Origin of the sequence: Ureibacillus terrenus, from assembly GCF_006569205.1 — a bacterium.
In the GTDB taxonomy this organism is placed as follows: Bacteria; Bacillota; Bacilli; order Bacillales_A; family Planococcaceae; genus Ureibacillus; species Ureibacillus terrenus.
On the sequence record NZ_VIGD01000017.1, the window covers coordinates 1 to 53,372 of the forward strand.

Sequence of the window (53,372 nt, forward strand, 5' to 3'; positions counted from 1 at the left end):
AGAGAACGGGTCATCCGCATCTTTCCGAACCGGGAATCGGTGTATCGCCTCGTTGGTGCCGTGTTGATCGAAATCGATGAAAAATGGATGTCAGGGCGCAAATACTTGGATATGGCTGAATATTGGCGGTGGCGGAAAACGAAAGAGCAAGGAGTCCGATCGGTGAATCAGGAGGCTCCGGCGATCAAGAGAATGGGATAACCTCTACGCCGTGTCAAGGAGAACGTGGAATACCTCGGAAGCGAGGAGTTGCCGCGAAAGCTCCTTGACACGCCTGTTCCTTGACAACATGATCATTTGTCCGGGAAGGCGACCGGCAGGGAGACTTTCCGGTCTTACCTACCATACGTCAAGTCATCAGGTCCATGTTGTCTATCAAAGGGGAATTTACACAATAATTTGGACTTGACCCAAATTAGCCTTCAAGAATCCGGTCCTTTTGCACATTTAATAAATAAAATAACAGAATGAAACTGTCGAAACCAATCTTATTTTAAATTAAAGGTTTTATTTCTTTAAATGTTTTTCAGGATTCAAATCTTCTAAATACCATGTAAGAGGAACTGCGAAATTGTCTTTCTCTAATTCTGTTACATTATTGTCTCCACTGGCATCAACTAAGAAAATTTTTTCCTCTGATTCTAAACCAAAAATATTTTCTGATGAAACATATCCCTGTAAACTAGTATATCCTATGAAATTACTTCCATCTTGAGATAATGACTTGTTCAATCCTTTAATAGCATGAGTGATTCTGTCGCCATTACTGTCTATTGATCTTGCTTCCAATTCTTCAATATTAACATTGTATTTTTCAGTAATTGTTTTAACTTCATCAAAACTTAATGGTTCAGCAAAAGTAACTGTGACTGCAATGTCATTAATTTTTTTATTAGATTTTAATTTCTTAGTTATCTCTTTTTGTTTTGATTTATATTTTGTAATCCCATCTTCTGTTGGTTCAATAGCTTTATATTCAGTAATGACTTGAGAGTCAGATTGAGAATTTGTAGTACTTGTTGTATTAGATACCGGCACAGTTGTACTAGCTACTGCTTTTAGACTTTTTGTTATTTGAGGTTGAATAGAAGCAACTTTACCTTGGTTATCACCATAAGTGAATGTGTGCTGTACTGTTGAAGATTGAGTGCAGTTGTTATAGTCCAAAATACCTTTTTTGCTCATGGCAAATTGAGCTTGAATTCTGCCGCTATCTGTTGATTTACCTCCACGATTATCAAGCCATTTAGTTGTCATATAATAAGCTTTATCAGCAACGACAGTCCCTAGTGCAACCACTTCTGATTCATCATCAGCTCCCCAGAGATTATTATCTTCAATGTCCACTTTGGGATTTGGCAGATTAGTAAGCACCTCCCATGCGGAAATTTTTAAGGATGAACCATCAGGAATAGCAGTTTGATCCAAAGTCACATATGCATTATATCCTGGACAGCTTCCGCCAGTGCCATTGCCTTTGTTGTAACTGATTATGGAGCTGACATTATAACTATCAAACTTGAAATCAATTCTCGTTTGTAAGAAATTTCTTGAGTCGTAATACGTAGTTGCTGTACCAGTTCCCGACTTTGGAACATAAGATCCGTAATTATAATTACTGTAACTCCATGCAAAAGCATGATTTGTAGCTAAACTGAATAACATGATGACAGTCACTGCTACAGTAAAAAATGTTTTTTTCTTCACCAAAATACCCCCTATTCCTTTGAAACAATTCCATAATATATCGATATATACCAATGATTAGGTTATATGTAAAGAATAATATCCAAAAATTCTTAATTTTGTAAAAAAACATTTAAATTGTTTGAAAAAATCTAATTTTATTTTTTAAAAATTATTTTTTTTGTTAAAATTGAAACTACTATATTGGGAGAGGGGAAAAAAGGATGAAAAAGAAAAATTTGATTATACTGGCAGTTATAAATTTTATTATAGTCTTTGCATTATTGATTGATAATTCAGGGTATGTTGAATTTAATGAAATCATAATGCTGGCTATTTCCTTTGTATTTTTTGTTATTTTGATAGAATCAATAAATTCAAAAAGAAGATTCAAATTCGTTATCAATACACTCATCTACATTGCATATTTGATTATAATCATGCTCGCTGATTTGACTGTTGATCATTTCATATTTTCTTTTAAAGATATTGTATACGATGGTAGACCTTTAACTCTATTAGAAGAAATTGCTGAATATAAAGATGATATGTTGGTAATTACTTTGTACATTATTGTTCCATACATTATTTTGTATTTCATAGTTTACACAATTAAATTTTTCAACAAAAAAAAACTAGCTTCAAGATAGGAAAAAGGAGAATTTGAGCCAACTCAAATTCTCCTTTTTCCATTTCTCTCCATTATTTTTGGTCAGTTGATCTTTGTTGGCCGTGTATTTCCGTAAATTCACGGCCATTAAGGCAATCCCCATTTCATTTTCCACCTTCGATTTGCCTCGGACGGAAAATCGAGTGAAACGCAAATTAGCCTTCAAGAATCCAAAAACTGGTTCTACGTCCATTTTAGGTTGACGGAAAATAGAACCTGCTTTTTCTTCTGAAAGCTTCGCTCTTACATATTCTTTTTGTCGTTCCCATTTTTCATTCACCATGACTTTTCGGTGGTTGCCTTCCTTTGCTTTTGTACATGAAGAACGGAATGGACATCCCGAACAGTTTTCACATTCATAGATTTTCAATTCTCGTTTGAAACCGGTCTTATCGGTACGTACAGAACGATATCGGAAGGTTACCCGCTGCTGATTCGGACACGTGTAGGTATCACTTTCTTCGTCGTACATCCAATTGTCTGGATGAAATGGGTTTTGTTTATATTTCTTCTTTTGTTCTTTCTCATACATGGTATATGGAATAAGTGCCTCACATTTTCGATTCGAAAGGATGTCCTCATAGTTCTGTTCACTACCATAACCAGCATCTGCGACAATATTTTTGGCAATGGAAAATAATGCTTCTCAATCTCATTCAAGAACGGAATCAATGTACGTGTATCGGTAGGATTTGGAAAAATGCCATAAGCCAGTGCGTATTGACCTTCTGTTGCGATTTATACGTTGTATCCAGCCTTCAATTGACCGTTTTTCATATAGTCGTCTTTCATTCGCATGAACGTCGCATCTAAGTCTGTTTTGGAATAACTATTCCGTTCACCCAAGATTTCGAAGTCTTTTTGATACTTTTGTTTACGTAAAATCAAGTCAATCAACTGTTTGTACACTCGCTTCGGATATTTCCGTTCGCTTCTTAATGCTTTTCGTTCTGTGGCATCGGGCGATGCTTCTATCTTTTGGTCATATTCCGTAATCACTTCATCGACTTGTTGCACCATTTGAGCGAGTTCTTCAACGGACAGTTCTCCCTCATTTTCCCGCTCCATTTCAGGGATGATTTCCTTCTCTAACAGTTCGTTGTAGAGCTGATTGGATTTTTCAATTAAGCTTTTGTTGTATTTTTCAATGGATTTTTTCCACACAAAAGTAAATCGGTTGGCATTCGCTTCAATCTTTGTACCGTCAATGAAAATTGCTTCTTGATCAATTAATTTTTCTTCCACCAGTTGGCAACGGAATTGGACAAAACATTGACGAATTAATTCTTTTACTTCCGGATGTACACGAAAACGATTGATTGTCCGATAACTTGGTTCATAGCCTTGTGCCAACCACATCATCCGAATACTGTCCTTTAAAAGGGCTTCAATTTTCCGACCTGAAAAGACTGATTGGGAATAAGCACACAAAATAATTTTTAGCATCATGCGTGGATGATAAGCAGGACAACCTGTATTTCGAAGAAACGGCTGAAAGGCTTCATCGGGGATACTTTCAACTAAATGGTGAATGTGGAAGGCAATATCATTTTCTTGTAATTTTATTTCTAAATCTAGAGGCAAAACTAATTGATTCATGTTATAATATTTGAACATAAGGACCCTTCTTTCTGTTAGGTTTGGTGTGGTAACTTAATTTTAACAGAAGAGGTCCTTATTTTTATTGAAAAAATGAAGAACAGCCCATGAAATTTCATTCCAAAATTTCATGGGCTGTTTCCATTTTAGAGGGGGTTTTGTCCCAGCCTCTTTTTGTTTTCTTTGAAATTATTGTCGTACAATTATTTTCCTTTGATTGACAATCCCATCCGGATGAAATCGTTTGTGGAATTATAATCGCTTTGGTCATAAATCGTCAGCCGCACGAGAAGATTGTTTTTCTCATAAACAATTCCAATTACTTGTTCATTATCAAGTTTCGAAATATATGCCGCGGAATTTGAGATTTCCGGATGAGCTTTTAATGCATCGCTGAGATCGTAAGGCTTGTATTGGCCGATTGCCGCCATAGTCTCCTCTGTATTTTTTACGAGATCATCAAAAGCGGCATCGTTTTTTGAAACAGCCTCGATTCGCATAAAAACGGCATCGTTTTCTTTAAGGAAAAGCACTTCTTTGCCCGGTTCTTCTTTAGTCAGTTCATAGCCATCCAACACTTGAATTGTATATTGTTCTTCCTCCACTACGTTGGCATTTTCTAAAGGATCGCCGTTTTCTGATTGAGCAGGATTTTTTTGTTCAACTGACTGGTCGTTTTCATCAGCTTGCTTCTCTTTCTCTGCCGTTCCTTCATCTTTTGCATTTGTTTCTTCTTCTGGCTCTTTTGCTGAATCGGAATCGCCGTTTTGTTCTCCCGCCGTACCGCAGCCGGCAAGAGCCAATATCAACAATAGGGATGTCAATAAAAACGATAATTTCTTCATCATCTTTCCTCCTTTTCAATAAGACGTTTTTGCGGCCCGCAAAGTTTCCTTTAATCAATAGCGAATAAACGGCAAAATTAAAAACAGCAGCAATACGAAAACTTCGTGTGCGACAATCACCAGAGGCATGCTTTGTTTCCATTCATATAACAGACCGAAAATAACGGAGATGAGAAATGCGCAAATGACGACGGGAATGGACCCGCCTAAGGCAATCGCGACAGCAAACAAAATGCTTGCAATAAGGCAGGACAGAATCGGGGAGAAATACTGTTTCAGAGCGTTCTGTACATACCCGCGCCAAAACAGTTCTTCACCGATGACAATAATGAAAACGAGCAATAGGTAATGCCAAATATTATTCGGTCCGTAAGTTGCCAAAAATTTTTTAATCGCTTTCACAGAGCCGGAATCGACGAATTTGAGCAGTATATAACCGAGTCTGATGACACCATAAGTAATGGTGCCGAAACCAATTCCGAATAAAATATATTTCCAAGTTGGAAGTTCGTCTTTAAATTTACCGAACAGGATGGCAATCGCAATGCCGACAAGGAGAGTAAACGTATATAAGTGCCAGAAGATTTTCTTTTCTTCAAAAGAAAAAAACGTGCTGACAAAGATGAAAGCAAGAGAGAGAAGGAGAACAATCAACTTATTTGAAACTTTCATTTCACTTGCCTCCTTTGTTATCATATTAACAAAAAAAACTCCCCCTATGAAAGGGGAAGAAATCTTTACTCTGAATCCTTTGCAGATTTTACAATTTTGTACCGTTTATGGTTAACAACCGTTTTTTCTTCCAAATCAAGGTCCCGATAGTTCGACATGATGGTTAAATCGACAATTACTGAATTATCATTAACTTTTTCAACCAGTCCCCGCAGTCCGTCTTTGAATTCGATAATATCTCCAACTTCAGCGATTTTCATAGGGATGTTCCTCCTTTTTTAGCTGCTATGACGATAGTTTGCATGATAATAGAACAAAAGTAAAGGGATTTTTGAACATTTTCTAACATTGTAATATCTTTGAATCATTTTTAACATTTTCGAATAGAGGAGGCGAAGAATCGTGGATAAATATAAAATAATGATTGAAAAGTTAAAAAACGGGGAAATAGATAGTATAGAAATTACGAAGGATGAATTTATGGAATTTCGTGAAGTGCTCGTCAACGATGAAAAATTTAAACATTTTCGCGGTGAAGCAAAGCAGGGAGGCAGGGTCGTTTACCGGTATATGGATGAACCGCGTGCATAAGCCTTCCTGCCGCGCAGCTGAATGAAAGAGGGGATTAGCGTATGGAAAAACTATTGACACAATTGGAGCACGTTCGTGAAAAAATGATAAGTTCAGGATTGGAGAATGGCTTACAATCCCCAAAGACCCTTCGTTTGAGCAGAGAGCTGGATCAAATTATCAATCAATATGTTCAAAAGTCCCGGTTGTTTATTGCGAAAAAATAAAAATTTTTCAATTTTCTGTTATAAATTTTGCGTTAATTGGAAACAGTATTTTATGAACACAGCAACATTCTCATTTTCCCCCTTTTCAAGCAGCAATTTTGCTGCTCTTTTTTTTGCCTTCAAAAGAAGCATTTTCCTATCAACAATTTCCTGAATCTATGGTACATTACAAGAAAGTGTAAAATATACATATATTTCATATGAATGAAGGGGTGTTGGAAAGTTGAGAAAAGAAAAGATTGCCTTTATCGGTACAGGTGTGATGGGATCGGGCATTGTCAAACATTTATTAAACGCAGGGTTTGAAGTGACGGTCTATAACCGCACGAAAGCAAAAGCGAATCCATTGTTGGAACTTGGAGCCGAATGGGCGGATACTCCGGCTCTGGCTGCGGAGAATCAAGACATCATTTTTACAATGGTAGGGTTTCCGAAAGATGTCGAAGAAGTGTATTTTGGGGATAAAGGGATATTCAAGACGGCAAAAGAAAATTCCGTCGTCATCGACATGACAACGTCGAAGCCAAGCCTCGCAAAGAAAATCTACGAAACCGCAAAAGAAAAGGGGATCAAAAGTCTTGATGCACCGGTGTCAGGCGGAGATATCGGGGCAAGAAACGGTACGTTGTCCATCATGGTTGGCGGAGATGAACAAGTGTTTCATGAAATGCTTCCAATTTTTGAACTTTTTGGATCCAATATTGTTTATCATGGGGAAGCCGGAGCGGGCCAGCATGCCAAAATGTGCAATCAATTGCTGGTGACAACGAACATGATCGGGGTTTGCGAGTGCATTGCCTATGGAATCAAGGCAGGATTGGATTTGGAAAAAGTATTGCGGTCTGTTTCAACGGGGGCTGCCGGTTCATGGTCATTGACGAATCTGGGGCCGCGTATACTGAAAGGAGATCTTGATCCCGGTTTTTATATTAAACATTTCATTAAAGACATGAAAATTGCTTTGGAAGAAGCGGAAAGAATGGGATTGGACCTGCCGGGCCTGAAACTGGCGAAAGAAATGTATGAAACATTGCAGGAACGTGGTTACGGGGATTACGGAACTCAGGCACTGATCAAATATTATCCTGTTTGAGCCTGAAATTATCGACTGATAGGGGCTGTTATTATTGAAGAAAAGCAGAGGCGTTGCCGCGAGGAATCAATTGGCGTTGTATTTTTCCCTTCCTATACTTTCATGGGCGTTGTACGATTTCGCGAATACGATTTTTTCATCCAACATTAATACGGTGTTTTTTCCATTTTATATGGATGAAGTCCTCGGAAAGGACCGGGTGATGGAGCAGGTGGCAAGCACTTTCATTTCTTACGCGAACGCCTGCGCAAGTTTCTTTTTGGTGCTGTTTTCTCCGCTTTACGGTGTTTGGATTGACCAAACGGGGTATAAAAAACGGTTTATTGTCTGGTTTGCGTCCATATCCATCTTTTTTACTTTCATGATGGGGGTTTTTGCTTCCTTCAATGCTTCCTTGTCCATTTCAGGGATGCCCCTCAGTCTGAGCCTTGTAGTCATCAGTTTTGTCATTGCAAAATTTTGCTTTAATTCGAGTTTGGTATTTTATGATACGATGTTGGGCGATCTCGGTACAAAGAAAGAAATCCCGTTAATTTCGGGATTCGGGGTAGCCGTCGGATATTTGGGGACGATTGTCGGATTGTTGGTTTATTTCTTCGTTGATGATGGCGGCTTTCATCGCGCCTTTATTCCAACGGCCATCCTCTATCTCATCTTTTCCTTGCCGCTGTTTTACTTTATCAAAGACCGGCCATTGCCGAAAGAACAAAGAAAAAGGGCCAGCTTTATTAAAGGTTACAAAGAAATTGTCGATACATTTAAGGACATGAAAAAATATAAAGCCATTTTCACATTCATGATTGCATATTTCTTTTTAAACGATGCCATTCAGACGACCATCGCCATGATGGCAATCTATGCGACGGTCATCATCGGCTTCAGTTCGGGACAATTTATCGTCTTATATTTGGTCAGCACCATTTCCACCGTAATCGGCTCCTTCATTTTCGGCAACATTACGAAAGCGATTGGTGCAAAAAAAGCTGTGGCTATTGTCAGCCTCATCATGATCATCGCGCTATTCATTGCCGTATTTGCGACGCAAGAATGGATGTTTTGGCTGGCGGGCAGCTTGTTTGGCGTATCCCTCGGTTCCATGTGGGTGACATCAAGGACCCTCATAATTGAGCTTTCCCCTGAAGAAAAGCGCGGGCAATTTTTCGGCCTCTTCGCTTTTTCCGGGAAAGTATCGTCCATTGTCGGCCCGGCATTATATGGAACCATCACCTTTTTGCTGAAAGATCATGGTCCTCTGGCATCACGGGTTGCCCTCGGTTCGTTGATGGTATTGACGGTCGTCGGATTAATCGTTCATCTGCAAGTAAAACAGGAAGAGCGGTTATCCCATTAGAAATTTCTGCAACGTTTTCTGCAATATACCGGTATAGGAAGGGATGATGTGGATGGAACAAAAAGGGATTTTGTTGGAATCTGGCACGAACGAGATTGAAATCGTTGAATTTGAAGTAGGAAATAACAAATTTGGAATCAATGTCATCAAAGTAAAGGAAATTATACAGCCGCTACCCGTCACCTTTATTCCCCATGCCCACCCGCATATTGAAGGAATCATCCAGCTGCGGGGAGAAGTGCTGCCTGTCGTGGATATGCTGAAAGTGCTGGGCATGCAAAATGCCTCTTTCGGCAATCAACAGAAATATATCGTGGCGGAATTTAACAAACAAAAAGTCGTATTCCATGTGGATAATGTGACGCAAATTCACAGGGTTTCCTGGAGCCAGATCGAGAAACCTTCAGACATGTATAAAGGGAACGCGAACCAGGTAATCGGCGTCGTCAAAATCGGCGAATCAATGATTTTATTGCTTGATTTCGAGAAGATTTTGCTTGATATCAATCCGGATACGGGAATCCGGATGGAATCGGTCAAAAAGCTTGGCAAGCGGGAACGTTCCGAGAAGAAAATTGTCGTGGCCGAAGATTCACCCCTTCTGCGACGACTGTTGAATGAGACGTTGACCGAGGCGGGATACGTAAATTTGGAATTTTTCGAGAACGGAAAAGAAGCTTATGAATATCTCGAATCTTTATTGGAAAGAAACGAAGATATTGCCCAACGCGTCCATCTGATCGTGACGGATATTGAAATGCCTCAGATGGATGGCCATCATTTGACAAAGAAAATTAAAACCCATCCTGATTTGCAAAAGATTCCGGTGGTTATTTTTTCAAGTTTGATTACGGATGATCTCCGCCACAAAGGGGAAGAAGTCGGTGCGGATGATCAAGTTTCCAAACCGGAAATAGAAGAGTTGATTTTAAAAATCGACGAATTAATTTTATGAATGGGGAATCCTTTTGTGAATGCCGGTGCCTGCAAGGCTTCCGGCATTTTTTATTCTTTGAACGGGCACCGACTCTGTGAGAAAATAAGGTTAACGCTCAGGAATCCTGGAAAGGGAGGAGGGATTTGCTTCAGTGAAGGGAATCCATTCAGCCATCATCGATATCGGTTCCAATACCATCCGTTTGGTCATCTATCGCTATAGCAAAGGGGAAGGATTGCAGGAAATCAACAACATCAAGACGGTTGCCAGACTAAGAACATATCTGCAGCCGGATGGAAACTTGTCCGAAGAAGGAATCAACGTATTGAAAAATGCTTTGATCACTTATAAAAAGATAATGGAAGATTTCAATGTGGAGAAGGTAAAAGCCGTCGCGACCGCTGCGATTCGCCAGGCAAGAAATAAAGAAGACATCCTTTTGCAGATGGAAGAGCAGACAGGCATCAAAGTCGAAGTGTTGTCCGAATATGAAGAAGCTTATTTCGGTTATCTGGCAGTCGTCCATACCATGGATCTTCCGGCCGCCATCACCATCGATATCGGGGGCGGGTCAACGGAGATTACGCTGTTTGTAAATAAAAAATTGCATCATACCGTCAGCTTTCCGTTCGGCACTGTCTCATTGAAACAAAGTTTTGTCTCAGGAGAGAAAATCAATAGGAAAGAAAAAAACCGCTTATCTGAATCATTAAAAAATCATTTTGAAAAGTACAGCTGGATGAAAGATGTGAGATTGCCGATTGTCGGCATTGGAGGAAGCGCGAGAAATCTTGCCCATATCCATCAGCATTTGACAGGGTATCCGATTTCCGGAATCCATCAATATGAAATGGATCGGGAAGCGTTCAACCGATTAAATTGTTTTTTGGGAAAACAAACATTGGATGAACTGAAACAAGTGGACGGCTTGTCTTCGGATCGGGCGGACATCATTGAAATTGCGCTGGTCGTATTTCAAAGCCTGATGGATATCGTCAATACGGATGCCTTTTTTGTCAGCAAAAGCGGTTTAAGGGAAGGATTGATCATCCACAGCGTGATGCAGGCCAATCCGGAAGCTTTCCGCATTGATCAAATATTTGAAGAATACGCAAACCATTTTGCCCATAAATGCGGACGGACCGCACAGGAAGTCGACGCGATGGTGAGGTTGACGGAAAATTTCTATTTGGAAAGCTGCCAATGGGATTTGCTGCAACACCGCGAAAGTCATCTTCAATTATTGAAAAAAGCCGCAAGATTATTTTCGATCGGGGATTATTTTGAAACGGATTCAAGCAACCAGCATACTTTTTATTTAATTGCCAATCAATCCGTTCCCGGCCTGCTTCATAAAGACCGCATAAAAGTTGCCCTGCTGGCCTCTTATAAAAACAAGGATTATTTCAGACGCCTGAGTAAGCCGTTCCGTTCCTGGTTTACCCGTGACGAGCTAAAAACGCTGCAAAAGTTTGGTGCTTTATTAAAGTTTGTATATTCGTTAAATGTTTCCAAAAAAGATGTTGTAAAAAGCATTAAAATGGAATTGGAAGAGGACATGCTCATTCTTTATATCTTCCTGAAAAATCGGACGGCAGCAGAAATCTACCGGGCGGAAAATCAAAAGAAACATATTGAAAAACTGTTTAGAAAGAAAGTTAAGCTTGAATTTATCAACGAAGGGTGATGAATGATGGCAACGGATACAGAGCGGAATTTTCCTGAAAAAGGGCATGCGGGCCAACAGAATGAATGGAAAGGGATTAGCCGGCGACAATTGTTGAAGGAACTTTCAAAACCCATCTATTATTACAATCGGGAACTCAGTTGGCTGGCTTTCAACGAACGGGTGCTGGAGGAAGCGGAGGATGAATCCAATCCGCTCCTTGAACGGCTAAAGTTTCTTGCCATATTCAGTTCCAATTTGGACGAATTTTTTATGGTAAGGGTTGCCGGACTTCAAGACCAGGTCCGGGCAGGACTCCATAAACCGGATAATAAATCGGGATTGACCCCAAAGGAACAATTGGAGAAAATCCGTGAAAGGACCCTTTCACTCGTCCGCAGGCAAATGGAAGTTTTCAGACATTTGGCTTTCGAACTGTTGCCGCGGGAAAATATTTATTTGACCGATTTCAAATCTTTGTCCGATGAACAGCGGCAATATGTCCATCAATATTTTGAAGAAACCATCTTTCCTGTATTAACGCCCATAGCCGTCGACGCTTACCGGCCGTTTCCTACGCTGCTTGGAAAAACATTAAATTTGCTCGTGATGCTTGAATCGGAAAGTTTTTTCAGCGATTTCGACGAAAAGGTGGCCATCGTGCAAGTGCCTTCCGTTTTGGAGCGCTTTATTGAAGTGCCTGCCGGACCGGATCAAAAAATGTTTGTTCTGTTGGAAGATGTGATTGCTTCCCACGCGGACCAACTATTTTACGGCTATCGCGTAAAATCGGTGCAGGCGTTCCGGCTGACGAGAAATGCGGATTTGACGATTCATGAAGAAGGGGCCCAGGACTTGCTCGCTGAAATCGAAAAGGAACTGAAGAAACGGAAATGGGGAACGGGGACCCGACTGGAAGTCCGCGAAAGGGAAATGGATGATGAGGTGCTTCAATATTTATTAAAGGAGTTCGAAATCGGCGAATCGGATGTGTATAGAATCAACGGTCCCCTCGATTTGACATTTTTGTTCGGTTTTGTGGAAAAGGTGTCGGAGGGGAAAGAACATTTACTGTTTGAAAGCTTCATTCCCCAGCGTCCGCATGATTTGGAATCGGATGAAACGATATTTGAAAAGGCGCTGGAAAAGGATTTATTCTTCCATCATCCTTATGAATCTTTCGAGCCGATTGTGGAATTTATCGCGGAAGCAGCCAACGATCCGGATGTGCTGGCCATCAAGCAGACATTATATCGGGTGAGCGGCAATTCACCGATCATCCGGGCTTTGAAAAAGGCGGCCGAAAGAGGGAAACAAGTAACCGTTTTGGTCGAGCTGAAGGCGCGCTTTGACGAAGAAAAAAATGTGCATTGGGCGAAGGAGCTGGAACAGTCCGGCTGTCTGGTCATTTACGGTATGCATAAATTAAAAACCCATTCCAAAATTACACTGGTCGTAAGAAGAAGAAACGGAAAAATCGACCGTTATGTCCATTTAAGCACCGGAAATTATAATGATGCGACGGCCAAAATCTATACAGATATGGGAATCATTACAACGGACAAAGAATTTGGCGCTGATGCAACGAACTTTTTCAACTATTTGAGCGGTTATACGGAAAAACCGGAGTTCCATCATATTGTCGTCTCCCCTTACGATATCCGGGAAAAGTTCATTGAATTGATCGATCAGGAAATCGAGTTTCACCAAAAATACGGAAATGGTTTTATCCGGGCCAAAATGAACGCGTTAACCGATAAAGAGCTGATTATGAAACTGTACGAGGCTTCCGTCCAGGGGGTAAAAATTGAACTGCTCATAAGAGGCATTTGTTGTCTGCGTCCCGGAATTCCCGGCATCAGCGATAACATTACGGTCATCAGCATTGTCGGGCGATTCCTGGAACATTCCCGAATCTATTGGTTCCATCATAACGGGGAAAATAAAATCTTTTTGTCTTCGGCGGATATGATGACGAGAAACATGGTCCGCAGGGTGGAAATCCTGTTTCCAATCTATTCAGAAGAGATTAAGAATCGGATAATGCATATTTTTGTCACTCAGCTGGAGGATAATACGAAAGCCCGTATTCTTGACAGGACCGGTAAATACCGTTATAAAGCGCGAAAAGAAGACGATCCGGTTATCAATAGCCAGGAAATATTTATGCTGGAAGCCATGAGTTCCGCCAAAATGGAAGAATAGGGGAAGGGAACTCCGGAACCGGAATGATGAAATGAAAGCGCCTTGACGACATCCCTTTCATCTCCCTTCGACGCGCAGAATAAAAGAGCGAAAAGGATGCATACTATTTATAAGTTGCAGAAGGGAGAGAAGGATGATGAATAATGTATGGACGGTTCTGACAACGATTGTATGCATCATTATTGTTGCGGTTTCCTATTTTATGACTGTAAGTGTAATGAAAAAAACGGAAGAACGTTCTTCTGTGACGGAAACTGATGTTCCAATCAGCAAAATCATCCGGGATCATCCGATTTTAATGAATCCGATTATAATCATGTATATCATTTTTACCTTATTTTTAGGAATCATGATTTTTTTCTTATGGGCAAAATATGGCTATTAAACTTTAATATTGGCAGGCATGCCGGGCTTTTCGCCCGGCAAAACGGTTTTTAAAATAAAAAACCTTCAACCCAAAAATCATGTGCCATTGTCATGGTCACAAAACTGTCAAATATGATATGATAGTGTTAAGCGGGTCATTATGGAAGGGGTTGAAGGTTTTGATTTCTACAAAGAAGCGCACTTTCCTGGAAACGCCGATCAGCGACTTTATCATCCCGGTGGAAAAAGTGGCCCATGTTTTAGTTGGAAATAGTGCAGAGCATGCTTTGTTGGTTCTTACAAAAACAGGATATTCTCAAGTTCCGGTATTAGACACAAATTTCCATATTCATGGGTTAGTCAGTTCCAAGGTAATTACAGAAGCCATCCTTGGACTTGAGCGAATAGAATATGAAAAACTGTCTCAAATCAAAGTGGATGACTGCATGGATCGAAATGTAACCATTTTAAAAATCGACGACACTTTTCAAAAAGCGTTGGATTTGGTCATCAATCACGCTTTTTTATGTGTGGTTGATTATGATGGCACCTTTGCTGGAATCTTAACGAGAAGAGTGATTTTAAAACAATTAAAAAAATATATCTATCAGACTTCAGATTAGAAGTTGGAATTCATCGGCAAAATCCATTAAATCTGAGGATTTTGTCGATTTTTATTAGGTTTTTGTGTATTGTAATCTTTGGTAGTGAAGTTTTTGGAGTGATTGGATGACAACATCAGAAGCGGAAATTATCAAAATATTGGCGGAAGAACGGAATATGCGCAAGGCTGCCGAGCGGCTGTTTATCACACAGCCGGCATTGTCCCAGCGTCTTCAATCGATCGAAAAATATTGGGGAACCCAATTGTTTATCCGTTCCCAAAAGGGATTGACACCAACTCCTGCCGGCGAACTTGTGATCCAATATGCCATCGAGACGCTGCAAAAAAAGGAAGAGGTGCTTGAAAAGATTCAGGCCCTTGATTCCAAGGTACACGGTACATTAAAAGTCGCCTGCGCTTCCATTGTGGGGATTAACTGGCTGCCGAAGGTGCTGAAAGAGTTTGTCAACACTTATCCGGATGTTAAAATTTCATTAATCACCGGTTGGAGTTCAGAAATCGTGAGGGCCATATACGATGGGGAAGCCCAAGTGGGAATTGTCAGAGGGCAATCGGAGTGGAAAGGAAAAAAAATGCATCTGTTCCGTGATACGATGTATTTGGTGGATACTGAAATCCAGAGATTGGAAGAAGTGTTGACGACGGAACGGCCATTTATCCAATTCAAGAGCGACTCCAATTATTATCAGGAAATCCAGGTTTGGTGGCAAGAGCACTTTGCTTCCAGTCCAAAACGCCAAATTATTGTGGATCAAATTGAAACATGCAAGCAAATGGCCCTCAATGGCATCGGCTATGCCATTTTGCCGTCCATTACATTGAGCGGAGGAGAAAATGTCAATAAAATCGCATTAACTTCCGGCGACAAGGATATCGGATTGACCCGGGACACATGGCTGATCGGCTATGAATCTTCCTTCGAATTGCGGCAAGTGGCGGCTTTTGTTGAAATTGTGAAAAAGCATGCCCATTCTGTCAATGAAACATGAAGGGCATATCGTAATAGCAAATCAGGAATACGGAGCATTTTCCGATTTGCTCTTTTCTACTACCCCATGCTTCCGAGCAGCAAAAGGAATCTTTCTTTTCATGTAGAATATGGAAATGTGATAAAAAGAGCGGATGGAAGCCCGGTTTCCATCCGCTCACTATTTTATTCATCCATTGTTTTTCAATAATTGCGGCGCTTTATTGACAGTCCAAAGGTGGGCCAAGAGGTAGCAGCCGAATAAAATGAATGCACCGAAAATAAATGGAGAAGACAGTTTCCATTCAAGAAGTACACCTGCAAGGGAAGGGCCAATCATGTTGCCTAAACTCATATAGGCGTTGTTCATCCCGGCGGCAAACCCTTGTTCATGGCCTGCCAGTTTTGAAATCAATGTATTGACGGCCGGGCGAATAAAAGTCGTTGCAATTTGAAAGACGGATGCGACCAATAATATCAGGAAGAAGCCGTTGACATACACCATGCCGGTCATCGAAATGGCCGCTATGATCAAATTGACTAAAATGACTTTCATTTCTCCAAAGCGTCTAAATAATTGTTCAACAATAAATAACTGCAAAATCACCCCAAGAAAACCGCCGATTGTCATGATAATGGCGATATCCATAGGAGTATAATCAAATTTCTCTTTTAAAAACATGGACAAAGTGGATTGGAAATTGGCAATGCCGAAACTGAATACAAACACGACAATCAGCATGACAAAGTAAGAAGTATGTATGGAACGCGCCAATTGTTTAAATATATTTTCCTTGTTTGCCGGGATTCTTTCTTCGGTTGGCCGCAATTTAATATTCGGCAATACAATAAACGAGATGAGAGCGGCGATTAAAGCAACCACACCGACAAAATAGAAAGGGAAATGCAGGTTCACTTTTGCCAAAAAGCCGCCTATTCCAGGTCCGATCATAAACCCGAACGAAATGGCCGCACCTAATAGCCCCATGCTTTTCCCGCGTTCTTCCAGTGTGGTAATATCCGCCGCATAGGCCATCACCGGCGGCATGATGAAGGCGGCACCCGTACCGGTAAGAAAGCGGGCAAAAAACAGCATGCCCACAGCTTTTGCCATTCCGAAAATGATTTGGGAACATCCAAAAATGATGAGACCGATAATAATGAAGATTTTTCTACCGTGCTGGTCGGATAAATTTCCCGCGAAGGGTGAAAAAATAAATTGGGCAAAGGCAAAATCGGCAATTAAAAATCCGAGAATGGTTCCTCCAACCCCAAACAGTTCCAAATAGGAAGGCAACACCGGAACGACCGTGCCAATGCCTCCCATGGTAATGAACAAGTTAAACATCAACATGAAAATGATAAATTTTTTTTTGTTTTTTAACATATGTCCACCTTCCATTCAAAACACACATGAAACTATAACATAATGCAAAACCAAAAACTAGTAAAAAGATTTAGAAAACAGAAGTTACCTTTAAATAGTGAAAACTTTTTCAAATATATGCATTCTTAATCGCTTTTATCAATCAATAACAAAAAAAACCACCATTTTTCAATACGAAAAATGGTGTATTTTGAACTTTCGCCATTCGGCTACTTGATGGACATTTTGAATTCAAGAAAGTATTCATTATATTTTCCGAGCCATTCCAATCCCAAATTTTCATAGACTTCCAATCTATTTTTTATTTCTTCAGGAGGATAGAAGCGCTCATCATTGGCGATTTCCGGATCCATCAATTTCAATGCCGCTTTATTCGGAGTGGAATAGCCGACATACTCCGCATTCTGGGCCGCGTTTTCCGGATCCAGCATGAAATTGATAAATTTGTGGGCTCCTTCGATATTTTTGGCCGTTTTCGGGATGACAAAATTGTCAAACCACAAATTGGAACCTTCTTTTGGGACCGCATAATCCAATTCCTCGTTTTCTGCCATCATATCCGCCGCGGAACCGGACCAGGTAATGGCGACGGCTGCCTCATTATTTTCCATCATCGGAATGATTTCATCCCCGATTACCCCTTTAATATTGGGGGACAGTTTAATAAGCTTTTCAGTGGCTTTTTGCAACAGTTTATCATCTTTTGCATTCAACGATTCGCCCATTGAATTGAGGCTCATTCCCATCACTTCACGGGCGCTGTCCACCAGGAACACTTTGTTTTTCAGTGAAGGATCCCATAAATCGTTCCATGATTCGAATGTCAAAGGTTTTGAAAGAAGGTTCGGATTAAAGACGATGCCGACCGTACCCCAGAAATATGGGATGGAATATTTGTTTCCCGGATCAAAAGGCAAGTCCAAATAATACGGGTCGATATATTTCAAATTTGGTATTTTCGAATGGTCGATCGGATAGAGCAAATCTTTTTCGATCATCATTTCAATCGTATATTCGGAAGGGACCGCGATATCGTAGGTAGTTCCGCCTTGCTGGATTTTTGTCAACATGGCTTCGTTGGAATCGAATGTTTCATAAATGACCTTGATGCCTGTTTCTTTCGTAAATTTTTTTAATAATTTAGGGTCGATATAGTCCCCCCAGTTGTAAATGGTAATCGTATCTTTGCTCCCTTTTCCGCCGGAGGGTTCCAATTTTTCGGCAATGAAGTATAGTCCGGCACATACGAGCAAGATGGCGATGCTTAAATTAATGAGAGATTTCATAATCTGCCAATCCCCCCGTTAGCGAATTTCGTGCGGCGCGTTACGAAATAGTATCCGATGACAATAAGCACCGTCACGACAAAAATAATTCCGGAAAGGGCATTGATTGTCAACGAAATTCCGACGCGGGCGATGGAATAGATTTCCACGGATAATGTGGAGAATCCGTTGCCAGTGACGAAAAATGTCACGGCGAAATCATCCAAAGAATAGGTGAGGGCCATAAAGAATCCTGCAAAAATCCCAGGCTTAATGTAAGGGATGATGACGCGGTACAAGACATCTCTTCTTGTGGCCCCCAAATCTTGGGCGGCATCGATTAGATTTGGATTCATTTCCAGCAGCTTCGGCAATACCATTAAAACCACAATCGGAATGCTGAAAGCGATATGGGAAATTAAAACAGAAGCAAAGCCTAATTTTACTCCAATCATTGTAAAAAGAATCAAAAAGCTTGCCCCAATGACGACGTCCGGGCTGACAATCAAAATATTATTCAATGAAAGCAGGATATTTCGGATATTCCGGCGTTTGATGGAGAAAATCCCAATCGCCCCCAAAGTGCCGATGATGGTTGATATTAAGCCTGACAAAAGGGCGATGATCACGGTGTTGATCAAAATCACCAAAAGCCGGGAATCCTCAAATACTGCCCGATAGTGTTCCAGCGTAAAAGATTCAAAATCGTGCATGGAGCCGCCGCTGTTAAACGAATAGTAAATTAAATAGAAGATCGGCGCGTATAATATAACGAATACGATGATGAGATAAATTTTTGCTGGCATAGAGAGTTTTTTCATTATACGCGGCCTCCTTTAGTCCTTTTGGCAGTGAAAATCATGCTCGCAAACATGATCAGCACGAGGAATACAGCGATGGTTGACCCCATTCCCCAGTTTTGGGCAACGAGGAATTGCTGTTCAATGGCTGTACCTAACGTAATGACCTGGTTTCCTGCAATCAAACGAGTAATCATAAAGAGCGACAATGCGGGTATGAAAGTGACTTGGATGCCCGATTTCACGCCTTCAATCGTCAATGGCCAAATGACCCGGCGGAAAGTCGTAAAAGGCGAAGCACCCAAATCCCGTGCGGCATCAACAAGCGACGGATTCAGCTTGTCGATGGAGTTGAAGATCGGCATGATCATGAACGGGATGAAGATATATACGGATACGAATAAAAAGCTGAAATCCGTAAACAAAATTTGCTTCGGTTCAATGCCGAATACACTGATGAACGCATTAATCGGGCCATATAAACCAAAAATTCCGATAAAAGCATACGTTTTTAAAAGCAGATTGATCCATGAAGGAATGATGATGAACATCAGCCAAAGATGTTTATGCTTTGTTTTCGTCAAAAAATAAGCAGTCGGATAAGAAATCAATAAAGTAAAGAACGTAATCAGAATGGCGTAAAAAAAGCTTGTGAACGCCATTTTCAGATAAACGGGCGAGAAGAATCGTTTATAGTTTTCCAATGTGAAATTGCCTTGCAAATCGAGCATTGAATAGTAGATGATTAAAGCGATCGGAGCGATGACAAAGAAAACGATCCAAAGAAGGTAGGGGATGAGGGGCCCCTTCGCTACACGGTCACGCATTCTCACTCACTCCATATGACTCCAAACGCTTATCGAATTCTTCTTCCGTTTCGTTTAACCGCATGACATGGATTGCTTCCGGTTCAAAATATAATCCGATTTCTTCGCCGACTTCCGCCTTTTTCAAAGAGTGGACAAGCCATTCATTGCCGTCTTTATCGTAAGTGGATAATTCATAATGCACCCCGCGGAACAATTGGGTATCGACCGTTACGACGAGCTTCCCTTTATCTACCGAAGTGATTTCCAAATCTTCCGGACGAATCACCACATCCACTTTTTCGTTCGGTTTCATCCCTTTATCGACGCAATCAAACACTTTTCCGGCAAATTGCACTTTGTAATCTTCCAGCATGATGCCTTCCACAATATTGGATTCGCCGATGAAATCCGCCACAAACCGGTTGATCGGTTCATCATATATATCAACTGGAGAGCCGGATTGCTGGATTTGTCCGTCGTTGATGACAAAAATTTCATCGGACATCGCCAAAGCCTCTTCCTGGTCATGCGTGACAAATACAAAGGTTTTTCCGAGGCGTTGCTGCAATTCCCTGAGTTCATATTGCATTTCATAACGCAATTTTAAATCAAGAGCTGACAATGGTTCATCGAGTAAAATCACTTCCGGATTATTGACAATGGCCCGGGCAATGGCAACCCGTTGTCGTTGCCCCCCTGACATTTCGGATATTTCCCGGTTTTCAAATCCTTCCAAGTTGACAAATTTCAGCGCTTCTCTCACACGCTCTTGGATTTCTTTTTCTTTCATTTTTTTTATGCGCAAGCCGAACGCGACATTTTCAAAAACATTTAAATGAGGAAAAAGTGCATAATCCTGAAACACTGTGTTGACTTGCCGCTGGTGAGCCGGAACGTTGTTTATTTTTTTTCCATTAAAGTAAACGTTTCCGCTAGAAGGCGCTGTGAAACCCGCGATGATTCGAAGGATGGTTGTTTTCCCGCAACCTGATGGCCCCAGTAGGGTATAAAATTTTCCTTTTTCCAGTTCAAAGTTGATATTTTTCAGTACGACTGTTCCATCGTCATAAGATTTTGAAACATTTTCAAATTGAATGATTGTGTTACCCATACTCAAGCCTCCTAAACCCTATAAATAAGATTCTGTTGCTACAAGAAGCAGTTGTGACTCACCATCATTGGCATTAAAAATTTGGTGATTGCTAGAAGCTTCATAGTAGACCGAGTTTCCTTCGCTTGCAATAAATTCTTCTTCCCCCAGCACTACACGGATCCGCCCCTTCAAAACATAAATGAAGGTTTCCGAAAGGGACGGTTCAAATTGTTTATATTCCCCGCCTTTTTGAAAAGTGATAATCACCGGCTCCATTTCTTTATCGTTGGAAGTGGGAATCAGCCATTTGATTTCGTATTTCTTTTCTTCATCTATATAAGAGGTTTGGTCTTCTTCGCTGTAAACCACTTTTTGTTCTTCCATATCATCATCGAAAAATTCTTTGGGGGTTGAACCCAACACTTCTAAAATGGTAAAAAGCGTGTCGATGGAAGGGGAATTTAAATCACGTTCAAGCTGGGAAATATAGCCTTTTGTCAAATCTGTTCTTTCACCAAGCTCTTCTTGTGTCAACCCTTTTTTAATGCGCAATGCTTTAATTTTCTTTCCAATTTGCATATAGTAAAACTCCTCTTTAGCAACAAGCGGTTTATTTTTCCTAAACATTCAGTAAGAAAGTTTACTAATACAAAACTTTAAGTTTACAATTACAGATAATGATTATACAGAATTTTAAAGGGAATGCAACATTTTTTATTAAAATTTCAATTTCAAAAGGCTTCTTTGGAGAAGCAGCTGATTTGTGGACCGATTCGCAACGGAACAATTCTGTGGAGATATATTTTTATGGGGTTTTCAGTATGATAATAAAGGACGTTTTGTGAAATAAATTGAAATTCATTCATTCATTTGTTAGTGTAAAAATTAGGAAAGTATTACCTTCATTATTCAATAAGGGGGGAAACAATCATGGCAGAGCGTTTAGTCGGCAAACAGGCACCATTATTTGAACTGGATGCGGTAATGCCGGACAAAACCTTTGGTAAAGTCTCTTTGGAAAAAATTATAAATGAAGGGAAATGGACAGTTTTATTTTTTTATCCAATGGATTTCACATTCGTATGTCCGACTGAAATTACGGCAATCAGCGACCGTTATGATGAGTTTCAGGAATTGGAAGCGGAAGTGATTGGTGTTTCGACGGATTCCATATATACCCACCTTGCCTGGATTAATACGGAGCGCACAAAAAACGGCATCGGTACACTGAAATATCCTTTGGCTTCAGATCATACCCATGCTGTGGCCAAGGAGTACGGAGTGTTAATCGAAGAAGAGGGAGTCGCATTGCGCGGATTATTCATTATTAATCCTCTGGGCCAAATTCAATATGAAGTGGTGCATCACAACAATGTGGGCAGGGATGTGGATGAAGTTTTGCGTGTATTGCAGGCGCTTCAAACGGGAGGCCTATGCCCAGCCAATTGGCGTCCAGGCGAATCAACTTTGTGATGTTTTTTCCCATATTAATTAATGTGGGGATTTATCAATAAAAGGAGGAAATCGATGAAACTGCGTTCACCATTGCCTGAGTTGGGTGGTGCAACGACCTGGATCAATGGTAAAGTGACGAAGGAAGAGTTGCTGGGGGAAAAAGCGACGTTAATTCATTTCTGGTCGGTCAGCTGTTATATATGTAAAGAAGCGATGCCTGATCTTAACGGGCTTCGGGAAAAGTATAAAAATCAATTGAATGTTGTGGCTGTGCATATGCCCCGTTCCGAAGAGGACCAGGATTTGGAAACGATTGAACAAGTGGCCAAAGATTTAGGAATCACACAGCCAATCTACGTGGATAATGATTTTATCTTATCGGATTTATTTGAAAATGAATATGTGCCATCGTATTACGTATTTGACCGTTCCGGTTTGTTGCGCCACTATCAGGCTGGCGGAAAAGGAATGAAAATGTTGGAACAGCGGTTGAATCGTATACTAAATTGAAGTGCCTGGCGAAAATGCCAGGCACTTATGTCATTGCCCGATTAACGAAACGGTTGATGTCCACTATCGCTCCGATTACAAGCAACACATCGCCCAATAGGATTTTCTCATCAGCCCCAGGGGAGATAATAATGTGATCCCCGCGTTTGATGCCGATGATGTTGATACCGTAATTGGCACGAATGTCCAAATCTTTGATGGAATAACCGGCAATCCGATCATTGGATTTGATTTCCATAATGGAATATTCATCAGATAATTCCAGATAATCGAGTACGTTATTGGACATCATGTTGTTGGCGATCCGGATGCCCATATCCCTCTCCGGATGAACGATGACGTCCGCACCGATTTTATGCAGCACTTTTGCATGATAATCGTTTTGGGCTTTCGCTGTGATTTGCGGCACTCCCATTTCCTTTAAGATTAGCGTTGCCAGTATGCTGGCTTGGATATCGTCCCCAATCGCGACGATGACATGCTCAAAATTTTGGAGTCCGAGCGATTTCAAAGCTTCTTCATCCGTTGCATCCGCAATGACCGCTTCCGTTGCAATTTTTGCATAATCTTCCACCCGTTCGGGATCAGAGTCGATTGCCATCACATCCGCCCCCAGTCGGACCAATTCTTCCACGATGCTTCCTCCGAACCGTCCTAATCCGATGACGACAAATTCTTTTCTCATTAGTTACCTCCGTGCGTTGTATGTACATCGATGTCATTATTGTAACGTAGTCTTCTAATTTCCACAAATAGAGGGGAAGCCCATCTATTGTTTTTTGATGCCAATGACACGGATTCGTTTATAATCCGCAACCCAAACCCCGTTTTCAAAAAGGGAAGGTTTCAATGATTTTTCAACATTTTCAATAATCTGCTGTTTCGTTTCCTCGTGGATGCCTTCGAAAAACAGACTTCCGAACATGTCAATCCAATTTTTTAGTCCTTCTTCCCCTTCAAGCGGTGTAGGGCGGTCAAAATGCATGGCAAAAATTACACGGAAACCGGCCTGTTCCATCAAAGTGGTATATTCCCCGATGCTCGGAAAATACCAAGGGAATGGGATGTTTTTTTCGATTCCCGCTTTTTTGATTTGCGTATCAATTGCTTGGGAAATCGTTTGCACATTTCCTTTGCCGCCAAACTCGGCAACAAATCGGCCGCCTTTTTTTAAGCTATTATAAATATTTGTCAGGGCTTTTTCGGGCTGTCTGACCCAGTGCAATACGGCATTCGAGAAAACGGCATCAAATTCATTATGAAAATCGAGTTGTGTCACATCCTTTACGTAAAATGAAAGATGCGGGTATTTCTCTTTCGCTTTGGCAATCATCTTTTCGCTTGAATCAATCCCAACAACCTTTGCTCCGGCATCCGCCATTTGACAAGCCAAATCTCCTGTTCCGCATCCGACATCCAGTATTTTTTCCCCCTTTTTCGGTGCCAGCACCTTGACCAAACTATCTCCAAATGCTGAAACGAAAGAATGTTTATCATCATAAAGTGATGGATTCCATTGATCTTTCCGCATTGTGCCCATGAACATCACTCCTTCCATATTTAGAAAAATTATACATAAAACGATTTGAATGAAAAAATGAATGATAAGAATATTCTTTATAACTTTTTTTCATTTAAGGATGACAAAAAAGGTCTGTAACATGCGATCGCCGGTGCATTTCCTCCAAAGCATGACATAGCATTGTTTGTCCAGTTCCAATAGAAATGGAAAACAAAACTTCGTAATTTTCTGAAATATTAAATATTAGGGGGATTCCCCTATATGTTACAAATCTCCAATCTTATACCATGACAATAAGAGAATTACTGATGGATAAGGAAGGGGCTGAAAATGGAGAATCAGACTTATAAAATCGTAATAGTAGGCGGAGGAACGGGTGGGATAACCGTCGCTGCCCAGCTTTTGAGAAAAATGCCGACTTTGAGGGATCAAATTGCCATAATTGATCCTTCCGGCAAGCATTATTATCAGCCTTTATGGACATTGGTCGGCGGTGGGGTATACAAAAAAGAAAAATCTGTAAGAGACATGAAAACAGTAATTCCTGAAGGGGCTACTTGGATTCAACAAGCAGTTAAGAAATTTTATCCAAAAGACAATAAAGTGCAACTGGAAAACAATGATTTCGTTCATTATGAATTTTTAGTGGTGGCTGCAGGCCTCGAGATTCACTGGGATAAAATTAAGGGATTAAAAGAGGCGTTAGGTACGAAAAACGTTTGCAGCAATTATTCTTATGAACATGTTGATTACACTTGGGAAACCATTCGGAATTTCAAATCGGGAACCGCTGTTTTTACACACCCTGCTTCACCTGTAAAATGCGGCGGTGCACCTCAAAAAATTATGTACTTGGCAGATGATTATTTCAGAAAAACAGGTGTAAGAGATCAAATCAAAATTATTTTCGGTTCAGCAAACGCAACCATATTTGATGTTGCCAAGTACCGTCAAGAGTTGGAAAAGATATTGGTGAGAAAGGGGATTGATGCCCGTTTCTGTTATAACTTGGTAGAAATTAAACCGGATGAAAAAATTGCGATTTTTGAAGATTTAAATAGCGGAAAAAAAGATGAAATCCAATACGACATGATACATGTTACCCCATATATGGGGGCACCGAAGTTTGTTGCAGAAAGTCCTCTTGCAGATGAAACAGGATTCTTGGCGGTCGACATTCATACCCTTCAACATAAAAAATTTGAAAACGTTTTCGGACTGGGGGATAACGCAAACCTTCCTACTTCGAAAACAGGTGCGGCCATACGAAAGCAAGCGCCTGTTCTTGTTGATAACTTGATTGCCAGCATCAGAAATCAAACGACAAAAACGATTTATAACGGCTATACTTCTTGTCCGATTGTAACAGGATATAACAAATTGATTTTAGCGGAATTTGACTACTCCAAAGAACCTACGGAATCAATGCCTTTTGACCAAGGAGTTGAAAGGACGAGTATGTACATTTTGAAAAAAGACTTGCTGCCTGTTTTATATTGGAATGGCATGTTAAAAGGCACGATGTAAAATTGGAGGGAATCCAACAGTGAATACATCTGTTCAAAATCAGTTGGAACAGCCGGAAATACAGGAGGCTATTGTTTCCTTTCTTAAAAATTTGCCGGCTTATGAAAAACAACTACAACAAATTGGACAATACGTCAATTTCGGCAAGGAAATTTTAGCCGATAAAGAGGTTTTGCAACCATACGATCAATTATTTCGCACTTACGATATCAATTTAAAAACATTGGAAGCAATACTTGAATTATTGGAGAAATTGCCAAGGCTGAACAAAATGATTGAGCAACTTGAAAATATCCTTGATTTTATACAATCCATAATGCATGACGAAGCGACAACACAACATATTACTGATGCTTTAAAAGAATATGCCCATCCGATTGTTGAAAAAGGAAAAAGCGGCATGTCCCTGCTAAAAGAAATTCAGCAACGGGCTGAATCTGCACAGGAGCCTATTAAACTAATCACAATTTACAAGTGGTTGAAAGATCCTGCTGTTCAAAAGGTGCTTCAATATGTGCAAGCCACTTTATCGGTATTAAATAAAAAATCATAAGGAGGAATGACTATGTTATTGCGTTATTTTTACGATGAAAAATTGGCCCATGCCTCTTATATGGTGGGTTGCCAACAACATGGCAAGGCGGTTGTTATTGATCCTATGCGGAATATTGAACCATATATTGAAGTAGCCCGAAAGGAAAAATTGGAGATAGTCGGTTCATTGGAAACGCATATTCACGCAGATTTTGTCAGCGGATCCCGGGAATTGGCCGACCGGTTCGGAGCCACTTTGTACATTTCCGATGAAGGGGACGAAAATTGGAAATATACAAATTTAGAGGGGCTTTCCTATCAACTATTGAAAGACGGCGACATTATTAAATTAGGGAATCTTACTTTTGAAGTGATGCATACTCCAGGGCATACGCCAGAGCACATTTCCTTTTTATTAACAGACGGTGCAGCTGCGGATAAGCCGATTGGCATTTTTACAGGGGATTTTGTTTTTGTCGGTGATATTGGCCGTCCGGATTTATTGGAAAGAGCAGCTGGAATGGCTGGGACTGCGGAAGTTGGGGCACGCCAAATGTTTAAGTCCATTCAACGTTTTAAAGAACTGCCCGATTATTTGCAAGTGTGGCCGGCACATGGAGCGGGAAGCGCCTGCGGAAAAGCGTTGGGAGCGGTTCCATCATCAACGGTAGGTTATGAAAAGCAATTTAACTGGGCAATGAAAATTGAAAATGAAGAGGAATTTGTAAAGGAATTACTTCGGGGACAGCCTGAGGCACCATATTACTTTGCCGTTATGAAGAGAGTGAACAAAATCGGAATAGAATTGATTAAAAACTTACCGGAAATACCATTCATCGATTCCCTTAAAGAGATTGAAAAAGTGATCAAGGATGGATTCTTAGTAATCGATACCCGAAGCCCTAAAGATTTTTCAAAAGGCTTTATTGCAGGAACAGTCAATATTCCATTGAGTCAATCATTCACCACTTGGGCAGGTTGGATTGTCGATTACAATCAACCAATTTATGTATTGACGAATCCAACTGATATTGAAGAAGTGCTGATTGCTCTCCGCTCCATTGGAATTGACAAAATTGCCGGCTTTGCCGATGTAAAGGGGATGTTGTCTCAATCCAATAAGTTATGCAGTTATGAAAATATTACACCAATGGAAGCAAGAACATTATTAAGTGAGGGAAAAGCGCAAATTGTGGATGTGCGGAATTTATCCGAGTATGAAGAAGGGCATATTGATGGAGCAAAGCACATTATGCTGGGAACGTTAAAGAATAGACTTGACGAAGTGCCAAAAGGAAAAGTTATTATGCAATGCCGTTCTGGTGCCCGTTCGGGTATAGCTACAAGCATTTTATTGTCAAAAGGATTTAAAGATGTCGTGAATTTAGATGGCGGATATGAAAGATGGGTAACAGAAACTCAAACAGATGCCGTAAGAAATTAATGGATAAACAACACTAGTAAAAATTTTGCCTGGGCCTTTCGAAACTTGTTCAATTAAGTTTGGAGGCTCAGGCTCTTTTTAACGGAATCAGTTGCTTATTTTTTTCAATTTCTGTAGGGATTCTTTCTGCCATTGTTATATTTTTTTTATCATAAACATATGAGATTATGATATCGGAAAGTAATTTAATTGAGGTGTTTTCATTGCACAAAATCAATCATACAGAATACTTCCAAAAGGTTTACGAACACATTCAAGATGGAATCGTTGTAATGAGGGAATCCAGGGAAATTATTATGTTGAATCCAGCGGCAAAAAGGCTGACCGGGTGGAAAGTTGGTGACTATGTTCCTTACTGCAGTTTTTGCACGACAAGAAATCGGCGGGTAGAAACCCCGTCTTGTTATTTAATGGCCAACGAAGATGTTCCGTCCATATTGTCCCAAATGTCAACAAATCGAAAAAAAACACTGGATGTGGAAATGAGTGTTTCGGTCATTAATAGAAATGTAGAAACTGGAGAAAATGAGTATTTACTTGTATTAAGGGATTGTGAAACCATGTTGAAAGCGCAGGAAGCAGCGCTCAATAAAAAAATGATTCAAGCTTTGATTGATGCGAAAGAATCTGAACATAAACGATTAGCTCAGGAATTGCATGATGGGGTTGGACAATCACTTTACTCGGTTTCGGTCGCCTTAGAAGCGATTGAAGCGTATATGCAGGATAATGAAAAACTGTCCAGTTATGTAAAAGAAGTGCGAAATGAGCTGCGGAAAGTGATTGAAGATGTGTATACGTATTCCTACAATTTACGTCCGCAAAGTTTAGATCAATTGGGATTGAAAGCAGCTTTGGAAAACTTAATAGACAATATGAAAAAAATGGCTCCTCATCTGATATTCGAGTTAACAACCCAAGGGCTTGACCGATGTGATCCGGCTATTGAAATCAATCTATACCGCATTGCCCAAGAAGCGTTGCACAATGTGGTCAAGTATGCGCAGGCATCCTATGTGAAAATCTCTATTCGGAAAAATAATACGCACATTCATATGAAAATTGAAGATGACGGAATCGGATTTGACCGCAAATCGATTCAAAACAAGGGACTCGGCTTAAAACATATTGAAGAACGAGTTGATTTGTTAAGCGGTACATGTGCCATTCGTTCAGAAATGAACAAAGGTACCGTTGTTGAAGTTACTATTCCGAGATGGAGGCCGAATACATGATAAAAGTTTTTCTAGTCGATGATCATGTTTTAATCCGCAAGGGTATCGCCTTATTATTAGAAAACTATCGTGATTTGGAAGTGGTAGGGGAAGCGAGCGATGGAGAAGAATGTTTGCAACAGTTATACAGTTTGGATGTGGATGTGGTTTTAATGGATATTTCCATTCCAAAAGGCATTGATGGTTTCACAGCCACTCGAAAGATAAAGAAGGAGTTTCCAAAAATCAAGGTTGTCATGCTTACGATGCATAATGAATTTGCTTACATTCAAAAGGCTATTGAAACTGATGCGGATGGCTACATTTTAAAAAATAGTCAGGCAAACCAAGTATATCAAGCCATTCAGGCGGTTTACTCAGGAAGAAAATATTATGATGTTGGAATTCCAAAAGAGCAGCTTGAAAAATGGTTTAAAAATAAAGGAAAACAGAAAAAGGACGTTCTATCAAGCAGAGAACAAGAAATTGTGCGGTTAACCATATTGGGATATACCAATTTGCAAATTGCCGATAAATTGTCCATCAGTTCCAAAACAGTGGAAAACCACAAAGCAAACATCATGCAGAAATTGGATTTAAAAACGAAAGCGGAACTGATTCAATACGGAATTGCCAATAAATATATTATCTGAAAAATTAGTGGAATCCCCCTATAGGATATTCAACGTGAATGCTATACATTGAAAAAAAGTTCTAAAAAAGCAGGTGAATCAAGTATGGCATTCACGTTTGCCGTTGTCATTTTCTGCATTGGATTTGTGGGCTCATTTGTTTCCGGCATGGTTGGAATAGGTGGTTCCATCATTAAATACCCAATGCTCCTCTATTTGCCGCCACTTTTTGGACTCGCATCTTTCACTGCCCATGAAGTGTCTGGTATCAGCGCAATCCAAGTATTCTTTTCCTCACTTGCAGGCATCTGGTCGTACCGCAAAGACGGTTATTTAAATAAAACTCTTATTTTATATATGGGGGTTTCCATTTTAGCAGGAAGTCTTTTGGGAAGTTTTGGATCCAATTATTTTTCGGAAGAAGCGATTAATTTTGTTTATGGATTGTTAGCTATCATCGCGGCTCTATTGATGTTCATTCCCACAAAGGAAATTGATGATATATCACCCCTCACTTTTAATAAATGGTTGGCTGCTTCCCTGGCATTTATTGTCGGAATAGGTTCTGGAATTGTTGGGGCAGCCGGTGGTTTTTTGCTCGTTCCTATTTTATTAGTCATTTTAAAAATTCCTACAAGGGTAACCATTGCAACAAGTTTAGCCGTCACTTTCATCTCATCTATTGGAGGGACTTTTGGGAAAATAATAACCAATCAAATAGATTATTGGTCCGCTTTCATTATGATCATCGCCAGTATTACTGCCACTCCCCTTGGAGCAAAGGTGGGGAAGAAAATGGATACAAAGGTGTTAAAAATGATTTTGGCTGTACTTATCACTGCCGCTGCCATTAAAACTTGGATTGACATATTGTAGTTCGTATTTGTGGAATATGAGGATTGGAAATAAAGCAAGGCTGCCAAGGAGAAGAACGCTTCCCAGGCAGCCTTGTTTTTTATACCTCCATAATAATCGGCAAAATCATTGGCCGACGTCTCGTTTTTTCAAATAAATAAGGAGATAAAATTTCCGTAATTTCATTTTTTAACTCTGTCCATTGGGATTTTTCCTGAATTTTTTCTGCCAAGTGTTCAGAAAGCATTTTTTGTGCTTCACTGATCAACGTAGCCGATTCGCGCATATAAACAAAGCCTCTGGAAATAATATCCGGACCTGCCACGATTTTTTGCTGTTTCATATCTACACTGACGACAACGATCACCAATCCTTCTTCGGAAAGAATGCGGCGATCGCGCAATACGATATTGCCAATGTCGCCAATTCCGCTTCCATCGATGTAGACATCACCGGATGGTACACGTCCTGCAACGTAAGCTTCATTCGGGCTTAATGCAAGCACGTCACCATTTTCCATCACAAACGTATTCTCGGTAGGAACATCGCAGTCAATGGCAAGTTTTGTATGCATTTTCAACATGCGATATTCACCGTGAATAGGCATGAAAAATTTCGGTTTCATGAGACGAATCATTAATTTCTGTTCTTCCTGGGAACCGTGACCGGACGTATGGATATTGTTGATGGAGCCATGAATGACCTCCGCACCCGCACGGTATAATAGGTCAATAATTTTATTGACGCTTATGGTATTTCCGGGAATTGGAGAAGATGAGAATACGACCGTATCGCCAGGCTGAATCTGAATTTGGCGGTGAGTGCCGTTGGCGATCCGGGACAAAGCGGCCATAGGCTCACCTTGGGAACCCGTACATAAAATCAGCACTTCATTCGCCGGCAAACGATTGATGGTCTGTGCGTCAACAAATGTTTCTTTTGGCGCGTTGATGTATCCTAATTCCCGGCCAATCGAAATGGCGTTGTCCATAGAGCGTCCGAAAACGGCGATTTTTCTTCCGTATTGGACCGCAGCATCCGTCACCTGTTGAAGACGGTGAATATTGGAAGCGAACGTTGCGAAAATGATGCGTCCTTCCACTTTGCGGAAAATGTCGTGGATGCTTTCGCCAACTTTCCGTTCCGACATCGTAAAGTTGGGAACTTCAGCGTTTGTGCTGTCCGACAATAAGCAAAGCACTCCATCCCGGCCGATTTCGGCCATTTTCGTCAAATTTGCGGGTTCGCCTACCGGAGTAAAGTCAAATTTGAAGTCGCCGGTATGAACGATATTTCCAGGAGGCGTTTTTACGACAATTCCGTATGCATCCGGAATACTGTGGGTTGTCCTGAAGAAGGTTACAGACGTTTTTCGGAATTTGATGACGTCGTCTTCTTTAATTTCAATCAACTTTGCTTGTCGAAGTAATCCGTGTTCTTCCAATTTGTTCCGCAAAAGCCCGATCGCAAGCTTTCCACCGTACACCGGAACATTTACTTTCCGCAGCAGATATGGTACTCCGCCAATGTGGTCTTCATGGCCGTGGGTGATGAATAATCCTTTAATTTTATCGGCATTCCGAACTAAGTAAGTGTAGTCAGGAATTACGTAATCGATTCCTAAAAGATCGTCTTCAGGAAACTTGATGCCCGCATCGATGATGATGATTTCGTCTTGAAACTGTACACAGTACGTATTCTTACCGATTTCGCCCAGTCCGCCGAGAGCAAAAACGGCAGTTTGGTCATTCTTCACAAACTTCATAAAGTTTACGCATTCTCCAAACGGAAATTCGGGCTATTTTTTTCATATTCTAAATAATTGCCCTCTAATAATTGAATGTATTCAATCAAAATGTGGCGGTCCTTTAAATATTCGCGGACTTCTCGTTCAGAATTGGCTTCCAGGTACAGGCTTTTTGTGTTTTCGCGAATTGGCACTTCATCTGGATTTTCTTGATAATACACTTTGTAAATCATTTTTTCTCTCCTTCTAACCGTACATTTTCTGCATTTATTATTTTTCCACTTTTTACGAATATAATCAATTAATTTATATATTATAACGCAAATGATTTTCTCAGGATCACCATTTGCGTGAAGTGGCGGTTTTTTGATTGTAAAATACATATTGATAAATGGAATATTTCCTGATAGGCAAATGCATTTTCTTTTATATTATCATGGGAATCTTTTAAAATAAAGAAAAGCCCTTCATTTCCGGAAGGGCTCAAGCGATGGATTTTTTGCCGAGGATGCCATTAAGACGTCTCAAAAGTTTCTTTTTGAGTCTTTTTAACATGGCACATCACTCCTTATTAAAAGTATAAAGTAGAATGATATATATGTAAAGTATTTTTCATTTACATATAAATATGCATTGGAAGGGTAAGTGGGGATGAAGAAAGTACTGTTTTTTGACGTGGATGGCACGCTGTACAACAGCAAGAAACAACTGCCTCCGTCTGCGAAGGAAGCGATTTTCAAGGCTAAACGGAACGGCTATGAGGTTGCGATCGCCACAGGTCGGGCACCGTTTATGATTCAGCCGATTTTAAAAGAATTGGAGATTGATACATTTGTCACTTTTAACGGGCAATATGTGGTTTATAAAAATGAAGTAATTTTTACGGATAGTGTTCCGAAAGAAGATTTATCCAAAATTCTTGAATTCGGTTCAGAGCGCAATCATCCTGCCGTATTTATCGATGATCGGAAAATGATTGCGACGGCTCCCGGGAACAAGAAAATTGAAGAAAGTTTAAAGTCGTTGCGCTATCCTTATCCGAAGATCAATCCGCATTTTTATAAAGACAATGCGGTATACCAAACTTTGATTTTTATGGAAGAAAATGAAGAAACCATTTATCACCAGACATTTTCCAATGTGAAATTCGTCCGCTGGCACCCGTATTCCTGCGACATTCTTCCAAAAAACGGCTCAAAGGCAAGAGGGATTCAGAAAGTATTGGAAAAAATGGATGTCCCTATTGAAAATGCGATTGCCTTTGGCGACGGTTTGAACGATATTGAAATGCTCCAGGCGGCAGGCATCGGTGTTGCGATGGGAAATGCCAAAGAGCAGGTCAAAGAAGTGGCGGATGTTGTCGGCGGCCACGTAGATGACGATGGATTGGCAAAAGTGATGAAACAATTGGACATTATTTAATCTATGAATATGCATCCTATCCTTTTTTGACCCGGTGTTTGTCATGAAGAATTAACATTTCTTAACTTTTCTCCGGTTCCGATTCTCTTATCCTATTAAAAATTAAAACCCCGGTGGCACTGCATTTTTAAGCAAGTGCCATCGGGGTTTTTATTCTTGCTTTTCCGTTTCCAAAGGAAAAGCATTCGGAATAGGGGCGAAAGGATCTTCTTTATTGATATGGTCGTAAAACATGACGCCATTTAAATGGTCCAGTTCGTGTTGGAAACAGATGGCCGGCAGACCTTTTAGGCGCATTTTTCTCTCTTCGCCGTCAACTGTATAAAATTTTACAGTGATTCTTGCGTAGCGCGGCACATAGCCTGGCACGTTCCGGTCTACCGATAAGCAGCCTTCCCCTTGAGGCAAGTAGGTTTTTTCGGCGGAATGGCTGACGATTTTCGGGTTGATGGCGACAAAGCTTAACAGTTCGCCATTTTCATCTTCCAAATGCATGGCAAACATTCTTTTCAGGCAATTTACCTGGTTTGCCGCCAGTCCGATTCCAGAGCGCAATCCGTATTTTTCTGCAATTTCCGGATCTTGGCTATTTTTTAAAAACTGCAGCATGTCTTCTGCAAGTTTACGTTCTTCATCCGTTAGCGGGAATTTCATTTCTTCTGCCCGTGTTCTCAAAGCAGGATGTCCTTCCCGGACAATGTCTTTCATTAAAATCATTTTTTACTCCCTTTCAACTTCTCTATCAATTAAAGTTTTCCAATATAAAAATATCACATGTCATTTTCTTTTTCTAACTAAAAGTATCATTGAATATTATGCGTCATCTATAGGGGATAATGTATTCGGATATGGAAATTATTTTGCGAACATAATATGAACATTTTGATTAAAATATTAACTGTTATAATACAATTAGTTTTTGTGTTATAACAGGTTTTGTATTGTTTCTTCCTGAGTGAGTCAGAATAATTGTGATTTTTAAAGAAAAAACAATAATTGACCGATTTGTGACAGTGGTATATACTGTAATTAACCATAGGTTGTATCAGTTTTGAGAACGTTTAAATTAATACAGATAAAGGAGAGTTGTTTTATGAGCGGGAAAGTTTTTGATCCAAAAGGCGTGTTGGAAGAAGTAGAAAGCAAATTTGAAATGTTTCAGATATTGAACGAAGACGGGGAAATCGTCAACGAAGAATATGATCCGAAATTATCGGATGAAGATTTGGTGGAACTGATGTCCCGCATGGTTTATACAAGAATTTTGGACCAGCGCTGCATCTCCCTTAACCGGCAGGGGCGCCTCGGGTTTTATGCCCCGACTGCGGGGCAGGAAGCTTCTCAATTAGCTTCCCACTTTGCATTGGAAAAAGACGATTGGATTTTGCCGGGCTACAGAGATATTCCTCAAATCATTTGGCATGGATTGCCGTTATGGAAAGCATTCTTATTCAGCCGCGGTCATTTTGTAGGGAACCAGATTCCGGAAGGATTAAATATCGTACCTCCTCAAATCATTATCGGCGCCCAATACATTCAAACGGCAGGGGTTGCATTGGGCATCAAGAAACGGGGAGGAAAAAATGTCGCTGTGACATATACAGGAGACGGCGGTTCATCCCAGGGCGATTTCTATGAAGGGATCAACTTTGCGGGAGCCTTTAAGGTACCAGCCATTTTCTTCATTCAAAATAACCAATATGCAATCTCCACACCGCGTGAAATTCAAACGGCCGCCAAAACTCTTGCGCAAAAAGGTTTGGCGGCGGGCATCCCGTGTGTGCAAGTCGATGGAATGGATCCGTTGGCGGTTTATGTGGCGACAAAAAATGCCCGGGAGCGCGCGGTGGTCGGCGAAGGGCCGACATTGATCGAAACCGTGTGCTACCGATTCGGTCCTCATACAATGTCCGGGGACGATCCGACGCGTTATCGTACCGAAGATATTGACAATGAATGGGCAAAGAAAGACCCGATTGTGCGTTTCCGCAAATATCTGGAAGGCAAAGGGCTCTGGTCTGAAGAAAAAGAGACGGAAGTCATTGAAAGAGCGAAAAGCGATATAAAAGAAGCCATTAAGAAGGCGGATGAAGTTCCAAAACAAAAAGTGACGGATTTGATTTCCATCATGCATGAGGAGCTGCCTTTCAATTTGCAGGAGCAATATGAAATTTATAAAGCGAAGGAGCTGAAATAACCTATGGCACAAATGACGATGATACAGGCGATAACAGATGCGTTAAGAATAGAATTGAAAAATGATGAAAATGTATTGGTGTTCGGGGAAGACGTCGGCGTCAACGGCGGGGTGTTCCGGGCAACGGAAGGATTGCAAAAGGAATTTGGCGTCGACCGGGTATTCGATACTCCGCTTGCCGAATCCGGAATCGGAGGTCTTGCGATTGGACTGGCTTTGCAAGGATTTCGTCCGGTGCCGGAAATACAATTCTTCGGGTTCGTCTATGAAGTGATGGATTCCATCAGCGGCCAAATGGCCCGTTACCGTTATCGCACAGGCGGTACGTTCAATATGCCGATTACAATCCGTTCTCCATTTGGAGGCGGAGTGCATACTCCTGAAATGCACTCTGATAGTTTGGAAGGTTTGATGGCCCAACAACCTGGATTGAAAGTGGTCATTCCTTCGACTCCTTACGATGCAAAAGGATTATTGATTTCAGCAATCCGCGACAATGATCCGGTCATCTTTTTGGAGCATCTAAAACTCTATCGATCTTTCCGTCAGGAAGTGCCGGAGGGTGAATATACAATTCCGATCGGGAAAGCGGATGTAAAACGGGAAGGTAAAGATTTATCGATTTTTGCGTATGGGCTCATGGTGCATGAAAGTCTAAGAGCGGCAGAAGAATTGGAGAAAGAAGGATACTCGGTGGAAGTGGTGGATCTCCGCACAGTGCAGCCGCTTGATATAGAAACGATCATAGCTTCTGTCGAAAAAACGAATCGGGCAATCGTCGTCCAGGAAGCTCAAAAACAGGCTGGAATTGCGGCAAATGTCGTGGCGGAAATTATGGAAAGAGCCGTGTTAAGCCTGGAAGCTCCTGTGCTCCGGGTAGCGGCGCCGGATACGGTTTATCCGTTCCCGCAAGCTGAAAATGTTTGGTTGCCGAATTACAAAGACATTATCGAAACAGCGAAAAAAGTTTTAACATTCTAATCGGTGAAAGGGTGAACATAATGGCGTTTGAATTTCGTATGCCGGATATCGGCGAAGGGATCCACGAAGGCGAAATCGTGAAATGGTTCGTAAAACCGGGAGATGAGGTAAAAGAGGACGATATCTTATGTGAAATACAAAATGATAAAGCGGTTGTGGAAATCCCTTCCCCTGTCAACGGGAAAGTAGAAGAGATTTTGGTTGAAGAAGGAAATGTCGCGGTCGTCGGGGATGTGCTCATCCGGTTCGATGCCCCTGGTTATGAAAACATGCAGTTCAAAGGCGACGCGCACGTGGAAGAGGAAACGAAAAAAACGGAAGCGCAAGTCCAACGGGCGGCCGAAGACGGAAAGGTGGACGTTGTCAAAGAGGAAGCGGTTCGGACAGCGAAAGAAGTGGTTCCTCAATCGGCGAAAGAAGAGGTGGCCACCCGGGTCAAAGCAATGCCTTCTGTCCGCAAGTTTGCGCGGGAACACGGCGTCGACATCCGGCTGGTTGAAGGCAGCGGCAAAAATGGACGCATTTTAAAAGAAGATATTATTCGTTATATCGAAGGCAAACAGAAAGCCCAGGAGGTTCCGGAAGTTTCCGCTGAGAAGCAAGAAGTGGCGGCAGCGCCACAAGTTCCGGTATTGGAAGGGGAATTCCCTGAAACAAGAGAGAAAATTTCTGGAATCCGCAAAGCGATTGCAAAAGCGATGGTTCATTCCAAACATACAGCTCCTCATGTAACATTGATGGACGAAGTGGATGTAACCAAACTTGTTGCGCACCGCAAAAAGTTCAAGGACATTGCGGCGGAAAAAGGAATCAAGTTGACGTATTTGCCTTACGTCGTAAAAGCGCTGGTGGCGATGTTGAGGGAATTTCCGGAATTCAACCGTTCTTTTGATGACGAGACGCAAGAAATTATTCAAAAACATTACTATAATGTAGGAATTGCTGCAGATACTGAAAGGGGACTCCTTGTTCCGGTAATCAAACATGCCGATAAAAAATCCATTTTTGCGCTTGCGAAAGAAATAAACGAACTTGCAACAAAAGCCCGGGAAGGAAAATTGGCTCCAAATGAAATGAAAGGCGGATCGATGTCCATTACTAATATAGGGTCTGCGGGAGGCCAATGGTTTACTCCGGTGATTAATCATCCAGAAATAGCAATTTTAGGACTTGGAAGAATTTCAGAAAAGCCTATAATAAAAGAAGGTGAAATTATAGCAGCACCTATGTTAGCATTATCATTGAGCTTTGATCATCGTTTGATCGATGGGGCATTGGCTCAAAATGCATTAAATTATTTAAAACGACTAATCAGTGATCCAGAACTTTTATTAATGGAGGCGTAACAGATGGTAGTAGGAGATTTTCCAATCGAAATCGACACACTTGTAGTTGGAGCAGGTCCGGGCGGGTATGTTGCGGCAATTCGCGCGGCGCAAACCGGGCAAAAAGTAACGGTTGTGGAAAAAAATGAAGTGGGCGGCGTATGCCTGAACGTCGGATGTATCCCTTCCAAAGCGTTAATTTCCGTCGCACATCGCTATGAACAGGCGAAACATTCAGAAGATATGGGTGTCATCGCTTCTGATGTAAAACTTGATTTTTCAAAAGTGCAAGCGTTCAAAGACAGTGTTGTGAAAAAATTGACAGGCGGGGTAGCCGGACTATTAAAAGGAAATAAAATCGACGTTGTCAAAGGGGAAGCATATTTCGTTGACGCCAATACGGTCCGCGTCGTGAATGGCGATCAGGCCCAAACATACAAATTTAAAAACGCCATTCTTGCGACTGGTTCCCGTCCTGTGGAAATTCCGGCGTTCAAATATTCTGACCGCGTATTGAACTCCACTGGCGCATTGAATTTAAATGAATTGCCTAAAAAATTGGTTGTCATCGGCGGCGGATACATCGGTACGGAATTGGGCACTGCCTACGCAACATTCGGTACGGAAGTTGTCATCTTGGAAGGCGCAAGCGATATCTTGGCCGGATTTGAAAAACAAATGACGCAAATCGTGAAAAAAGGCCTCAAGAAAAAAGGCGTGACAATCGAAGTGAACGCTCTTGCCAAAGGCGTGGAAGAAACTGAAAACGGGGTCATTGTCACTTACGAAGTAAACGGCGAAGAAAAGAAAGTTGAAGCGGATTATGTGCTTGTAACAGTTGGACGCAGACCGAACACAGATGAACTTGGTCTTGAACAAATCGGCATCGAGTTCGCTGAAAGAGGACTTATCAAAGTGGACAAACAATGCCGCACTAACATTCCAAACATTTATGCGATTGGCGACATCGTTCCTGGTCCGCAACTTGCCCACAAAGCTTCCTATGAAGGAAAAGTGGCTGCTGAAGCGATTGCAGGACATAAATCCGTTGTGGACTACTTGGCGATTCCGGCTGTATGCTTCACAGATCCGGAAATGGCTTCTGTCGGATATACAGAGGAACAGGCGAAAGCCGAAGGAATCGATGTGAAAGTGGCGAAGTTCCCGTTTGCGGCAAACGGCCGGGCATTGGCGCTAAATCAACCGGAAGGCTTCGTGAAACTTGTGGCGCGCAAAGAAGACGGCCTTATCATCGGTGGACAAATCGTTGGAGCGGGTGCATCCGACATGATTTCGGAAATCTGCTTGGCGATCGAAGGCGGTATGACTGCCGAAGATATCGCTCTAACAATCCATCCGCATCCAACATTAGGCGAAATCGTAATGGAAACTGCGGAAGTCCTTTTAGGAAATCCGATCCATATCATCGCAAAATAAATAAATTGGACAAAAAGGAGCAATCTGCGCGATTGCTCCTTTTTTTGTATTTATGAAACCGTTTGAAGATTCAAAACGTATTGTTTAAGGAGAAAAACAACCAATGAAAAGTCTTCAAGGTTTTCCAGGTTGGAAACAAGACCGTTCAGGATGGCCAGTCTCGGTCTTTCTTTTTTCATTTCTTCCATCAATAGAGCAATCGATTCCTCAATTAACGGCATTTCTTTATATTGGCTGTTCAATTGTTCAAGTAAAGATAAAATATACTCTTTTGATACCATTTCTTCAATATGGGCATAACTTATTGAATTCCACAGCTGTTCGGTAACAAAATGCAGTTTGCTATGTTCGGCGATTATGTTCACTTTTTCGGCAAGGCAATCGGCAAGACGCTCCAAATTATATTTTTGGGGATGCGTCGTAATAAATTCGGTATAACTGACCAATAAACCACGAACAACTAATAGTAAATCATATTTTAATTGTTCGCCCCTGTTTCCATAGGTTTGATGGATGATGGATAACAACGCTTCATGCTGAATGGCGTTAAATTCTTTTATTTTTTTAATGACTTCATTGTTCATCGGCTGGAAATTTTCGCGCATACACATGGAAATGAAGGAATAATGCTCTTCCAAAAGTTTGAAATTAAAATAAAAAAACTTTGGCAATTTTTCATCGACTGGAATGTTGTCATCCAAAATTTTGTTTTGGACAGCAATAAATTTTTTTATGAAATAATCGGTTATTTCCACCAATAAATCATCTTTTGATTTAAAACTGAGATAAAAGGCGCCTTTCGAAATCCCGCATGCTTCCGTGATATCTTGAATGGACGTCGATTCAACGCCTTTTTTCGAAAAAAGTTCAATCGCTTTTTCCATGATTATGTTTTTCTTTGACACAAAATCTCCTCCGGACATGAAAGAAATATTCCTGGTTCATTGACAGTGACCTTTTGGTCAATTATTATAATAAAATGTGACGGATTAGTCAAAAAAGGTGGGTTCGAATTGAATGGATTAGTGAATTTCGTCATCAAAAATAAGCTGGCTGTTTGGTTGTTGGCCATCATTCTAATGGCCACTGGGATTTACTCCACTTCCCGGATGAACAAAGAGACCATTCCCGACATTTCCATACCGTATATCAGTGTCATGACCGTCTATCCGGGTGCGACACCTGAACAGGCCATGAATGATATTTCAATTCCTTTGGAAAAGGCTGTGCAAAACTTAAAGAAAGTCGTGGGCGTTTATTCAACATCCTATGCGAACATGTCCAGCGTACAGGTCGAATATGAATATGGAACGGACATGATCGACGCGGAGCGGGAGCTGCGTTCCGTTATTGATGGCATGACATTCCCGGATACGGCGGAAAAACCGACAATTGCCAGATTTACCGTAAACACCTTCCCGATATTGGCGTTGAGCGTTTCAAGCGACAAAGAAGATATCGCCGAATTGACTTCCACTGTCGAAGAGGTCATTGTGCCTAAGCTGGAAGGCATTGATGGCGTTTCTTCCGTTTCGATATCCGGCCAGCATGTGAATAAAGTCGAAATCGAATATGACGAAGGAAAAATGGCTTCATTGGGCATAACGGAAGATGATGTGAAACAAATGATCCAAGCGAGCGACTTGAAAGCTCCGCTCGGTCTATATCCGTTTGAAGACAAAGAGCAATCCGTTGTGGTGGACGGAAAATTTACAACCGTTGATGAGCTGAAAAATTTGATGATTCCGGTTACGCCTACCGCCCAACATCCGATGCCTTTTGTGACATTGGGCGATATTGCGAAAGTGGAATTGGTGGGAGAAGTTGAATCCGTTTCCCGCACGAACGGAAAAGAAGCCATCGGCATCCAGATTGTAAAGGGACAGGAAGCCAATACGGTTGAAGTGGTCAATGAAGCGAAAGATATCATCAAAGAACTGGAAGAAAAATATGACGGATTGCATATCGATGTGACCCTAGACCAGGGGGAACCGATCGAAGAATCCATTTCGACGATGCTAGGAAAGGCATTATACGGTGCCGGATTTGCGATTATCATCATCTTGTTGTTCTTAAGGGATATTAAATCGACGATCATCTCCGTGATATCTATTCCATTATCGCTGATGATCGCATTTACGATTCTGCACCAAATGGATATTACGTTGAATATTATGACCCTTGGCGCGATGACCGTCGCTATTGGACGGGTGATTGACGACTCGATTGTCGTCGTGGAAAATATCTACAGACGACTGCACCTGAAAGACGAAAAATTGAAGGGCCGCGCGTTAATCCGTTCGGCAACGATCGAAATGTTTAAGCCGATTTTGGCCTCCACGCTTGTAACGATTGCCGTTTTTGCGCCTCTTGTATTAGTGGGTGGCATGGTAGGCGAACTATTTACGCCATTCGCTTTGACAATGGCATTCGCCCTGCTGGCATCTTTGCTGGTGGCTATTACCGTCGTTCCGTCCCTTTCCCATACGCTATTTAAGAAACAATTGTACGGCGACAGGAAAGGCGGAAAAATCAAACATTCCAAACCAAGTACCTTGGCATCCTGGTATAAACGAGTATTGCGCTGGTCATTGGATCATAAAGCCATTGCATCGCTGGTTGCAATTGCCCTGCTGGTAGGAAGTTTATTCTTGATTCCGGTCATCGGGTTCAGTTTCCTATCCACTGATCAGGAAAAAGTCATGTATCTCACTTATACGCCTGAGCCTGGTGAGACACGGGAAAAAACATTGGAAAATGTAAAAGTCGTTGAAGATAAATTGCTGGCCCGCGATGATGTGGAAATCGTTCAAGTATCCATCGGAGGCAGCGGCGGAGCCATGATGGCCATGATGGGCATGATGGGAACTGACGGAGCACTGATGTATGTCATTTTTGACGATGAAACCGAAAACTTCGATGAAGTACAGGATGAAATCGTCAAATATATTGAAGGTTTAAATCAATCCGGTAAATGGGTTAACCAAAACTTCAATATGTCGTTGGCCAACAACGAATTAAGCTATACCGTTTATGGCGAAGACTTGGATAAAATCGAAAAAGTTGTTTCCGACATCGAAAGCATCATGAAAGAGTCCGGAAATTTAAAAGATGTAGATACGACACTATCAGAGCGCTATGATGAATTCACATTAAAAGTGAACCAACAAACACTGTTGCAGTATGGCTTGACAGCAGGCCAACTGGCGATGATGCTGAATCCTAATAAGCAGGATGAAGTGTTGACAACTCTCAAAAAAGACGGAACCGAAATTGATGTTGTTGTGAAACGGAATGTCAACCTGGCTCCATCCTTTGATGAATTATTGAATCAACCTGTGCCGTCCGCTACAGGCGCCCCTGTGCAACTAAAAGATATCGTCGAAGTGGAAAAAGGCACGGTTTCCAATACAATATCCCGCAGCAAGGGACAATTGTACGCGACCGTATCCGGTACGGTAACAAGTAAAGACGTAACAAAAGCCTCATCGGAAGTTGATGAAAAAATTCAAAAGCTTGAGCTTCCAAAAGGGGTTGAACTCGGGGAAGAAGGCGTTACAGCCGATATGAAAGAAGCCTTTACACAATTAGGGTTTGCGATGATCGTCGCAGTAGGTATCGTTTACTTCATCCTTGTCGTGACATTTGGTGAAGGTTTGGCTCCATTTGTCATCCTTTTCTCATTGCCGTTTACCGTAATCGGTTCGTTGGTCGGCCTTTGGATTACGGGAGAAACGATTTCCGTATCGGTGATGATGGGAATGCTCATGTTGATCGGTATTGTTGTAACGAATGCCGTTGTATTGGTGGACCGGATTATCAACATGGAACGTACCGGCATGCCGATGCGTGAGGCAATACTGGAAGCAGGTGCCACTCGCTTGCGTCCGATTTTGATGACAGCCATCGCAACAATCGGAGCATTAATTCCGCTTGCGATAGGCGCTGAAGGAACAAGCATGATTTCAAGAGACTTGGGCATTTGCGTCATCGGCGGTCTGTTCAGTTCAACCATGCTGACACTGATTGTGGTGCCGATCGTCTACGAAGTATTATCCAAAATGTTGAAAAAGAATCGTGTTGAAATTGAAGAGGACTGATTCAAAAAAAGAATTCGCCACAGCGGCGAATTCTTTTTTATTTATCTATGAAAACTTCAAATCCATCTTCAAAATTCGAATTCTTCCGATTTTTCGAAAACAAAAGATAGACAACAGTTTGTCACAAGTATAAAATAACGGATACGGGAGGTGAGTTTTGGAAAAAGATGAACTTTTTCCGTTCATGTATGAAAGTGATCCGGATTGTCGCTCAGGTTTTGCTTTTGTATATTTTTTACTACGCAGGGGTATTGATTGTGGACATCACCCACCTTCCATTGCCTGCAAGCATCATCGGAATGGTGCTTTTGTTTATTTGTTTGCATTTCAAATGGATCAAGGTGGATTATATAAAAGAGGGCGCCAATTTCTTAATCGCCTTTATGACTTTATTTTTTATCCCTCCGATTATCGGAATTATTGATTATCCACAGCTGATTTCCGTATCCGGAACTTTGCTTTTGGCATCGGTGATTATCAGTACGCTGTTTGTGCTGCTAACGACGGGCATAATTTCCCAGTGGATCGAGAAAAAAGAATTGGAGATGAAAGAAAAGAAGGAAAAGGGGGAAGCGGAGCATGCAGGCAAGTGTATCCATCATTAGTACGGTTATTATATTCTTGTTGATGAGAAAATTATATACCCGATATCCCTCTCCGTTGCTCATGCCGATTTTGACTTCAAGCATCATCATCATCAGCGGTCTGTTGCTGTTGAATATTCCTTTTGACACCTACATGAAGGGGGGGCGGTACCTTCAGCATTTGCTCGGACCCGCTGTTGTGGCGCTGGCTTACCCATTGTACAATCAATGGGATAAAGTGGTGAAATATAAATATACGATTCTATCAGGGATAGTCATCGCGATGGTAAGCGGGCTATTGAGCGTATATTCGCTGTTGGTCGTATTTAAAATCGACAAAGAATACATATTGACCGCATTGCCTAAATCGATTACCACACCTGTAGCAATGCATGTAAGCGAAACCATTGGCGGGATTCCGCCGCTGACCGCCGTATTGGTATTGATTGCAGGATTTACAGGTGCCCTTCTTGGTTCGGTGGTCTTCACCCTTGGAAAAATTGAGTCCCCGATCAGCCGGGGAATTGCGATGGGGAGCGCCAGCCACGGGGTCGGTACGGCAAAGCTGGTCGATTATGGCGAACTTGATTTGTCGATCGGTTCCCTGTCAATGGGGCTCAGTGCGGTAGCCGGTGCGATTTTCTGCCCATTATTCGTATATCTATTGATGTAAGAATCTGTGCCGATTAGGTGCGGAAACGCCGTTCAACCAGAAAACGGCCGTTTCAATAGGGTTCATTCATTGAGACCTAAACCATCTTCAAAAAGCAGCCTTTCGACGAGGTAGCTTTTTTGCCCAAGGGGGAAGTCCATTGAAAATTACCACGCTTTTCATTGATTCAATGAAAAAAGGGAATCCGATCAGGTCCGGATTCCCCTTTATTGCCGGTTGTTCCCGGTTTCTTGCATGGATATATTAAACTAATAAATCGGCTTTCTTTCTTTTATGACCCGGATCGTATTCAGGCTCGCATCTTCAGGTCCCTGCACCGGAAGCCCCGCTTCAATGTTCATTTGAATGTACCTGATATTTTCTTCCGTAATGACTTCTCCAGGAATGAAAATCGGAATGCCGGGCGGATAGACCATGATAAATTCCGCACAAATATAACCCGCTGAATCTTTAAAAGGAATCACTTCCGTGCTGGAATAAAAGGCATCCCTTGGCGTCATGGCAAGAGCGGGTATATCCGGAACATTTACTTCCGTTTCCTTTATGCATGCTTCCGAATCAAAGGCTTGGGACATGCGCTGCAACGCATTCACAAGCAAATTCACTTCTTTTTTTGTATCTCCGAATGTGATGATGCAAAGGATGTTGTAAAGGTCCGAAAGCTCGACTTCGATGTTGGCGTTTTGCCGCAGCCATTCCTCCGCCTGATGGCCCGTAATGCCCAAATCTTTTACGCTGATCAATAGCTTGGTAGGGTCCATGTCGTAGGTTGCGGATGAATGGAGCCTCTCTCTTCCCGCCACCTTCAAATGCGGAATTTTCTTGATCCGTTTTCTGGCTTCCTTTGCAAGCCGAATTGTGTTGTCGATCAATTCATGGCCATGGACGGCCAATTGTCTTCTGGCGCAATCTAGGGATGCAAGCAGCGGATATGAGGTTGATGTCGTTGTCAACATCGATAATACAGATTGCACCCGATTGACGCTCACAAGCCCTTCCCGGACGTTTAAAACGGAGCTTTGCGTCAATGATCCCCCCAGCTTATGTACGCTTGTTGCAGCCATATCTGCCCCAGCTTCCATTGCCGAGATGGGAAGTGCATCATGAAACTTCAAGTGGATTCCGTGGGCTTCATCAACGATGACCGGTATATTAGCCGAATGCGCAATATCGACAATGCGCTTCAAGTCGGCAGCAAATCCATAATATGTCGGATTGATCACAAGCAAAGCTTTCGCATCTGGGTATGTGTTGATCGCCTTTTCGACCGATTCGGCACTAATTCCGTGAGTGATTCCATATTCTTCATCCACTTCCGGATAAATGAAAATCGGAATCGCCCCGGAAAGGATGATGGCTGACATAGTGGATTTATGGACATTGCGTGGTACCAAAATTTTATCTCCTGGACCGACGACAGACATGATCATCGCCATAATAGCACCACTAGTTCCTTGTACAGAAAAAAATGTATGGTCAGCACCAAAGGCTTGCGCGGCGAGTTCTTGCGCCGCTTTGATCGCGCCCTTTGGCGAATGCAGGTCATCTAGTGGGGCAATGTTGATCAAATCGATTGATAAAACGTTGTCTCCAACGAATTCTCTGAAAGCAGGGTCCATTCCTTGCCCTTTTTTGTGTCCAGGGATATGGAATTGGATCGGATGTCTGTTTCGATGTTTGAGCAATGCGTCGAACAGAGGAGTCTCTAACTGTGACAACGCAGGTACCACCTCGCTTTTGTTATCATTTTTATAAAACAAAAAAATTATAGCATCTATGGGCTGTACTTGCTATATAAATTTAAAGGAAATTCAGGTTTTATTGAAGAACTATTTTATCAATATGATAAAAAGGAGATGGGCATGATGAATTGGGAGACAAGAATCACGAAATTGTTGGGAATACAATATCCAATCATCCAGGGAGGACTCGCCTACTTGGCCTATTCGGATTTGGCGGCAGCCGTATCAAATGCCGGGGGACTCGGGCAAATTACAGCGCTCACTTTGGAATCCCCCGAACAATTAAGGGAAGAAATCCGGAAAACAAGAGAAAAGACCGATAAACCTTTTGGAGTGAATTTTGCTTTCGGCAATTATGGCAAAGGATATGAGCCGATGGTGGAAGTGGCGATTGAAGAAAAAGTGCCGGTCATTTCCATGACCGGAGGCAATCCGGCGCCGATGTTCAAATTGCTTGAAGGAGTGGATGTGAAAAAGTTAGTATTAGTGGCGGCGCGCAGACAAGCCCAAAAAGCCGAAGAACTTGGCGCCGATGCGGTGATGGTTGTAGGGCAGGAAGGCGGCGGCCATTTGGGACGGGATGATGTCGGGACAATGGTGCTCGTTCCGCAAGTCGTGGACAGCGTGTCCATTCCGGTCATCGCTTCAGGAGGAATTGGAGATGGACGGGGCCTGATGGCTGCTCTGGCTTTGGGGGCGGAAGGAATTGAAATGGGTACCAGATTCATCGCAACGAAAGAGTGCGTCCATGCATCCCCTGCATATATTGAGGCCCTCTTAAAGAGTTCCGAAACGGATACAACGGTCATTAAGCGTTCCCTTGGCACTCCTGCCCGGGCATTGAAAACCGAGTATACCGAAAAGATTTTGCAGATTGAAAAGGAAAACCCAACATACGAAGCGTTGAAAGAATATATTAGCGGAGAGGCAAATAAACGTTTCATTTATGATGGGGATATTCAAAACGGCTTTGGCTGGGCAGGCCAAGTTGCCGGACTCATCAAAGATGTCCCGACGGTGAAAGAATTGTTTGACCGGATGATCCGGCAGGCGGAAGAAATACGCTCAAAGTGGGGAAGATAAGAAAAACTATACAAAGTGAGGTTCAGACAATGCAATATGCATATCCTATTTCTCCGGATTGGACGGCGGAGGAAATTATTACGGTCGTAAAATTTTTTGAAGGGATTGAACAGGCCTACGAAAAAGGAATCAAGAGGGAAGAGATAATTGAAAAGTATCGGCGTTTCAAAAAAATCGTTCCTTCGAAAGCGGAAGAAAAGACGCTGTTCCGCGAGTTTGAAGAGGTCAGCGGATATGCCAGCTATCCGGTAGTGAAACAGGCGAGGGAATTGAAAGACGGTGATTGGATTTCTTTTAAAACGGAATAAAGGCGAAAAAAAAAGGAGCATATCATCATGCTCCTTTTTCTGTTCCAAAAGGAAATTTTATGATGGCGGAAAGTTGAATAGAAGTCGTCCCGAGGAAAAAAAGCAAAGGAAAACTGTAATGTTTACCGCCGCTTTGAGCATATTAATTATACAACATATAGCAGGAAATAAACGATTTCCCAATGGATTAAAATAAAGGAATGAAAACAAAGAAATTCCAATAAAATTCTCAATTTCTTCCAATCATGATGTCGTAAATAGGCAGAAGAGCATCGAACGTATTTTCAGCCAATTTTAAAAACTCTTCCGAAGTTAGATTTATGCATTGTTCACGTGGAATATGACGTCCAACCAGAAATTCTCCTTTTTTGACATCCCTCAGACGAATCAGCAGCTTTTCCAATTGATGGTCCAATGCATCCCCCAAAGGAATGGCATCAGGAGAAGTATGATCGCCCGAAATAATGAAATCCCCAGGCAACTTGCGAAAAGAATCCAATGATCCCAGCAAACGTTCCGCCATGGAAGATTTTTGTGGAGCTTCATAAATAATTGCAGCAACAATGAATAAATGTTGATTTGTAAGCCCAATTTGAAAATGAGGAAGCGATTTGTATCCCCGTTTATACGGAGCAAATGCCACCCAGGAATCATTTGGCGGATTGACTGTCCTTCTTGCATGTTTGGCAATATGGGCAAAAAATTCCTCGCCGGTTTTGGCACTGAAATATCCGGCAAAATATTCGCCAAGCGCTTGAAATTTTGGACGGACGATGGATTTTAATGCATCCATTCGGCGTTCTAAACCGTCAATGGTAAAAACATCAAAATCGGCATTTGTCCACTTGACATCAACCATGAATTGTTTCCTCCTTTTTCAATCACATGTTTATTTTTCTTGGTTTTTGGGAAAAATTTTGTAACAAACAGCACTTCACCTTGAGACAAAAAATCAGAAGAAAGGAAAGTGATGGGCATGAAACAAATGATTAAAATTATCCGCAAAGTAGATATTGAAAAGCAATATGAGCGCGCTTTACGATTAGAGTTGGATTATGAATTGGCTTCTTTATATTCCGCAATGCAAGAAAATGATACAAAAGAAATGGAAAGATGCAAAAAACGTTTGAAAGAAATCCAGGATGAATTAAATGGTTTGCACGCTTATGCGTAAACAAATTCCCTTCCGTTAGAATCACTTGCTTTCCTTATTGAGCAAGTGATTTTTTTTTTTTGAAATTTTTTTAAATCCTTATTGAATCTCCCCTTTTTCTTGCAATCTTTTTAAAAAGTATATAATAATAACAAGGAAATGAAAAAAATTAAGGATTCAAAAATATTTTGCAATTTAAAGGGGCTGGGAGCCCTTTTATAAAATTCATGTTACAATAATTATTATGGATGGGAATGCAGCTTCCTATATTTTAACTATGAAAATTCTGAATTTTGGAATAATATTATAGAATAGAAAGATTTGATTGTTCTGATAGAAGGTAGGTTTTATAAAAATGAATTTACAAAAAATACATGATTTTGCAATAAAAACAATTCTTGATGCCGGAGAACAGATCCGCGATTCTTTTTCAAAGGAATTGATTATAGAAACGAAAGCAAGTGCCAATGATCTGGTTACGAATATCGATCGGAATATAGAACAATTTTTTGTGGACAAAATAAAGAATTTGGACCCGTCCCATAAAATTTTAGGGGAAGAAGGGATGGGGGATAAAATCCGGTCATTGGATGGCCCTCTTTGGATCATCGATCCGATCGACGGCACCATGAACTTCATTAAACAAGGTCGCAATTTTATGATTTCGATCGGGTTCTTTATAGATGGGGCCGGCAAACTGGGATATTTATATGATGTCATGAGGGATGAACTCATATACGCCATCCGCGGCGAAGGAGCATTTCTTGGAAAGCAGCCTCTTGGCAAATTGCAGCCTATGACAATTGAGGAAGCGATCATTGGGATCAATTCAAGCTGGGTGATTCCGAACGGAAAAATCAATCATGAAAAAATTACGAAGCTTATTAAGACGGTGCGGGGAACCCGTTCTTATGGTTCGGCCGCGATGGAGATTGCCCTGGTGGTGACCGGAAAACTCGATGCCTATTTATCAATGAGATTGGCTCCATGGGATATCGGAGGCGGCACGGTAATCGCCCAGGAGGTTGGTGCGGCTGTTTCGAATCTGAAAGGGGAACCTGTCAATCTATTAACCCAAGATACATTCCTGATTGCGAATCCTTCCATTCATCAAGTGCTGCTGGATCAATACATTGAATTGAAAGAGGAGAAACAGCATTCCAAATAACCGGTAAGCGGTTGAAAAGCAAAAAAAGTGCTCGGCCATCAAGTGGCGAGCACTTTCCGTTATAGCAGCCCTTTTTCACGGAATTTCTTTTTCATGTTGAATCCGATTCCAAAGACAGCCACTAGCGCAATGATGCTGGCAATGATGGAAATAATGCTTTTGATGGCAATCGCATAGCCGATTGCAATCATGGATAGCAGCGCTGCGATGGAAAATAGTGCCATAACCAATTTCGCGATATTCATTTGATGCCCCCCTTTTCGGTTCCGGATAGTAAAATGTATTTTTCAAAAAAGGACAATTTTAAGGTTCTTGTGATATAATAACACAGTTGACCTTATGAACAAAGAAATTGGAGTGGAAGTATGAAAAACTTGCGTGAAGATATTCGCAATATCGCCATTATTGCACATGTCGACCATGGCAAAACAACCTTGGTGGATCAATTATTAAAACAGTCCGGGACTTTTCGCGTAAATGAACATGTGGAAGAACGGGTAATGGATTCCAATGATATAGAGCGTGAACGCGGTATTACCATTTTAGCAAAAAATACTGCCGTTCACTATAAAGGGACAAAAATAAATATTTTGGATACTCCTGGACATGCCGATTTCGGAGGCGAAGTAGAGCGGATCATGAAAATGGTCGATGGAGTGCTGCTCGTTGTCGACGCCTTTGAAGGATGCATGCCCCAAACGCGCTTCGTTCTGAAAAAAGCGCTGGAACAAAAACTGACGCCGATTGTGGTAGTGAATAAAATCGACAAAGATTCAGCCCGCCCTTTGGAAGTGGTCGATGAAGTATTGGATCTATTCATCGAATTGGGCGCTGATGAAGAACAATTGGAGTTTCCTGTGGTTTATGCCTCAGCGGTCAATGGTACGGCAAGTCTTGATCCGGATCCGGCAAAACAGGAAAACAATATGCAATGTCTATTTGATACGATCATTGATCATATCCCTGCGCCAGTGGACAATTCGGATGAACCGTTGCAATTCCAGGTAACAATGCTTGATTACAATGAGTATGTGGGCCGGATTGGTATTGGACGCATTTTCCGGGGAACGATTCATGTAGGACAATCTGTGGCACTTATGAAATTGGACGGCTCTGTGAAACAATACCGGGTAACAAAATTGTTGGGCTACTCCGGCCTGAAACGGGAAGAAATTCAATCAGCAAGCGCGGGCGATATCGTTGCCGTTTCCGGTATGGATGATATCAATGTGGGAGAAACGGTGTGTGATATCAATCATCAGGAAGCATTGCCTCCATTGCGCATTGATGAACCTACATTGCAGATGACGTTCCTTGTGAACGATTCTCCGTTTGCGGGGCGCGAAGGGAAATTTGTGACTGCCCGCAAACTGGAAGAACGTTTAAAACAGCAATTGGAAACGGATGTTTCATTGCGGGTGGAAGATACCGATTCACCGGATGCATGGATTGTTTCCGGCAGAGGAGAGCTTCATTTATCCATCTTGATTGAAAATATGCGCCGCGAAGGATATGAATTGCAAGTTTCAAAACCGAAAGTGATCATCAAAGAAATCGATGGAGTCAAATGCGAACCGGTGGAACGGGTACAAGTGGATGTTCCTGAAGAATATGTGGGTGCCGTGATTGAATCATTGGGCAATCGCAAAGGCGAAATGGTGGATATGATCAATAACGGCAATGGACAAACCCGCCTCATTTTCATGGTGCCATCCCGCGGATTGATCGGGTATACAACGGAATTTATGTCCATCACCAAAGGGTACGGAATCATCAACCACTCCTTTGACAGCTATCAACCGGTTGTTCCTGGCCGTGTCGGTGGCCGCCATAACGGGGCTCTTGTATCGATGGAAACTGGAAAAGCGACAACTTATGGTATGATGCAGATAGAAGATCGTGGTACACTATTTGTAGAGCCGGGCACGGATATTTACGAAGGAATGATTGTCGGGGAAAATAGCCGGGAGAACGACCTTGCCGTCAACATCACAAAACAAAAACAAAAAACGAATATCCGTTCCGCAACGAAAGATCAGACAGCGGTCATCAAAAAACCGCGCCTTTTGACACTGGAAGAAGCATTGGAATTTTTGAATGATGACGAATATTTGGAAGTAACACCACAATCCATCCGTTTAAGAAAACAAATTTTAAATAAAAGTGAAAGAGAAAAATTGGCGAAAAAACAAAAATACGCCGAGCAAGAATAATTCTCTTCATGGGAATGTGAAAGGTGTTGTTCGACTTGAAGCTGTTTAGTTTGATTTTGGCATCTGCACCAATCAGTGACACAGATCGTGTGTTTAACCGCATGTCAGCAGTTACTCGTTATGTATACGAAAATGCACCGAATAACCAAGTGGCAGGATATATTATCTTTTTCCTTGTTTTTATCCTTTCCGCCATCGTGTACAAGCTGGGGTTTGCTAAAAAACTCAGCGTGGGGAAAAATATAATTATTTATATTTTCCTATTTTTGGGCTGTATTCTATTAACCTTTTTTGCCTTATTCTTGCCAATGATAGAAGGTTTAATAGTGGCTACCCTTGTACTGATTCTCTATAAAATCCGTTTATGGAGAGAGAAAAAAGAAGAAAAAGAAGCTTCGTAAGAAAAGAAAAACAGCTTTGTGATTGCCATCATCATTTTCAACTGAAAATAGAAACATAGATTTGAGGCTGGGACATAAACCAAAAATGATCGGGGCAGCTGAAAGAGTTTTAATAACAGATCAAAAAACATCATTTTCTCTTTGGAGAAAATGATGTCAGCTTGTAGACAAAGTCCCAAACTAGTGGCCAAATCTACAGGCTTTTTTTGTATAATAGGGATAGAATTCTTGGTTAACGGGGGAAATTTAGGATGTTATCGAAGCGTACTGACAATAATCGAAATCAATTGGAAATGGTGGCTCTTGATCAAT

General features: G+C 41.5%; 53 protein-coding genes and 1 pseudogene. 34 read left to right on the forward strand and 20 right to left on the reverse strand.

The window, feature by feature from the left end:
* Positions 1-201: transposase (locus FKZ59_RS11775; RefSeq protein ID WP_181733286.1), on the forward strand; the 201-nt coding region annotated here is incomplete at its 5' end.
* A 306-nt stretch (positions 202-507) separates the two neighbouring features.
* On the opposite strand, the gene FKZ59_RS11780 is transcribed toward FKZ59_RS11775, so the two are convergent.
* The gene (locus FKZ59_RS11780) at positions 508-1,707 is read right to left on the reverse strand and encodes a hypothetical protein (protein WP_141602957.1); all 1,200 of its coding nucleotides are present in this window, start codon (positions 1,705-1,707) and stop codon (positions 508-510) included.
* 203 nt (positions 1,708-1,910) lie between these two features.
* Between FKZ59_RS11780 and FKZ59_RS11785 the strand changes: the two genes are divergently transcribed.
* A complete protein-coding gene (locus FKZ59_RS11785; RefSeq protein WP_141602958.1) occupies positions 1,911-2,336 on the forward strand; it encodes a hypothetical protein in 426 nt (141 codons plus the stop codon).
* Here the strand turns inward: FKZ59_RS11785 and FKZ59_RS11790 are convergent.
* From FKZ59_RS11790 to FKZ59_RS11805, 4 genes and pseudogenes are all read right to left on the reverse strand, one after another.
* Positions 2,328-3,973, reverse strand: a pseudogene (locus tag FKZ59_RS11790) (IS1182 family transposase). The gene FKZ59_RS11785 and the pseudogene FKZ59_RS11790 overlap by 9 nt on opposite strands.
* 185 nt (positions 3,974-4,158) lie before the next feature.
* Entirely contained in the window at positions 4,159-4,800 is a 642-nt protein-coding gene (locus tag FKZ59_RS11795) for a hypothetical protein (RefSeq protein ID WP_141602959.1), read from the reverse strand.
* Positions 4,801-4,854: 54 nt separating this feature from the next.
* Positions 4,855-5,472 carry a CPBP family intramembrane glutamic endopeptidase gene (locus FKZ59_RS11800; protein ID WP_141602960.1) on the reverse strand — a complete coding sequence of 206 codons (618 nt, stop codon included), beginning with the start codon at positions 5,470-5,472 and terminating at the stop codon, positions 4,855-4,857.
* A gap of 65 nt (positions 5,473-5,537) precedes the next feature.
* Positions 5,538-5,732, reverse strand: a complete 195-nt coding sequence (locus tag FKZ59_RS11805) for a YkvS family protein (protein WP_141602961.1) — start codon at positions 5,730-5,732, stop codon at positions 5,538-5,540.
* Between the two features lie 142 nt (positions 5,733-5,874).
* Here FKZ59_RS11805 and FKZ59_RS11810 point away from each other — a divergent pair, with 142 nt between their 5' ends.
* From FKZ59_RS11810 to FKZ59_RS11855, 10 genes are all read left to right on the forward strand, one after another.
* Positions 5,875-6,063, forward strand: coding sequence for a hypothetical protein (locus FKZ59_RS11810; RefSeq protein ID WP_141602962.1), 189 nt, complete (start codon positions 5,875-5,877; stop codon positions 6,061-6,063).
* A gap of 41 nt (positions 6,064-6,104) precedes the next feature.
* The gene (locus FKZ59_RS11815; RefSeq protein WP_141602963.1) at positions 6,105-6,269 is read left to right on the forward strand and encodes an aspartyl-phosphate phosphatase Spo0E family protein; all 165 of its coding nucleotides are present in this window, start codon (positions 6,105-6,107) and stop codon (positions 6,267-6,269) included.
* 223 nt (positions 6,270-6,492) lie between these two features.
* Positions 6,493-7,362 carry an NAD(P)-dependent oxidoreductase gene (locus FKZ59_RS11820; RefSeq protein WP_141602964.1) on the forward strand — a complete coding sequence of 290 codons (870 nt, stop codon included), beginning with the start codon at positions 6,493-6,495 and terminating at the stop codon, positions 7,360-7,362.
* A 34-nt stretch (positions 7,363-7,396) separates the two neighbouring features.
* Positions 7,397-8,713 carry an MFS transporter gene (locus tag FKZ59_RS11825; RefSeq protein ID WP_141602965.1) on the forward strand — a complete coding sequence of 439 codons (1,317 nt, stop codon included), beginning with the start codon at positions 7,397-7,399 and terminating at the stop codon, positions 8,711-8,713.
* Between the two features lie 52 nt (positions 8,714-8,765).
* Positions 8,766-9,668 (forward strand): chemotaxis protein, encoded by a 903-nt coding sequence (locus FKZ59_RS11830; protein WP_141602966.1) that lies wholly within the window; start codon positions 8,766-8,768, stop codon positions 9,666-9,668.
* 133 nt (positions 9,669-9,801) lie between these two features.
* Entirely contained in the window at positions 9,802-11,337 is a 1,536-nt protein-coding gene (locus FKZ59_RS11835; protein ID WP_141602967.1) for a Ppx/GppA family phosphatase, read from the forward strand.
* Between the two features lie 6 nt (positions 11,338-11,343).
* Positions 11,344-13,521, forward strand: coding sequence for an RNA degradosome polyphosphate kinase (locus tag FKZ59_RS11840; RefSeq protein ID WP_141602968.1), 2,178 nt, complete (start codon positions 11,344-11,346; stop codon positions 13,519-13,521).
* Positions 13,522-13,657: 136 nt separating this feature from the next.
* Entirely contained in the window at positions 13,658-13,906 is a 249-nt protein-coding gene (locus FKZ59_RS11845) for a short-chain dehydrogenase (RefSeq protein WP_141602969.1), read from the forward strand.
* 160 nt (positions 13,907-14,066) lie between these two features.
* Positions 14,067-14,510, forward strand: a complete 444-nt coding sequence (cbpB, locus tag FKZ59_RS11850; protein ID WP_141602970.1) for a cyclic-di-AMP-binding protein CbpB — start codon at positions 14,067-14,069, stop codon at positions 14,508-14,510.
* A 106-nt stretch (positions 14,511-14,616) separates the two neighbouring features.
* The gene (locus tag FKZ59_RS11855; protein ID WP_141602971.1) at positions 14,617-15,501 is read left to right on the forward strand and encodes a LysR family transcriptional regulator; all 885 of its coding nucleotides are present in this window, start codon (positions 14,617-14,619) and stop codon (positions 15,499-15,501) included.
* Positions 15,502-15,669: 168 nt separating this feature from the next.
* Here the strand turns inward: FKZ59_RS11855 and FKZ59_RS11860 are convergent, their stop codons facing one another.
* The 6 genes from FKZ59_RS11860 to FKZ59_RS11885 all read right to left on the reverse strand — a co-directional run bounded on the left by FKZ59_RS11860 (position 15,670) and on the right by FKZ59_RS11885 (position 21,412).
* Positions 15,670-16,866, reverse strand: coding sequence for an MFS transporter (locus FKZ59_RS11860; RefSeq protein ID WP_141602972.1), 1,197 nt, complete (start codon positions 16,864-16,866; stop codon positions 15,670-15,672).
* A 209-nt stretch (positions 16,867-17,075) separates the two neighbouring features.
* Positions 17,076-18,152: an ABC transporter substrate-binding protein gene (locus FKZ59_RS11865; RefSeq protein ID WP_141602973.1), complete on the reverse strand. Its 1,077-nt coding sequence runs from the start codon at positions 18,150-18,152 to the stop codon at positions 17,076-17,078.
* Positions 18,149-18,952 carry an ABC transporter permease gene (locus tag FKZ59_RS11870; RefSeq protein WP_141602974.1) on the reverse strand — a complete coding sequence of 268 codons (804 nt, stop codon included), beginning with the start codon at positions 18,950-18,952 and terminating at the stop codon, positions 18,149-18,151. The genes FKZ59_RS11865 and FKZ59_RS11870 overlap by 4 nt, the downstream gene beginning before the upstream one ends.
* Complete coding sequence (locus FKZ59_RS11875) at positions 18,952-19,758, reverse strand: ABC transporter permease (RefSeq protein ID WP_141602975.1); 807 nt, start codon at positions 19,756-19,758, stop codon at positions 18,952-18,954. The genes FKZ59_RS11870 and FKZ59_RS11875 overlap by 1 nt, the downstream gene beginning before the upstream one ends.
* Positions 19,751-20,851 (reverse strand): ABC transporter ATP-binding protein, encoded by a 1,101-nt coding sequence (locus FKZ59_RS11880; RefSeq protein WP_141602976.1) that lies wholly within the window; start codon positions 20,849-20,851, stop codon positions 19,751-19,753. The genes FKZ59_RS11875 and FKZ59_RS11880 overlap by 8 nt, the downstream gene beginning before the upstream one ends.
* Before the next feature lie 18 nt (positions 20,852-20,869).
* Entirely contained in the window at positions 20,870-21,412 is a 543-nt protein-coding gene (locus FKZ59_RS11885) for a helix-turn-helix domain-containing protein (protein ID WP_141602977.1), read from the reverse strand.
* Between the two features lie 351 nt (positions 21,413-21,763).
* Between FKZ59_RS11885 and FKZ59_RS11890 the strand changes: the two genes are divergently transcribed.
* Entirely contained in the window at positions 21,764-22,306 is a 543-nt protein-coding gene (locus tag FKZ59_RS11890) for a peroxiredoxin (RefSeq protein ID WP_141602978.1), read from the forward strand.
* 54 nt (positions 22,307-22,360) lie between these two features.
* Positions 22,361-22,798, forward strand: a complete 438-nt coding sequence (locus tag FKZ59_RS11895; RefSeq protein ID WP_141602979.1) for a TlpA family protein disulfide reductase — start codon at positions 22,361-22,363, stop codon at positions 22,796-22,798.
* A 25-nt stretch (positions 22,799-22,823) separates the two neighbouring features.
* Here the strand turns inward: FKZ59_RS11895 and FKZ59_RS11900 are convergent, their stop codons facing one another.
* Together FKZ59_RS11900 and FKZ59_RS11905 are read right to left on the reverse strand one after the other, a co-directional pair.
* On the reverse strand, positions 22,824-23,483 hold the full coding sequence (locus FKZ59_RS11900; protein WP_141602980.1) for a potassium channel family protein: 660 nt from the start codon (positions 23,481-23,483) through the stop codon (positions 22,824-22,826).
* Between the two features lie 84 nt (positions 23,484-23,567).
* Positions 23,568-24,338: a class I SAM-dependent methyltransferase gene (locus FKZ59_RS11905; protein ID WP_141602981.1), complete on the reverse strand. Its 771-nt coding sequence runs from the start codon at positions 24,336-24,338 to the stop codon at positions 23,568-23,570.
* Positions 24,339-24,650: 312 nt separating this feature from the next.
* On the opposite strand from FKZ59_RS11905, the gene FKZ59_RS11910 reads away from it, so the two are divergent.
* The 6 genes from FKZ59_RS11910 to FKZ59_RS11935 all read left to right on the forward strand — a co-directional run bounded on the left by FKZ59_RS11910 (position 24,651) and on the right by FKZ59_RS11935 (position 30,547).
* Positions 24,651-25,847, forward strand: coding sequence for an NAD(P)/FAD-dependent oxidoreductase (locus FKZ59_RS11910; protein ID WP_141602982.1), 1,197 nt, complete (start codon positions 24,651-24,653; stop codon positions 25,845-25,847).
* A gap of 19 nt (positions 25,848-25,866) precedes the next feature.
* On the forward strand, positions 25,867-26,400 hold the full coding sequence (locus FKZ59_RS11915) for a hypothetical protein (protein ID WP_141602983.1): 534 nt from the start codon (positions 25,867-25,869) through the stop codon (positions 26,398-26,400).
* 12 nt (positions 26,401-26,412) lie between these two features.
* Positions 26,413-27,825 carry an MBL fold metallo-hydrolase gene (locus FKZ59_RS11920; protein ID WP_141602984.1) on the forward strand — a complete coding sequence of 471 codons (1,413 nt, stop codon included), beginning with the start codon at positions 26,413-26,415 and terminating at the stop codon, positions 27,823-27,825.
* A gap of 203 nt (positions 27,826-28,028) precedes the next feature.
* Positions 28,029-29,060 carry an ATP-binding protein gene (locus tag FKZ59_RS11925; protein ID WP_181733287.1) on the forward strand — a complete coding sequence of 344 codons (1,032 nt, stop codon included), beginning with the start codon at positions 28,029-28,031 and terminating at the stop codon, positions 29,058-29,060.
* Complete coding sequence (locus FKZ59_RS11930; RefSeq protein ID WP_141602986.1) at positions 29,057-29,692, forward strand: response regulator; 636 nt, start codon at positions 29,057-29,059, stop codon at positions 29,690-29,692. Before FKZ59_RS11925 ends, FKZ59_RS11930 begins: the two co-directional genes overlap by 4 nt.
* An 84-nt stretch (positions 29,693-29,776) precedes the next feature.
* On the forward strand, positions 29,777-30,547 hold the full coding sequence (locus FKZ59_RS11935) for a sulfite exporter TauE/SafE family protein (RefSeq protein ID WP_141602987.1): 771 nt from the start codon (positions 29,777-29,779) through the stop codon (positions 30,545-30,547).
* A 79-nt stretch (positions 30,548-30,626) separates the two neighbouring features.
* Here FKZ59_RS11935 and rnjA read toward each other — a convergent pair whose 3' ends face one another.
* Both rnjA and FKZ59_RS11945 read right to left on the reverse strand, forming a co-directional pair.
* Positions 30,627-32,291, reverse strand: coding sequence for a ribonuclease J1 (gene rnjA / locus FKZ59_RS11940; RefSeq protein ID WP_141602988.1), 1,665 nt, complete (start codon positions 32,289-32,291; stop codon positions 30,627-30,629).
* A gap of 5 nt (positions 32,292-32,296) precedes the next feature.
* Positions 32,297-32,506 carry a DNA-dependent RNA polymerase subunit epsilon gene (locus FKZ59_RS11945; RefSeq protein WP_141602989.1) on the reverse strand — a complete coding sequence of 70 codons (210 nt, stop codon included), beginning with the start codon at positions 32,504-32,506 and terminating at the stop codon, positions 32,297-32,299.
* Positions 32,507-32,924: 418 nt separating this feature from the next.
* On the opposite strand from FKZ59_RS11945, the gene FKZ59_RS11950 reads away from it, so the two are divergent.
* A complete protein-coding gene (locus FKZ59_RS11950; protein ID WP_141602990.1) occupies positions 32,925-33,695 on the forward strand; it encodes a Cof-type HAD-IIB family hydrolase in 771 nt (256 codons plus the stop codon).
* Between the two features lie 150 nt (positions 33,696-33,845).
* Here FKZ59_RS11950 and def read toward each other — a convergent pair whose 3' ends face one another.
* A complete protein-coding gene (gene def / locus FKZ59_RS11955) occupies positions 33,846-34,412 on the reverse strand; it encodes a peptide deformylase (protein WP_141602991.1) in 567 nt (188 codons plus the stop codon).
* A 376-nt stretch (positions 34,413-34,788) separates the two neighbouring features.
* Here def and pdhA point away from each other — a divergent pair, with 376 nt between their 5' ends.
* From pdhA to lpdA, 4 genes are read left to right on the forward strand one after another with little or no spacing between them, the layout of a single operon-like run.
* Positions 34,789-35,892, forward strand: a complete 1,104-nt coding sequence (gene pdhA, locus FKZ59_RS11960; RefSeq protein WP_141602992.1) for a pyruvate dehydrogenase (acetyl-transferring) E1 component subunit alpha — start codon at positions 34,789-34,791, stop codon at positions 35,890-35,892.
* Positions 35,893-35,895: 3 nt separating this feature from the next.
* Positions 35,896-36,873 (forward strand): alpha-ketoacid dehydrogenase subunit beta, encoded by a 978-nt coding sequence (locus tag FKZ59_RS11965; RefSeq protein ID WP_141602993.1) that lies wholly within the window; start codon positions 35,896-35,898, stop codon positions 36,871-36,873.
* A gap of 20 nt (positions 36,874-36,893) precedes the next feature.
* Entirely contained in the window at positions 36,894-38,219 is a 1,326-nt protein-coding gene (locus FKZ59_RS11970; RefSeq protein ID WP_141602994.1) for a dihydrolipoamide acetyltransferase family protein, read from the forward strand.
* A 3-nt stretch (positions 38,220-38,222) separates the two neighbouring features.
* Entirely contained in the window at positions 38,223-39,635 is a 1,413-nt protein-coding gene (gene lpdA, locus FKZ59_RS11975; protein WP_141602995.1) for a dihydrolipoyl dehydrogenase, read from the forward strand.
* Positions 39,636-39,685: 50 nt separating this feature from the next.
* On the opposite strand, the gene FKZ59_RS11980 is transcribed toward lpdA, so the two are convergent.
* Positions 39,686-40,540: a TetR/AcrR family transcriptional regulator gene (locus tag FKZ59_RS11980; protein WP_181733288.1), complete on the reverse strand. Its 855-nt coding sequence runs from the start codon at positions 40,538-40,540 to the stop codon at positions 39,686-39,688.
* A gap of 108 nt (positions 40,541-40,648) precedes the next feature.
* Here FKZ59_RS11980 and FKZ59_RS11985 point away from each other — a divergent pair, with 108 nt between their 5' ends.
* The 3 genes from FKZ59_RS11985 (at position 40,649) to FKZ59_RS11995 (ending at position 44,992) form a co-directional block, all read left to right on the forward strand.
* On the forward strand, positions 40,649-43,735 hold the full coding sequence (locus tag FKZ59_RS11985) for an efflux RND transporter permease subunit (protein ID WP_141602997.1): 3,087 nt from the start codon (positions 40,649-40,651) through the stop codon (positions 43,733-43,735).
* Positions 43,736-43,902: 167 nt separating this feature from the next.
* Positions 43,903-44,340 (forward strand): CidA/LrgA family protein, encoded by a 438-nt coding sequence (locus FKZ59_RS11990; protein ID WP_246045887.1) that lies wholly within the window; start codon positions 43,903-43,905, stop codon positions 44,338-44,340.
* The gene (locus FKZ59_RS11995) at positions 44,315-44,992 is read left to right on the forward strand and encodes an LrgB family protein (RefSeq protein WP_141602998.1); all 678 of its coding nucleotides are present in this window, start codon (positions 44,315-44,317) and stop codon (positions 44,990-44,992) included. The genes FKZ59_RS11990 and FKZ59_RS11995 overlap by 26 nt, the downstream gene beginning before the upstream one ends.
* A 248-nt stretch (positions 44,993-45,240) precedes the next feature.
* Here FKZ59_RS11995 and FKZ59_RS12000 read toward each other — a convergent pair whose 3' ends face one another.
* Positions 45,241-46,710, reverse strand: a complete 1,470-nt coding sequence (locus FKZ59_RS12000; protein WP_141602999.1) for an aminotransferase class I/II-fold pyridoxal phosphate-dependent enzyme — start codon at positions 46,708-46,710, stop codon at positions 45,241-45,243.
* 147 nt (positions 46,711-46,857) lie between these two features.
* Between FKZ59_RS12000 and FKZ59_RS12005 the strand changes: the two genes are divergently transcribed.
* Both FKZ59_RS12005 and FKZ59_RS12010 read left to right on the forward strand, forming a co-directional pair.
* Positions 46,858-47,817 (forward strand): NAD(P)H-dependent flavin oxidoreductase, encoded by a 960-nt coding sequence (locus tag FKZ59_RS12005; protein ID WP_141603000.1) that lies wholly within the window; start codon positions 46,858-46,860, stop codon positions 47,815-47,817.
* Positions 47,818-47,846: 29 nt separating this feature from the next.
* Positions 47,847-48,125, forward strand: a complete 279-nt coding sequence (locus FKZ59_RS12010; protein ID WP_141603001.1) for a UPF0223 family protein — start codon at positions 47,847-47,849, stop codon at positions 48,123-48,125.
* Between the two features lie 229 nt (positions 48,126-48,354).
* Here FKZ59_RS12010 and FKZ59_RS12015 read toward each other — a convergent pair whose 3' ends face one another.
* The gene (locus FKZ59_RS12015; RefSeq protein ID WP_141603002.1) at positions 48,355-48,984 is read right to left on the reverse strand and encodes a YktB family protein; all 630 of its coding nucleotides are present in this window, start codon (positions 48,982-48,984) and stop codon (positions 48,355-48,357) included.
* A 117-nt stretch (positions 48,985-49,101) separates the two neighbouring features.
* Between FKZ59_RS12015 and FKZ59_RS12020 the strand changes: the two genes are divergently transcribed.
* Both FKZ59_RS12020 and FKZ59_RS12025 read left to right on the forward strand, forming a co-directional pair.
* On the forward strand, positions 49,102-49,299 hold the full coding sequence (locus FKZ59_RS12020; protein ID WP_141603003.1) for a hypothetical protein: 198 nt from the start codon (positions 49,102-49,104) through the stop codon (positions 49,297-49,299).
* Between the two features lie 334 nt (positions 49,300-49,633).
* Positions 49,634-50,446 (forward strand): inositol monophosphatase family protein, encoded by an 813-nt coding sequence (locus tag FKZ59_RS12025; RefSeq protein ID WP_141603004.1) that lies wholly within the window; start codon positions 49,634-49,636, stop codon positions 50,444-50,446.
* A gap of 59 nt (positions 50,447-50,505) precedes the next feature.
* Here FKZ59_RS12025 and FKZ59_RS12030 read toward each other — a convergent pair whose 3' ends face one another.
* Positions 50,506-50,691: a DUF5325 family protein gene (locus FKZ59_RS12030; protein ID WP_141603005.1), complete on the reverse strand. Its 186-nt coding sequence runs from the start codon at positions 50,689-50,691 to the stop codon at positions 50,506-50,508.
* Positions 50,692-50,811: 120 nt separating this feature from the next.
* On the opposite strand from FKZ59_RS12030, the gene typA reads away from it, so the two are divergent.
* Entirely contained in the window at positions 50,812-52,659 is a 1,848-nt protein-coding gene (gene typA, locus FKZ59_RS12035) for a translational GTPase TypA (RefSeq protein ID WP_141603006.1), read from the forward strand.
* Between the two features lie 35 nt (positions 52,660-52,694).
* Positions 52,695-53,060, forward strand: a complete 366-nt coding sequence (locus tag FKZ59_RS12040) for a YlaH-like family protein (protein ID WP_408057506.1) — start codon at positions 52,695-52,697, stop codon at positions 53,058-53,060.
* Positions 53,061-53,372: the final 312 nt, after the last annotated feature.

Coding starts and splice junctions, on each gene's coding strand:
- FKZ59_RS11880 (WP_141602976.1), bottom strand. CDS start 20,851: ATGGGTAACACAATCATTCAATTTGAAAATGTTTCAAAATCTTATGAC.
- FKZ59_RS11900 (WP_141602980.1), bottom strand. CDS start 23,483: ATGAGAAAAGAATTTGTCGTCATCGGATTAGGACGGTTCGGAGGAAGC.
- FKZ59_RS11885 (WP_141602977.1), bottom strand. CDS start 21,412: ATGCAAATTGGAAAGAAAATTAAAGCATTGCGCATTAAAAAAGGGTTG.
- FKZ59_RS11855 (WP_141602971.1), top strand. CDS start 14,617: ATGACAACATCAGAAGCGGAAATTATCAAAATATTGGCGGAAGAACGG.
- FKZ59_RS11830 (WP_141602966.1), top strand. CDS start 8,766: ATGGAACAAAAAGGGATTTTGTTGGAATCTGGCACGAACGAGATTGAA.
- typA (WP_141603006.1), top strand. CDS start 50,812: ATGAAAAACTTGCGTGAAGATATTCGCAATATCGCCATTATTGCACAT.
- FKZ59_RS11890 (WP_141602978.1), top strand. CDS start 21,764: ATGGCAGAGCGTTTAGTCGGCAAACAGGCACCATTATTTGAACTGGAT.
- FKZ59_RS12005 (WP_141603000.1), top strand. CDS start 46,858: ATGAATTGGGAGACAAGAATCACGAAATTGTTGGGAATACAATATCCA.
- FKZ59_RS11945 (WP_141602989.1), bottom strand. CDS start 32,506: ATGATTTACAAAGTGTATTATCAAGAAAATCCAGATGAAGTGCCAATT.
- FKZ59_RS11995 (WP_141602998.1), top strand. CDS start 44,315: ATGCAGGCAAGTGTATCCATCATTAGTACGGTTATTATATTCTTGTTG.
- FKZ59_RS11990 (WP_246045887.1), top strand. CDS start 43,903: ATGAACTTTTTCCGTTCATGTATGAAAGTGATCCGGATTGTCGCTCAG.
- FKZ59_RS11965 (WP_141602993.1), top strand. CDS start 35,896: ATGGCACAAATGACGATGATACAGGCGATAACAGATGCGTTAAGAATA.
- FKZ59_RS11845 (WP_141602969.1), top strand. CDS start 13,658: ATGAATAATGTATGGACGGTTCTGACAACGATTGTATGCATCATTATT.
- FKZ59_RS11805 (WP_141602961.1), bottom strand. CDS start 5,732: ATGAAAATCGCTGAAGTTGGAGATATTATCGAATTCAAAGACGGACTG.
- FKZ59_RS12030 (WP_141603005.1), bottom strand. CDS start 50,691: ATGAATATCGCGAAATTGGTTATGGCACTATTTTCCATCGCAGCGCTG.
- FKZ59_RS11875 (WP_141602975.1), bottom strand. CDS start 19,758: ATGCGTGACCGTGTAGCGAAGGGGCCCCTCATCCCCTACCTTCTTTGG.
- FKZ59_RS11905 (WP_141602981.1), bottom strand. CDS start 24,338: ATGGGCACAATGCGGAAAGATCAATGGAATCCATCACTTTATGATGAT.
- pdhA (WP_141602992.1), top strand. CDS start 34,789: ATGAGCGGGAAAGTTTTTGATCCAAAAGGCGTGTTGGAAGAAGTAGAA.
- FKZ59_RS11840 (WP_141602968.1), top strand. CDS start 11,344: ATGGCAACGGATACAGAGCGGAATTTTCCTGAAAAAGGGCATGCGGGC.
- rnjA (WP_141602988.1), bottom strand. CDS start 32,291: ATGAAGTTTGTGAAGAATGACCAAACTGCCGTTTTTGCTCTCGGCGGA.
- FKZ59_RS11910 (WP_141602982.1), top strand. CDS start 24,651: ATGGAGAATCAGACTTATAAAATCGTAATAGTAGGCGGAGGAACGGGT.
- FKZ59_RS11930 (WP_141602986.1), top strand. CDS start 29,057: ATGATAAAAGTTTTTCTAGTCGATGATCATGTTTTAATCCGCAAGGGT.
- FKZ59_RS11815 (WP_141602963.1), top strand. CDS start 6,105: ATGGAAAAACTATTGACACAATTGGAGCACGTTCGTGAAAAAATGATA.
- FKZ59_RS11785 (WP_141602958.1), top strand. CDS start 1,911: ATGAAAAAGAAAAATTTGATTATACTGGCAGTTATAAATTTTATTATA.
- FKZ59_RS12010 (WP_141603001.1), top strand. CDS start 47,847: ATGCAATATGCATATCCTATTTCTCCGGATTGGACGGCGGAGGAAATT.
- FKZ59_RS11935 (WP_141602987.1), top strand. CDS start 29,777: ATGGCATTCACGTTTGCCGTTGTCATTTTCTGCATTGGATTTGTGGGC.
- FKZ59_RS11865 (WP_141602973.1), bottom strand. CDS start 18,152: ATGAAATCTCTCATTAATTTAAGCATCGCCATCTTGCTCGTATGTGCC.
- FKZ59_RS12015 (WP_141603002.1), bottom strand. CDS start 48,984: ATGGTTGATGTCAAGTGGACAAATGCCGATTTTGATGTTTTTACCATT.
- FKZ59_RS11895 (WP_141602979.1), top strand. CDS start 22,361: ATGAAACTGCGTTCACCATTGCCTGAGTTGGGTGGTGCAACGACCTGG.
- FKZ59_RS11920 (WP_141602984.1), top strand. CDS start 26,413: ATGTTATTGCGTTATTTTTACGATGAAAAATTGGCCCATGCCTCTTAT.
- FKZ59_RS12025 (WP_141603004.1), top strand. CDS start 49,634: ATGAATTTACAAAAAATACATGATTTTGCAATAAAAACAATTCTTGAT.
- FKZ59_RS11970 (WP_141602994.1), top strand. CDS start 36,894: ATGGCGTTTGAATTTCGTATGCCGGATATCGGCGAAGGGATCCACGAA.
- FKZ59_RS12020 (WP_141603003.1), top strand. CDS start 49,102: ATGAAACAAATGATTAAAATTATCCGCAAAGTAGATATTGAAAAGCAA.
- lpdA (WP_141602995.1), top strand. CDS start 38,223: ATGGTAGTAGGAGATTTTCCAATCGAAATCGACACACTTGTAGTTGGA.
- FKZ59_RS11870 (WP_141602974.1), bottom strand. CDS start 18,952: ATGAAAAAACTCTCTATGCCAGCAAAAATTTATCTCATCATCGTATTC.
- FKZ59_RS11950 (WP_141602990.1), top strand. CDS start 32,925: ATGAAGAAAGTACTGTTTTTTGACGTGGATGGCACGCTGTACAACAGC.
- def (WP_141602991.1), bottom strand. CDS start 34,412: ATGATTTTAATGAAAGACATTGTCCGGGAAGGACATCCTGCTTTGAGA.
- FKZ59_RS11795 (WP_141602959.1), bottom strand. CDS start 4,800: ATGAAGAAATTATCGTTTTTATTGACATCCCTATTGTTGATATTGGCT.
- FKZ59_RS11860 (WP_141602972.1), bottom strand. CDS start 16,866: ATGTTAAAAAACAAAAAAAAATTTATCATTTTCATGTTGATGTTTAAC.
- FKZ59_RS11800 (WP_141602960.1), bottom strand. CDS start 5,472: ATGAAAGTTTCAAATAAGTTGATTGTTCTCCTTCTCTCTCTTGCTTTC.